Origin of the sequence: Streptomyces sp. NPDC057950 (genome assembly GCF_042887295.1) — a bacterium.
GTDB classification, from domain to species: domain Bacteria; phylum Actinomycetota; class Actinomycetes; order Streptomycetales; family Streptomycetaceae; genus Streptomyces; species Streptomyces kaempferi.
Genome location: NZ_JBHVPP010000005.1, coordinates 115,343 through 172,513, shown reverse-complemented (window position 1 = coordinate 172,513; position 57,171 = coordinate 115,343). Strand labels below are relative to the sequence as shown.

At 69.8% G+C, this 57,171-nt stretch carries 48 protein-coding genes and 1 pseudogene (1 of these 49 running past the window's edge); 27 read left to right on the top strand and 22 right to left on the bottom strand.

Annotated features, from left to right (window positions below; all coding sequences use genetic code 11):
• Both ACFVTC_RS11465 and ACFVTC_RS11460 read right to left on the bottom strand, forming a co-directional pair.
• Positions 1 to 677, bottom strand: the 5' portion of a protein-coding gene (locus ACFVTC_RS11465; protein ID WP_390126370.1) for a crotonase/enoyl-CoA hydratase family protein. 88 nt of this gene lie to the left of the window's left edge; 677 of the gene's 765 nt are visible here — the first part of the coding sequence; it begins with the start codon at positions 675 to 677; its stop codon lies beyond the left edge, outside the window.
• A gap of 394 nt (positions 678 to 1,071) precedes the next feature.
• A complete protein-coding gene (locus tag ACFVTC_RS11460) occupies positions 1,072 to 2,058 on the bottom strand; it encodes a YbhN family protein (RefSeq protein WP_390126369.1) in 987 nt (328 codons plus the stop codon).
• Between the two features lie 231 nt (positions 2,059 to 2,289).
• On the opposite strand from ACFVTC_RS11460, the gene ACFVTC_RS11455 reads away from it, so the two are divergent.
• Together ACFVTC_RS11455 and ACFVTC_RS11450 are read left to right on the top strand one after the other, a co-directional pair.
• The gene (locus ACFVTC_RS11455; RefSeq protein ID WP_390126505.1) at positions 2,290 to 4,191 is read left to right on the top strand and encodes an ABC transporter ATP-binding protein; all 1,902 of its coding nucleotides are present in this window, start codon (positions 2,290 to 2,292) and stop codon (positions 4,189 to 4,191) included.
• Positions 4,192 to 4,281: 90 nt separating this feature from the next.
• Positions 4,282 to 5,202: an NAD(+)/NADH kinase gene (locus tag ACFVTC_RS11450; RefSeq protein WP_356014835.1), complete on the top strand. Its 921-nt coding sequence runs from the start codon at positions 4,282 to 4,284 to the stop codon at positions 5,200 to 5,202.
• Between the two features lie 37 nt (positions 5,203 to 5,239).
• Here ACFVTC_RS11450 and nhaA read toward each other — a convergent pair whose 3' ends face one another.
• The 6 genes and pseudogenes from nhaA to ACFVTC_RS11420 all read right to left on the bottom strand — a co-directional run bounded on the left by nhaA (position 5,240) and on the right by ACFVTC_RS11420 (position 13,395).
• On the bottom strand, positions 5,240 to 7,153 hold the full coding sequence (gene nhaA / locus ACFVTC_RS11445; RefSeq protein ID WP_390126368.1) for a Na+/H+ antiporter NhaA: 1,914 nt from the start codon (positions 7,151 to 7,153) through the stop codon (positions 5,240 to 5,242).
• Between the two features lie 207 nt (positions 7,154 to 7,360).
• Positions 7,361 to 8,758: pseudogene (locus ACFVTC_RS11440) on the bottom strand (MFS transporter); the annotation flags it as partial.
• A 60-nt stretch (positions 8,759 to 8,818) separates the two neighbouring features.
• On the bottom strand, positions 8,819 to 11,026 hold the full coding sequence (locus tag ACFVTC_RS11435) for a xanthine dehydrogenase family protein molybdopterin-binding subunit (RefSeq protein ID WP_390126367.1): 2,208 nt from the start codon (positions 11,024 to 11,026) through the stop codon (positions 8,819 to 8,821).
• Positions 11,023 to 12,012 carry an FAD binding domain-containing protein gene (locus tag ACFVTC_RS11430; RefSeq protein ID WP_390126366.1) on the bottom strand — a complete coding sequence of 330 codons (990 nt, stop codon included), beginning with the start codon at positions 12,010 to 12,012 and terminating at the stop codon, positions 11,023 to 11,025. Before ACFVTC_RS11430 ends, ACFVTC_RS11435 begins: the two co-directional genes overlap by 4 nt.
• Positions 11,999 to 12,529 (bottom strand): (2Fe-2S)-binding protein, encoded by a 531-nt coding sequence (locus tag ACFVTC_RS11425; RefSeq protein ID WP_168531288.1) that lies wholly within the window; start codon positions 12,527 to 12,529, stop codon positions 11,999 to 12,001. Before ACFVTC_RS11425 ends, ACFVTC_RS11430 begins: the two co-directional genes overlap by 14 nt.
• Before the next feature lie 266 nt (positions 12,530 to 12,795).
• Positions 12,796 to 13,395 carry a helix-turn-helix domain-containing protein gene (locus ACFVTC_RS11420; protein WP_390126365.1) on the bottom strand — a complete coding sequence of 200 codons (600 nt, stop codon included), beginning with the start codon at positions 13,393 to 13,395 and terminating at the stop codon, positions 12,796 to 12,798.
• A 97-nt stretch (positions 13,396 to 13,492) separates the two neighbouring features.
• Here ACFVTC_RS11420 and ACFVTC_RS11415 point away from each other — a divergent pair, with 97 nt between their 5' ends.
• The 4 genes from ACFVTC_RS11415 to ACFVTC_RS11400 all read left to right on the top strand — a co-directional run bounded on the left by ACFVTC_RS11415 (position 13,493) and on the right by ACFVTC_RS11400 (position 20,400).
• Entirely contained in the window at positions 13,493 to 14,875 is a 1,383-nt protein-coding gene (locus ACFVTC_RS11415) for an MFS transporter (protein WP_390126364.1), read from the top strand.
• Between the two features lie 476 nt (positions 14,876 to 15,351).
• Positions 15,352 to 16,293, top strand: coding sequence for an ABC transporter ATP-binding protein (locus tag ACFVTC_RS11410; protein ID WP_390126363.1), 942 nt, complete (start codon positions 15,352 to 15,354; stop codon positions 16,291 to 16,293).
• Complete coding sequence (locus ACFVTC_RS11405; RefSeq protein ID WP_390126361.1) at positions 16,290 to 17,645, top strand: ABC transporter permease; 1,356 nt, start codon at positions 16,290 to 16,292, stop codon at positions 17,643 to 17,645. The genes ACFVTC_RS11410 and ACFVTC_RS11405 overlap by 4 nt, the downstream gene beginning before the upstream one ends.
• Before the next feature lie 4 nt (positions 17,646 to 17,649).
• Positions 17,650 to 20,400, top strand: a complete 2,751-nt coding sequence (locus ACFVTC_RS11400; RefSeq protein ID WP_390126359.1) for an alkaline phosphatase family protein — start codon at positions 17,650 to 17,652, stop codon at positions 20,398 to 20,400.
• A 145-nt stretch (positions 20,401 to 20,545) separates the two neighbouring features.
• On the opposite strand, the gene ACFVTC_RS11395 is transcribed toward ACFVTC_RS11400, so the two are convergent.
• The gene (locus tag ACFVTC_RS11395; protein WP_390126358.1) at positions 20,546 to 21,280 is read right to left on the bottom strand and encodes an SDR family NAD(P)-dependent oxidoreductase; all 735 of its coding nucleotides are present in this window, start codon (positions 21,278 to 21,280) and stop codon (positions 20,546 to 20,548) included.
• A 107-nt stretch (positions 21,281 to 21,387) separates the two neighbouring features.
• Between ACFVTC_RS11395 and ACFVTC_RS11390 the strand changes: the two genes are divergently transcribed.
• Positions 21,388 to 22,044, top strand: a complete 657-nt coding sequence (locus ACFVTC_RS11390) for a TetR/AcrR family transcriptional regulator (RefSeq protein WP_390126356.1) — start codon at positions 21,388 to 21,390, stop codon at positions 22,042 to 22,044.
• A gap of 107 nt (positions 22,045 to 22,151) precedes the next feature.
• Here ACFVTC_RS11390 and ACFVTC_RS11385 read toward each other — a convergent pair whose 3' ends face one another.
• Together ACFVTC_RS11385 and ACFVTC_RS11380 are read right to left on the bottom strand one after the other, a co-directional pair.
• A complete protein-coding gene (locus ACFVTC_RS11385; RefSeq protein ID WP_390126355.1) occupies positions 22,152 to 22,598 on the bottom strand; it encodes a hypothetical protein in 447 nt (148 codons plus the stop codon).
• A 525-nt stretch (positions 22,599 to 23,123) separates the two neighbouring features.
• Positions 23,124 to 24,053: a LysR family transcriptional regulator gene (locus ACFVTC_RS11380; RefSeq protein ID WP_390126354.1), complete on the bottom strand. Its 930-nt coding sequence runs from the start codon at positions 24,051 to 24,053 to the stop codon at positions 23,124 to 23,126.
• 113 nt (positions 24,054 to 24,166) lie between these two features.
• Between ACFVTC_RS11380 and ACFVTC_RS11375 the strand changes: the two genes are divergently transcribed.
• The 3 genes from ACFVTC_RS11375 (at position 24,167) to ACFVTC_RS11365 (ending at position 26,370) form a co-directional block, all read left to right on the top strand.
• Positions 24,167 to 25,210 carry a zinc-dependent alcohol dehydrogenase family protein gene (locus ACFVTC_RS11375; RefSeq protein ID WP_390126353.1) on the top strand — a complete coding sequence of 348 codons (1,044 nt, stop codon included), beginning with the start codon at positions 24,167 to 24,169 and terminating at the stop codon, positions 25,208 to 25,210.
• Between the two features lie 152 nt (positions 25,211 to 25,362).
• Positions 25,363 to 26,046: an NAD(P)H-binding protein gene (locus tag ACFVTC_RS11370; protein ID WP_390126351.1), complete on the top strand. Its 684-nt coding sequence runs from the start codon at positions 25,363 to 25,365 to the stop codon at positions 26,044 to 26,046.
• Positions 26,047 to 26,085: 39 nt separating this feature from the next.
• Positions 26,086 to 26,370 (top strand): hypothetical protein, encoded by a 285-nt coding sequence (locus ACFVTC_RS11365; protein WP_390126349.1) that lies wholly within the window; start codon positions 26,086 to 26,088, stop codon positions 26,368 to 26,370.
• Between the two features lie 425 nt (positions 26,371 to 26,795).
• Here ACFVTC_RS11365 and ACFVTC_RS11360 read toward each other — a convergent pair whose 3' ends face one another.
• A complete protein-coding gene (locus tag ACFVTC_RS11360; protein WP_390126347.1) occupies positions 26,796 to 26,975 on the bottom strand; it encodes a hypothetical protein in 180 nt (59 codons plus the stop codon).
• A gap of 495 nt (positions 26,976 to 27,470) precedes the next feature.
• Between ACFVTC_RS11360 and ACFVTC_RS11355 the strand changes: the two genes are divergently transcribed.
• The 4 genes from ACFVTC_RS11355 (at position 27,471) to ACFVTC_RS11340 (ending at position 34,860) form a co-directional block, all read left to right on the top strand.
• The gene (locus ACFVTC_RS11355) at positions 27,471 to 27,914 is read left to right on the top strand and encodes a hypothetical protein (protein WP_390126504.1); all 444 of its coding nucleotides are present in this window, start codon (positions 27,471 to 27,473) and stop codon (positions 27,912 to 27,914) included.
• Positions 27,915 to 28,034: 120 nt separating this feature from the next.
• Positions 28,035 to 30,257 carry a trypsin-like serine protease gene (locus ACFVTC_RS11350; RefSeq protein WP_390126346.1) on the top strand — a complete coding sequence of 741 codons (2,223 nt, stop codon included), beginning with the start codon at positions 28,035 to 28,037 and terminating at the stop codon, positions 30,255 to 30,257.
• 158 nt (positions 30,258 to 30,415) lie between these two features.
• Positions 30,416 to 34,384, top strand: coding sequence for a polymorphic toxin-type HINT domain-containing protein (locus ACFVTC_RS11345; protein WP_390126345.1), 3,969 nt, complete (start codon positions 30,416 to 30,418; stop codon positions 34,382 to 34,384).
• The gene (locus tag ACFVTC_RS11340; protein ID WP_390126343.1) at positions 34,381 to 34,860 is read left to right on the top strand and encodes a hypothetical protein; all 480 of its coding nucleotides are present in this window, start codon (positions 34,381 to 34,383) and stop codon (positions 34,858 to 34,860) included. Before ACFVTC_RS11345 ends, ACFVTC_RS11340 begins: the two co-directional genes overlap by 4 nt.
• Before the next feature lie 270 nt (positions 34,861 to 35,130).
• Here ACFVTC_RS11340 and ACFVTC_RS11335 read toward each other — a convergent pair whose 3' ends face one another.
• From ACFVTC_RS11335 to ACFVTC_RS11325, 3 genes are all read right to left on the bottom strand, one after another.
• The gene (locus ACFVTC_RS11335) at positions 35,131 to 37,914 is read right to left on the bottom strand and encodes a formylglycine-generating enzyme family protein (RefSeq protein WP_390126342.1); all 2,784 of its coding nucleotides are present in this window, start codon (positions 37,912 to 37,914) and stop codon (positions 35,131 to 35,133) included.
• A gap of 166 nt (positions 37,915 to 38,080) precedes the next feature.
• Positions 38,081 to 38,851: an SDR family NAD(P)-dependent oxidoreductase gene (locus ACFVTC_RS11330; RefSeq protein ID WP_390126341.1), complete on the bottom strand. Its 771-nt coding sequence runs from the start codon at positions 38,849 to 38,851 to the stop codon at positions 38,081 to 38,083.
• Positions 38,852 to 38,882: 31 nt separating this feature from the next.
• Complete coding sequence (locus ACFVTC_RS11325; RefSeq protein WP_390126340.1) at positions 38,883 to 39,461, bottom strand: Type 1 glutamine amidotransferase-like domain-containing protein; 579 nt, start codon at positions 39,459 to 39,461, stop codon at positions 38,883 to 38,885.
• Positions 39,462 to 39,780: 319 nt separating this feature from the next.
• On the opposite strand from ACFVTC_RS11325, the gene ACFVTC_RS11320 reads away from it, so the two are divergent.
• The gene (locus ACFVTC_RS11320; RefSeq protein WP_390126503.1) at positions 39,781 to 40,332 is read left to right on the top strand and encodes a dTDP-4-dehydrorhamnose 3,5-epimerase family protein; all 552 of its coding nucleotides are present in this window, start codon (positions 39,781 to 39,783) and stop codon (positions 40,330 to 40,332) included.
• Positions 40,248 to 41,654 carry a class I SAM-dependent methyltransferase gene (locus ACFVTC_RS11315; RefSeq protein WP_390126338.1) on the top strand — a complete coding sequence of 469 codons (1,407 nt, stop codon included), beginning with the start codon at positions 40,248 to 40,250 and terminating at the stop codon, positions 41,652 to 41,654. Before ACFVTC_RS11320 ends, ACFVTC_RS11315 begins: the two co-directional genes overlap by 85 nt.
• Here the strand turns inward: ACFVTC_RS11315 and ACFVTC_RS11310 are convergent.
• Complete coding sequence (locus ACFVTC_RS11310) at positions 41,584 to 42,048, bottom strand: hypothetical protein (protein WP_390126337.1); 465 nt, start codon at positions 42,046 to 42,048, stop codon at positions 41,584 to 41,586. The genes ACFVTC_RS11315 and ACFVTC_RS11310 overlap by 71 nt on opposite strands.
• A 223-nt stretch (positions 42,049 to 42,271) precedes the next feature.
• Between ACFVTC_RS11310 and ACFVTC_RS11305 the strand changes: the two genes are divergently transcribed.
• From ACFVTC_RS11305 to ACFVTC_RS11280, 6 genes are all read left to right on the top strand, one after another.
• Positions 42,272 to 42,778, top strand: a complete 507-nt coding sequence (locus ACFVTC_RS11305) for a VOC family protein (RefSeq protein WP_390126336.1) — start codon at positions 42,272 to 42,274, stop codon at positions 42,776 to 42,778.
• 73 nt (positions 42,779 to 42,851) lie between these two features.
• Positions 42,852 to 43,601, top strand: a complete 750-nt coding sequence (locus ACFVTC_RS11300; RefSeq protein ID WP_390126334.1) for an SDR family NAD(P)-dependent oxidoreductase — start codon at positions 42,852 to 42,854, stop codon at positions 43,599 to 43,601.
• The gene (locus ACFVTC_RS11295) at positions 43,598 to 44,389 is read left to right on the top strand and encodes a hypothetical protein (protein WP_390126333.1); all 792 of its coding nucleotides are present in this window, start codon (positions 43,598 to 43,600) and stop codon (positions 44,387 to 44,389) included. Before ACFVTC_RS11300 ends, ACFVTC_RS11295 begins: the two co-directional genes overlap by 4 nt.
• A gap of 49 nt (positions 44,390 to 44,438) precedes the next feature.
• Positions 44,439 to 45,146: an SDR family NAD(P)-dependent oxidoreductase gene (locus ACFVTC_RS11290; protein WP_390126332.1), complete on the top strand. Its 708-nt coding sequence runs from the start codon at positions 44,439 to 44,441 to the stop codon at positions 45,144 to 45,146.
• 25 nt (positions 45,147 to 45,171) lie between these two features.
• Positions 45,172 to 46,239 (top strand): CDP-glucose 4,6-dehydratase, encoded by a 1,068-nt coding sequence (rfbG, locus tag ACFVTC_RS11285; protein ID WP_390126331.1) that lies wholly within the window; start codon positions 45,172 to 45,174, stop codon positions 46,237 to 46,239.
• Entirely contained in the window at positions 46,236 to 47,369 is a 1,134-nt protein-coding gene (locus tag ACFVTC_RS11280; RefSeq protein WP_390126329.1) for a DegT/DnrJ/EryC1/StrS family aminotransferase, read from the top strand. Before rfbG ends, ACFVTC_RS11280 begins: the two co-directional genes overlap by 4 nt.
• A 6-nt stretch (positions 47,370 to 47,375) precedes the next feature.
• Here ACFVTC_RS11280 and ACFVTC_RS11275 read toward each other — a convergent pair whose 3' ends face one another.
• From ACFVTC_RS11275 to ACFVTC_RS11260, 4 genes are all read right to left on the bottom strand, one after another.
• Entirely contained in the window at positions 47,376 to 48,071 is a 696-nt protein-coding gene (locus ACFVTC_RS11275; RefSeq protein ID WP_390126327.1) for a sugar phosphate nucleotidyltransferase, read from the bottom strand.
• Positions 48,072 to 48,170: 99 nt separating this feature from the next.
• Entirely contained in the window at positions 48,171 to 48,668 is a 498-nt protein-coding gene (locus ACFVTC_RS11270; protein ID WP_390126325.1) for an NUDIX domain-containing protein, read from the bottom strand.
• Positions 48,669 to 48,695: 27 nt separating this feature from the next.
• Positions 48,696 to 48,833: a hypothetical protein gene (locus ACFVTC_RS11265; RefSeq protein WP_390126324.1), complete on the bottom strand. Its 138-nt coding sequence runs from the start codon at positions 48,831 to 48,833 to the stop codon at positions 48,696 to 48,698.
• A 483-nt stretch (positions 48,834 to 49,316) separates the two neighbouring features.
• Positions 49,317 to 49,535 carry a hypothetical protein gene (locus ACFVTC_RS11260; RefSeq protein ID WP_390126323.1) on the bottom strand — a complete coding sequence of 73 codons (219 nt, stop codon included), beginning with the start codon at positions 49,533 to 49,535 and terminating at the stop codon, positions 49,317 to 49,319.
• 278 nt (positions 49,536 to 49,813) lie between these two features.
• Here ACFVTC_RS11260 and panD point away from each other — a divergent pair, with 278 nt between their 5' ends.
• The 3 genes from panD to ACFVTC_RS11245 all read left to right on the top strand — a co-directional run bounded on the left by panD (position 49,814) and on the right by ACFVTC_RS11245 (position 51,431).
• Complete coding sequence (gene panD, locus ACFVTC_RS11255; RefSeq protein ID WP_390126321.1) at positions 49,814 to 50,233, top strand: aspartate 1-decarboxylase; 420 nt, start codon at positions 49,814 to 49,816, stop codon at positions 50,231 to 50,233.
• A gap of 110 nt (positions 50,234 to 50,343) precedes the next feature.
• On the top strand, positions 50,344 to 50,688 hold the full coding sequence (locus ACFVTC_RS11250; RefSeq protein WP_390126320.1) for a GNAT family N-acetyltransferase: 345 nt from the start codon (positions 50,344 to 50,346) through the stop codon (positions 50,686 to 50,688).
• 53 nt (positions 50,689 to 50,741) lie between these two features.
• Positions 50,742 to 51,431, top strand: a complete 690-nt coding sequence (locus tag ACFVTC_RS11245; protein ID WP_390126502.1) for an aspartate/glutamate racemase family protein — start codon at positions 50,742 to 50,744, stop codon at positions 51,429 to 51,431.
• A 500-nt stretch (positions 51,432 to 51,931) separates the two neighbouring features.
• On the opposite strand, the gene gndA is transcribed toward ACFVTC_RS11245, so the two are convergent.
• On the bottom strand, positions 51,932 to 53,371 hold the full coding sequence (gndA, locus tag ACFVTC_RS11240; protein WP_390126318.1) for an NADP-dependent phosphogluconate dehydrogenase: 1,440 nt from the start codon (positions 53,369 to 53,371) through the stop codon (positions 51,932 to 51,934).
• Positions 53,372 to 53,745: 374 nt separating this feature from the next.
• Here gndA and ACFVTC_RS11235 point away from each other — a divergent pair, with 374 nt between their 5' ends.
• The gene (locus ACFVTC_RS11235; protein ID WP_390126317.1) at positions 53,746 to 54,966 is read left to right on the top strand and encodes a transglycosylase family protein; all 1,221 of its coding nucleotides are present in this window, start codon (positions 53,746 to 53,748) and stop codon (positions 54,964 to 54,966) included.
• On the opposite strand, the gene ACFVTC_RS11230 is transcribed toward ACFVTC_RS11235, so the two are convergent.
• The gene (locus ACFVTC_RS11230; protein WP_390126315.1) at positions 54,956 to 56,164 is read right to left on the bottom strand and encodes a DMT family transporter; all 1,209 of its coding nucleotides are present in this window, start codon (positions 56,162 to 56,164) and stop codon (positions 54,956 to 54,958) included. The two genes, ACFVTC_RS11235 and ACFVTC_RS11230, sit on opposite strands and share 11 nt — an antisense overlap.
• Positions 56,165 to 56,374: 210 nt before the next feature.
• On the opposite strand from ACFVTC_RS11230, the gene ACFVTC_RS11225 reads away from it, so the two are divergent.
• Positions 56,375 to 57,142 (top strand): (2Fe-2S)-binding protein, encoded by a 768-nt coding sequence (locus ACFVTC_RS11225; RefSeq protein ID WP_390126314.1) that lies wholly within the window; start codon positions 56,375 to 56,377, stop codon positions 57,140 to 57,142.
• Positions 57,143 to 57,171: the final 29 nt, after the last annotated feature.

The window sequence follows — 57,171 nt, the reverse complement described above, 5'->3', positions numbered from 1 at the left end:
TGGCGGAGTTCACCGCGCAGGGCGGTCTGCTCGACCAGGCCCTCCTGGTCGAGGACCGAGGCGCGGTCGCTGCGCAGGCAGGCTTGGGGGAAGCCGGCGATCTCGGCGGCCAGTTCCTCGGCCGCGGCACGGGCCCGGCCGGTCGGTACGAGGCGGTTGACGAGCCCCGTCCCGTACGCCTCTGGGGCGGGGACCGGACGGCCGGTGAGGATCATGTCCATCGCGCGGCTGGTGCCGATGAGGCGGGGCAGGCGCACGGTGCCGCCGTCGATGAGCGGGACGCCCCAACGGCGGCAGAACACCCCGAGGACCGCGTCCTCCTCCGCGACCCGCAGATCGCACCAGAGCGCCAGTTCCAGACCCCCGGCCACGGCATGCCCCGCGATCGCCGCGATGACCGGCTTGGACAGCCGCAGCCGGGTCGGGCCCATCGGCCCGTCGCCGTCCTCGGCGACCCGGTTGCCGTGCTCGGTACCGATCGCCTTGAGGTCCGCGCCCGCGCAGAACGTGCCGCCCTCGCCCCAGAGCACCGCCACCCGGGCCGTGTCATCGGCCTCGAACTCCCTGAAGGCGTCGGCCAGTTCGACGGCCGTCGGGCCGTCCACCGCGTTGCGGGCGCCGGGGCGGGAAAGGACCACCGTGGTCACGTACCCCTGGCGTTCGGTCCGGACCGGCATCCTGTTGCCCCCTTCTCCGGCTGACGTACGTCCGAGGCTACTCCGTGCCGTCCGCCGCTCTGCGGGGCCCGCTGCCGTCCGGGACCCGGCCATCGTGCGGGCCGGCCATCGTGCGGGGCCCTCATCGTGCGGGCCGGCCATCGTGCGGGGCCCTCATCGTGCGGGCCAGCCACCGTCCGGGGTCTGCATCGTCCGGGCCCGCTGCCGTCCGGGCCCGCTGCCGTCCGGGACCCGGCCATCGTGCGGGACCCGGCCATCGTGCGGGCCAGCCACCGTGTGGGCCAGCCACTGTCCGGGCCCGTATCATCCGGGCACGTATCGTCCGGGCCCGTATCGTCCGGTCCCGTATCGTCCGGTCCCGCATCGTCCGGGCCCGCCACCGTGCGGGGCCCGTTCAGATCACCTTCAGCCGCACCAGCGCCCCGAGCGTCAGTGCCCCGGGCAGCAGCGGCAGCCACACCGTGATGATCCGGAACGCCAGGACCACCGCCGTGGCCACCGCCACCGGACCGCCCGCCGCCACCAGCGCCACGACGAGCGCCGCCTCCACCGAACCGATCCCGCCCGGTGTGGGCACCACCGCCACCGCGGCCGTCGCCGCCAGGTAGGCGAGGGCCATGTGCAACGGCGGCACCGGCAGGTCCATCGCCTGTCCCACCGCGGTCAGACCGGCGGCCTGCAGCAGCGGGAAGGCGAGCGATCCGCCCCACAGGGCGCACGCGCGCGCCGGGAGGGAGTGCACCGAGCGGGCCTCGCCGAGCGCGGTCCGCAGGAACGACAGCACCGCCCCACGCAGGCGTCGTACGAGCAGCAGCGCCGTCACCGCGACGCAGAGCAGCACGCCCGCGCCGAGCAGCAGAGGGCCCGTCGCCCCGTCCGGGAGCAGGCCGCCGAGCCGCAGCGCGCCGGGGAACGCGACGAGCAGGCCCGCCAGCAGGGCGAGACGGGCGACCGACTCGGCCAGCATGTACAGCGCGAGCGCCGCGGAGGAGCGGGCGAGCGGAACGCCGCACACCGTCATGAAACGCAGATTGACCGCGCCGGCGCCCAGCCCCGTCGGCAGCAGGTGATTGGCGGCACCCGCCGCGAACTGGGTGGCGAGCAGCCGCCGCGCGGGCAGCCGCTCCACGACCGCGCCCTGCCGGGTGACGGCCGCGGCGACCCAGGTCAGACAGGTCGCGAGGGCCGCCGCCAGCAGCCACGGCCACTCGGCCGCGCGCAGATGGCCGAAGCCCTCCGCGAGCACGGAGCGGTGGCGCACGCCGACGACCAGCACGAGGGCGAGCGGGACCAGGCACAGGACCGACCGGAGGGGGAGGCGCCGGGCGAGCCCCTTGAGGGGACTCCGCGGGGGCGTCTGGGGAAAACGGACCGCTGTCACATCCGGAGAGGCTTTCCACACCGCACCAACAGGAGGTTGCGGGCGAGGGTCCGGTGGCTGACACGCCGGGCAAGGTGCGGGAGGAGCCGGGGCCGGCGCGGTCGGCGGGGCCGTGGATACCGTCGTGGATGCCGTCATGGGTTCCCTGGATCGTTCCTTCGTGCGCGTGGACTTCTTCCGCGAGACATTGACCTCAACGAAGCTTGAGGTCCTACGGTCACTTCCATGAGCATGGAGACCACAGCCTGGACGCAACTGCACAGCGTGATGAACGCGCAGCAGGAGCGCCGCCCCTTCGCCCGCGCGACACTGCGCCGCATCGCGGCCTTCGCCCGCCCGCACCGCCGCCGTATCGGCCAGTTCGTCGTGCTCAGCGTGATCACCGCGCTGCTGGCCGTCGCGACGCCGGTGCTCGCGGGGCGCGTCGTGGACGCCATCGTGTCCCGCGGCGACGAGGGCACCGTCGTCCGTCTTGCCGTGCTCATCGCGGTCATCGCGTTCGCCGAGGCGGGACTGGGGATCCTCAGTCGCTGGCTGTCGGCGACGCTGGGGGAGGGGCTCATCCTGGATCTTCGGGCGGCTGTGTTCGATCATGTACAGCGCATGCCGGTCGCGTTCTTCACACGTACCCGTACGGGCGCGCTCGTCAGTCGACTCAACAACGACGTGATCGGCGCCCAGCGCGCCTTCAGCAACACCCTCTCCGGAGTGGTCGGCAACGTCGTCACCCTGCTGCTCACCCTCGCCGTCATGCTGACCCTGTCCTGGCAGATCACGCTGCTCGCACTGGTGCTGCTGCCGGTGTTCGTGGTGCCCGCGCGGCGCATGGGAAGCCGGATGGCCAGGATGCAACGCGAGGCCGCGCAGCTGAACGCGGCCATGGGGACCCGGATGACCGAGCGGTTCTCCGCGCCGGGCGCCACCCTCATCAAGCTGTTCGGGCGGCCCGAGGACGAGTCCGCCGAGTTCGCGGCGCGGGCCGGGCGGGTGCGGGACATCGGGGTGCGTACGGCGATGGCGCAGTCGGCGTTCATCACGTCCCTGACGCTGGTCTCCGCCCTGGCGCTGGCGCTGGTGTACGGGCTGGGCGGCTGGTACGCGCTGCGCGGCAGCCTGGAACCGGGCGCCGTCGTCTCGCTGGCGCTGCTGCTGACCCGCCTGTACGCGCCCCTCACCTCGCTCGCCGGGGCGCGCGTCGAGGTCATGAGCGCCCTGGTCAGCTTCGAACGCGTCTTCGAGGTGCTCGACCTCAAGCCGCTCATCGAGGAGAAGCCGGACGCCCAGGAGGTCCCGGAAGGCCCGGCTTCCGTGGAGTTCGACGACGTCAGCTTCGCCTACCCCGCCGCGGACAAGGTCTCCCTCGCCTCCCTGGAGGAGGTCGCCGCACTCGACACCCGCGCCGGCGCCGAGGTCCTGCGCGGCGTCTCCTTCCGCGCCGAACCCGGCCAGACCGTCGCGCTCGTCGGCTCCTCCGGCGCGGGCAAGTCGACCATCGCCCAGCTGCTGCCGCGGCTGTACGACACCGACGCGGGCGCCGTCCGCATCGGCGGCGTCGACGTCCGCGACCTGAGCGCCGAGTCGATGCGCCGCACCCTCGGCATGGTCACCCAGGACGGACACCTCTTCCACGACTCGGTGCGCGACAACCTGCTGCTGGCCCGCCCCGCCGCGACGGAGGCGGAACTGTGGGACGTACTGCGCCGCGCCCGGCTGGAGGAACTCGTACGCTCCCTGCCCGACGGCCTCGACACCGTGGTCGGCGAGCGCGGCTACCGGCTCTCCGGCGGCGAACGCCAGCGCATGACCATCGCCCGGCTGCTGCTCGCCCGCCAGCGTGTCGTCATCCTCGACGAGGCCACCGCCCACCTGGACAACACCTCGGAGGCGGCCGTGCAGGAGGCGCTCGCCGAGGCGCTGGCGGGGCGTACGGCCCTGGTGATCGCCCACCGGCTGTCCACGGTGCGCGCCGCCGACGTGATCCTGGTCGTCGAGGCGGGACGGATCGTGGAGCGGGGTACCCACGAGGAGCTGCTCGCGGCGGAGGGGCGGTACGCGGAGCTGTACCGGACCCAGTTCGACGAGCCCCGGCCGGAAAGCGCCCGGGAGCGGACCCTCGGGCTGATGATGGACTGAGGAGCCGCCGGGCCGCACCGGCAGGAAAGCCACACTGCAGGACAATGATGGAGCACTCGGGACCGTCGCATCGACGTAAGGGGAATCCTCATGGGTCAGATCGGATCGATCGGCCTGATTCTGCATCCCAGGCGCAATCCGGGGCCGGTCATCGAATCCGTCGTCCACTGGGCCCGTACGCACCGGACCGAGGTGCTGGGGCTGCCGGACGAGGTGGGGCGCATCGCCTGCAGCGCCGTGGCCGTGCCGGCCGACGACCTGGTGGCCCGTGCCGGTCTGATCGTGAGTCTCGGCGGTGACGGAACCATGCTCCGCGCCATGCGGCTGCTCTCCGGCTCCGCCACCCCGGTGCTCGGCGTCAACCTGGGCCGGCTGGGCTTCCTCGCCGAGATCGACGTCGAGGACCTGGCGACGGCGCTGGACCGTATCGACAGCGGCCGCTTCACCACCGAGGCCCGCATGGCCGTACGGACCCGCCTGCCGGACGGGCGCGAGTGCCGGGCGTTCAACGACATCGCCCTCGTACGGGTGCCGGGCCACGGAATGGCCGCCATCTCCATCAGTCTCCAGGGGGACGAGTTCATCCGATACGCCGCCGACGCGCTCGTGGTCGCCACCTCGACCGGATCGACGGCGTACAGCTTCGCCGCGGGCGGCCCGATCCTCTCGCCCAGGGTGGAGGCCATCCTCGTCGTGCCGGCCAGCGCGCACTCGTCGTTCGACAGGGCGCTCGTCCTGCCGGCGGACGAGCAGGTGGTGCTCGAACTGCTCCCCACGACAGGGCGGTTGGCGGTCGAGGTCGACGGCGAGGTGGTCGAGTACCTCGACGCGGGTGACCGGATCACCGTGACGGCCTGCCCCGCGGTGGCTCATGTGGTGCGCCTCGGCGGCACCACGTTCTACCAGCGGGCCCGCAGGAAGCTCGGCATCAGGGGAAGCCTCGAAGCGGGCCGCCTGCATCCCGACGAGCACGTCGATTTCGCGCTCCACGCCGATATCGCGGAGCAGTGACGCACCCGGACTCCGTACCCGTGTGAACGAGCCGGTGTCAGGCCGTCCGGCCGGCCCCGGTGAGCGCCGCCCTCTCCCGCGCCGCGCGTACGGCCGCGGACAGCGAGGCGATGTCGTAGGCGCCGTGGTGACGGCGGCCGTTGACGAAGAACGTCGGGGTACCCGAGACGCCGCTGAGATCGGCGGACTCCAGGTCCGCGGCGATATGGTCCGAGCCCGCCCCCGCCCGCAGGTCGGCGCGGAAGCGGGCGGTGTCGAGGCCGATCTCCTCGGCGTAGTGGAGCAGGTCCTTCGGCAGCAGGTCCCCCTGGTGCTCCAGGAGCAGATCGTGCATCTCCCAGTAGCCGTCCTGGAGGGCCGCGGCCTCGGCGGCCTCGGCGGCCAGCTGGGCGTTGGGGTGCACGTCGTGCAGCGGCAGATGCCGCCACACGTAGCGCACGTCACCGAAGTCGGCGAGCAGCTCGCGCACCACGGGCTCGGCCAGTCCGCAGTACGGGCACTCGAAGTCGCCGTACTCGACCAGCGTCACGGGCGCGTCCAGGGGGCCGCGTACGTGGTCGCGTCGCACGTCGACGGAGTCGCTGAGATCCACGATGCCCTGGCTCGTACCCAGGAGGGCCCGGGAGCGGGAACGCTTCGGCAGGGCGCCGATCACCCGGGTGACCAGCCAGGTGAGGAGGAACGACCCGACCACGGCGGCCAGGATCCCGATCTTCGCCTGCGCCAGCTCGTCGCCGTCGAAGGCGAGGGTCGCGATCAGCAGGGAGACGGTGAACCCGACCCCGGCCAGGGTGCCGCCCGCGGTGATGGCGCCCCAGCCGGCCGGCGGCCGGAGGCGTCCGTGGCTGACGCGTGTGGTGAGCAGGGCGGCGCCGATGATGCCGAGCGGTTTGCCGAGGACGTAGCCGAACAGGATGCCGAGTGTGATCGGCGAGGTGAAGGCTTGCGCCAGCTGGCCGCCGCTGACCGTGATGCCGGCGTTGGCGAGGGCGAACAGCGGCACGATCACATAGCTCGTCCAGGGGTGGAACATCCGCTGGAGGCGCTCGTTGGGGGAGAGCGTCGAGGCCAGCCCCCGGCGTACGGTGCGCTCCAGTTCCGGCGTCGGCTGCTCGCGGAAGCGCCGGAACAGTGTGGTCGCGTGTTCGAGGTCGCTGCGTTCGGCCGGGCGGGCGTAGGTCAGCAGACCCATCGCGAGCCCCGTCACGACCGGGTCCACCCCCGACTTCAGGAGCGCCACCCAGATCGCCACGCCCAGCACCGCGTACAGGGCCGGGATCCGCACGCCCAGGGTGCGGCGTACCAGCAGGAGGACCGCGAACAGGCCGAGCGCCGTCAGCAGCGCGGACACCGAGACGGCTTTGCTGTAGGCGAAGGCGATGACGGCCAGTGCCACGAAGTCGTCCACGACGGACACGCTCAGGATGAAGACCCGCAGACTGCCGGGCAGCCGCGTACCGAAGAGGGCGAGCATGCCCAGCGCGAAGGCCGTGTCCGTCGACATGGCGGTGCCCCACCCCTGTGCGGAGGCGTGGCCCGCGTTGACGGCCAGATAGACCGCGACGGGCACGGCCATACCGCTGAGCCCCGCGAGCACCGGCAGCGTGACCCGCCGGCGCTCCCGTAGTTCGCCCATGTCGAACTCGCGGCGCGCCTCGAGGCCCACGACGAAGAAGAACAGGGTCATCAGCCCGCTGTTCACCCACTCGCGCAGCCCCAGGGACACCCCGCCCGATCCGATACGGACCGACAGCTCGGTGTGCCAGAAGGACGCGTACGAGCCGGGCCCGATGTTGGCCCAGGCGAGGGCCAGGAGCGTCGTGGTGAGCAGTACGGCGGCGCTGCCGGTCTCGGTCCGCAGGAAGTCCCGCAGCGGACCGTGGGTGCTCTTGCCGCACACGGTCTGCCCCGACAGGAGGGAGCTCTCAGGTGGCTCAGGTGGCACAGTCACTCCGTGATTCTCGCCCCGCGCGTCGACCCGCACCCGGCGAAGCCACGGCGAGGCGCCGCCCCGGCCCCGCTCGGTTCCATGGTGCACCCCTGGTAACTCCCGGCAGGCGGTTCCTCTTCCTGCCCGGCTTCCGCGCGGACGCCTTCCGGGTGTTTCGCGGGGCACGTCGCGGACGCCTTCCGGGTGATTCCCGTGCGGCCGGCGCGCCTACGAGGGTGTGTTGTGCCGGCGCTGCCCCGTCGGCGTCGGTCCGGCCGCGGCGGGTGCCCGGTCCCGCGGAGGGGCTTCCTCGGCGGGACGGCGTCCGCCGCGCAGGGCCGAGGCGAGCGCGGAGACCAGCGCCATGCCCGCGGCCACGCCGAAGACGATGGCGAGCCCGTGGTGGAAGGGAGCGGAGACCAGCCGGGGGAAGAAGGTGTGACCGGTCAGGGCCGCGCGCTGGGCCGGGGAGAGGTGGGTGAGGGCTCCACCGGAGGCGAGCAGGTGTTCGATGGGGTTGTTGCCGAGGAACGTGGCGAACAACGTGCTCACCGGCGGCAGCGACGCGGCGTGTTCGGCCGCTCCGGCGGGCACGCCGTGGGCCTGGAGTCCGCCGCTGAGCGCCGCGGGCAGCGACGAGGCGAGTCCGGAGACCATCAGGGAGAAGAACACGCCGATGGACAGGGCGGTGCCCGAGTTCTGGAAGGTGGAGCGCATGCCCGAGGCGACGCCCCGGTACTCGGGTGGCACGCTGCCCATGATCGAGGAGGTGTTCGGGGAGGAGAACATGCCCTGGCCCAGTCCGTTGAGCAGCAGCAGCGCGGCGAAGGTTCCGTAGTCGAAATCGATGGGCAGGGCGAGCAGGCCGAGAAAGGAGACCGCGACGACGATCAGGCCGGTCGTGGAGAACATACGGGCGCCGAATCGGTCCGAGAGGTAACCGGACAGGGGGCCCGCGACCAGGAAGCCCAGGGTCAGGGGGAGCATGAAGACGCCCGCCCACAACGGGGTGTCCTCGAACGCGTAGCCGTGCAGGGGCAGCCAGATGCCCTGCAGCCAGATGATGAGCATGAACTGCAGCCCGCCCCGCGCGATCGCGGTCAGCAGCGCCGCCAGGTTGCCCGCGGCGAAGGCCCGGATCTTGAACAGGGCCAGCGTGAACATGGGGTCGGCGACGCGCGACTCGACGTAGCAGAAGAGCAGCAGCAGGACGACACCGCCGGTCAGACCGGCGAGCACCCACGGGTTTCCCCAGCCGGTGGCGTGCGAGCCGTAGGGCTGGATGCCGTAGGTGATGCCGACCAGCAGGGTTCCGGCGCCCGCCGCGAAGGTGAGGTTGCCCAGCCAGTCGATGCGGCCGGGGCGCCCCGCCGAGGTCTCCCGCAGGCTCAGGTACGACCAGACGGTGCCGGTGATGCTGACGGGCACGCTCACCCAGAACACCGCGCGCCAGTCGACGGTGGCCAGCAGTCCGCCGGCGAGGAGGCCGAGGAACTGGCCGGCGAGCGCGGTGATCTGGTTGATGCCGAGGGCCATGCCGCGCTGCCGGGTGGGGAAGGCGTCGGTGAGGATGGCCGCCGAGTTTGCGGTGAGCATGGAGCCGCCGAAGGCCTGCACGACGCGCCACCGGTGTCGACAGGAGTGCGTCGACCGGAGTCTGCCGACCGACCTGTGTCGAGGGTGTCTTCACAGCAGGGCGTCAAGGGTGATCGGCAGATCGCGCAGACGCTTCCCCGTGGCGTGGTGGACGGCGTTGGAGATCGCGGGCGCGATGCCGACCAGGCCGACCTCTCCGATCCCCTTGGTGCCCGTGGCGGTGCCGCGATCGGGCTCGCCGACGAAGACCACGTCCAGCTCGGGGACGTCGGCGTTCACCGCGATGAGGTAGTCGCCGAAGGTGCCGTTGGCGATACGGCCGGTGTGCGGGTCGGTGACGGTGTCCTCGTACAGGGCCATGCCGATGCCGCCGACCGTGCCACCGATGATCTGACTCCGGGCCGTCTTCGCGTTGAGGATGCGGCCGCCGTCGATCGCGGAGACCACCCGCGCGACACGGATGAGACCGAGGTCCGCGTCCACCCGGACCTCCACGAACTTCGCGCCGTACGCACCGGCCGGGGACATGCCCAGCTCGGTGGCGACCGGCGGCGTGCTGTTCCCGTACGCCGTGAGCTCGGACATCCCGTGCCGGGCGAGGATGTCGACGTACGACTCCCCGCGGTCCACCCGGCCGGCCGGGTGGACCCTGCCCCCGCCGCATTCCACACCGTCGGGGGACACCCCCCGCAGCGGCGAGTCGGTGTCACCGCGTGCGAGCTCGGCGAAGGAGCGCACCAGCCGCCGGCAGGCGTCGTGCACCGCGTTGCCCAGCGCGCCGGTCAGACCGGAGCCGCCCGCCATCATCGAGTTGGGCATGTCGGAGTCGCCCAGGTCGAAACGGACCAGGTCCAGGGGCAGACCCAGCTCCTCGGCGGCCAGTTGGGCCATGACGGTGTACGTGCCGGTGCCGATGTCCGTCGCCGCGCTGCGCACCAGCGCGCTGCCGTCGCTGTTGACGGTGGCCTGCGCCGCGCAGGGCTGCGCGAAGTAGGGGAACATCGCGCTCGCCATCCCGTACCCGACCAGCCAGTTCCCGTCGCGCATCGAGCGCGGCTCGGGGTTCCGGTCGTACCAGCCGAAGCGCCGCGCGCCGGCCTCGTAGCACTCCAGGATCGCCTTGCCGGTCCAGGGCAGTCCGTTGCGCGGATCGACGTCGGTGTGGTTGCGCACCCGTAGGTCCAAGGGGTCCATGCCCAGGGTGTACGCCAGTTCGTCGAGCGCCGACTCCAGCGCGAAGTTGCCCTGTGCCTCGGCGGGGGCACGCATGGACGTCGGCACGGCGATGTTGATCCGTGCCTGCCGGTCCCGGGTGATCACATGGGGGCACCGATAGGCGAACGAGGTTCCGGAGGAGAACGGCTCGAAGTCGGTGTTCTCCATGCTCAGGGAGATGAGGCTGCGGTGGTCGAGGGCGACCAGGTCCCCCTCGCGTGTGGCACCGACGCTCAGCCGCTGCACCCCGCTGGGGCGATGCCCGACGGACGTGAACATCTGCGGCCGGGTCAGGACCAGCTTGACCGGCCGCTTGAGCATCCGCGCGGCGAGGGCGGTCAGGATCACGTGCGGCCACGCGCGCAGCCCGGCGCCGAAGCCCCCGCCGACGTACGGCACCAGGACCCGTACCGAGCTCTCGGGGATGCCGAAGACCATGGCCAGGGTGGTGCGCACCATGGACGGCCACTGACTGGTGTCGTGGACGGTGAGTGTGTCGCCCTCCCACACGGCGACCGTCGCGAACGGTCCGAGCGGGTTGTTGGTGTTGTCGGCCGTCGTGTATGTGGCCCGGACGGTCACCTCGGCGGACTCCAGCGCCGCGCCGGGGTCGCCGCGCGAGGTGTCCATCTCCCAGGGATCGACGACCTGTTCGGCCCGTGGGTCCCTAAGATCGAGCAGTGGCTCCCCGACCTCGTAGTCGGCCCGCACCAGCCGCGCCGCGGCCGCGGCCTGTTCCGGAGTCTCGGCCACCACGAAGGCGATGTGCTGCCCGTGGTGCACGATCCGGTCGTTCCTCAGCGGCGGGGGCGGCGACGCCCCGAGCACCGTCATCGGGCCCGTGCCGACGGACGGGACGTTCTCATGGGTGATCACGGCCAGCACGCCTGGAGCGCCCTCGGCGGCCTCGGTGTGCATGCGCACGATGCGGCCCGCGGCGACGGTGGACTGCACCACGGCGCCGTGGGCCTGGCCGGGAATGCTGAAGTCCATCGGGTACGGGGCGGTTCCGGTGACCTTCCGCGGGCCGTCGACCCTGCTGACGCCCGCGCCGACCAGCGGCCTGCTCTCGACGGTGCTCATGCCGTCACTCCTGAGACTGTCTGCAGCTCGCGCACCAGCGTGCGACGGGCCAGCGGCACCTTGAACGCCGTGCCGGGGACGGTGAAGGCATCGCGCATCGTCGCCTCGGCCGCGTCCGTGAACGTGGCGGTCGTGGCCGGCGCGCCCGTCAGCACGTGCTCGGCCTCGTAGGCCCGCCAGGGTTTCGTCCCCACCCCGCCGAGGCCGACCCGGGCGCGCCGGATCGTGCCACCGTCCAGGAGGAGCAGAACGGCGGCGGAGGTGAGGGCGAACTCGTACGACGCCCGGTCGCGGACCTTGAGGTAGCCCGACCTCGCGGCCGCCGGGGGCAGCGGGATCTCGACCTCGGTGATCAGTTCGGCGTGCTCCAGGACGTTCTCGCGCCGCGGGTCCTCGTCCGCCGTCAGATAGAACTCCGTCAGCGGCACGGTGCGACGCTCCGACACCCCCTGGACGTGCACGAGCGCGTCCAGCGCCACCAGCGCGACGGCGAGATCGGAGGCGTGCAGCGCGATGCACCGCTCGCTGGCGCCGAGCACGGCGTGCATGCGCGCCACGCCCTCGACCGCGGCGCAACCGGAGTCCGGGGCGCGCTTGTTGCACGCCTGCACGGTCGGGTCACGGAAGTAGCGGCAGCGGGTGCGCTGGAGCAGGTTGCCCCCGATGGTGGCCATGTTCCGCAGCTGCACCGAGGCACCCAGCAGCAGCGCCTCGCGCACCACGGGCAGCCGCTCGGCCACCGTGGCGTGGGCGGCCAGCTCCTCCATGGTCACCAGCGCTCCCACATGAAGGGATTCGCCGCGGCGTTCGATGCCGTGCAGGGGGAGCCGGGTGATGTCGATCAGCCGCGGTGGCTCCAGCACCCCGTCCTTCATCAGGTCCAGCTGCGTGGTGCCGCCCGCCAGGCAGGACGCGGCCGGGTCGTCCGCCAGCAACCGGACCACTTCCTGGGTGTCGACGGCCCGCACGTAGTCAAAGGTGCGCATCGCGGCCTCCCCGGGACGCCGCCTCGCGTATCGCGGCCACGATGTTGGGATAGGCGCCGCAACGGCACAGGTTGCCACTCATGAACTCCCGGATCTCCTCGTCGGAGCCGGCCCGGCCCTCGGCGAGGAGAGCCACCGCGGACATGATCTGTCCGGGCGTGCAGAAGCCGCACTGGAAGCCGTCGTGCTCCATGAACGCCTGCTGCACCGGGTGCGGTCCGTCGGGCCCGGAGACCCCCTCGACGGTGGTGATGGCACGGCCCTCGGCCTGCGCCGCCAGGGTCAGGCAGGACAGCACTCTCCGGCCGTCCACATGGACCGTGCACGCGCCACAGGCTCCCTGGTCACAGCCCTTCTTCGTGCCCACCAGACCCAGCCGGTCGCGCAGGGCGTCCAACAGGGTGACCCGGGTGTCCAGGCGGAGCGTGTAGGGACGGCCGTTCACGTCGAGTGTCACGACCCGTTCGATGATCGCAGGGCGTTCGTCCACGTCCCGCCTGCTCGCCACGTCCGTCATCGCGTCCTCCTCCGGACGGGTCGCGAACGACTCGAGCCCCTCCTGGGGCCGGATCCGGTGAGTTGATTCGGGTGATATGCGCTACTTCATCAATGTTTCCCACCATATAGGCCGAACAGGTGATTCCGCGCGGGCACCGGTCCGGACAGGGCCCCACCCCGGACGTTCCACGGGCCTCCGCTCAAGGACACGTCCGCACACCTCGCCGGATCACCGCTCAAGCTCGCCGGACCTCCAGGCGAGGGCGCCTCCACTCGGAGGGGCCGTCATACGACCGGCTGCCGCCCCGCGCTGTCGGCCGCCGGGCCGGCGCGTACGACGGCCTGGTCGCCGTGCGGCCCGAACAGGTGCAGGATCTCCACCGCTTCGGCACCGGCGGGCCCGAACCAGTGCGGTTCGTCGGTGTCGAACTCGGCCACCTCGCCCGGCCGGAGCAGGACCTCGCGCTCCCCGAGGACGAGACGGAGCTCACCGGCGAGCACGTAGAGCCATTCGTAGCCGGAGTGGGTCACCAGTCTCGGTTCGCGGTGCGCGAGCACCTGCTTGAAGACCTGGACCCGGCCGGGGTACTGCGTCAGCGGGACGAGGACGCTGCCCGGCTTCCGGCTCCGCGGCTGGAGATGGACCCGCGGGTCGCCGGTGGCGGGTGCCGCCACCAACTGGTCCAGCGCGACACGATGGGTGCGGGCGAGCGGGATGAGGAGGTCGAGCGTCGGGCGGCGCAGACCCGACTCCAGGCGCGACAGCGTGCTGACGGAGATCCCGGTGTCCTCCGCGAGTGATTCGAGGGTGAGGCCCCGGTCGCGCCGCAGGGCGCGCAGCCGGGGCCCGACAGCGGCGAGGAGTTCCGCGAGTTCGGCGTCCATGGGGCCATTTTGCGGTCTTCGCAAAGAACCTGGTTACGGCACCTCCCCCGACACGAGCCTGGGCGGGAACCGATCCCGTCCCGAAGGGGGAACCCCCGTGCACACGACATCCCTGGCCGCACCGCCCTCCCCACTGAGCGCGCGCCGCCGCTGGACGGTGCTGGCCGTCTGCGCGCTCAGCATGTTCCTGGTGGGGGTGGACACCACCATCGTCAACGTGTCCCTGCCCGAGATCGGACGGGGCCTCGGCACGGGCACCCGCGGACTGGAATGGGCCGTCGACGCCTACACCGTGGTCCTGGCCGGCCTCCTCATCGTCTCCGGCGCGCTCGCGGACCGCTTCGGACGCCGCCGGATCTTCCAGTGCGGACTGATCGTCTTCGGTCTGGCCTCCCTCGCGTGCGCTCTGGCCCCGGCCCTCGGCGTGCTCGTCGGGGCCCGTGCCGCCCAGGGCGTCGGCGCCTCGATGCTGAGTCCGGTGGCCCTGGCGATCGTGGTGAACGCGATGCCCGACCCGCGGGAACGGGCCCGCGCGATCGGTGTGTGGGCCTCGGTCTTCGGGCTCAGCATGGCTGTGGGCCCGGTCACCGGCGGGGTGCTCATCGCCGCCCTCGGCTGGCGTTCGGTCTTCTGGATCAACGCCCCGGTCGTCGTCGCCGCGCTCGTCCTGGTCGCGGTGTTCGTGCCGGAGTCCCGCGCGGAGCGCCCCCGGCGCCTGGACCTGCCCGGCCAAGTGCTCCTCACCGCGGTCCTCGGCCTGTCCGTCGGTGTCCTGATCGAAGGCCCTCGCATCGGCTGGGCGTCGCCCACGGCCCTCGTCTGCTACGTCCTGACCATGGCGGCGGCGGCCGGGTTCGTCCGGGTCGAACTGCGCCACGGCGAACCCCTGGTGGACCTCGGCCTCTTCCGGCGACCACCGTTCGCGTCGGCGGTGCTCGGCGCCGCGGCGGTGTTCGTCGCGCTGAACGTGAGTCTGCTGCTCAACACCCTCTACCTCCAGCACACCCGCGGCTGGACGCCGCTCGCGAGCGGCGCATCGACCCTGCCCATGGCACTCGGGGCCACACTCTGCGCACCGTGGTCCGGCACCCTGGTCGGACGTTTCGGGCCGCGGCGTCCGCTGATCCTCGCGGGCGGGTTCATCGCGGCCGGCGGACTGTGCCTGACGAACCTGCGGCAGGACACCAGCGTGCCGCTGATCCTCCTCGCCCATCTGCTGATCGGCGTCGGGTTCGGCTTCGCCAACGCGCCCCTCACCAACACCGCGGTGAGCGGTCTGCCGCGGTCCCGGGCGGGTGTGGCGGGGGCGATCACCTCCACCGCGCGCCAGGTCGGCGCGGCGATCGGGATCGCCGTCGCCGGAGGCATGGCCGCGGGGGCCGGCCCCGCCGGGCTCGCCGCCGCGTCACATCCGGGATGGCTGCTCGTGACGGCCTGCGGGCTGTTCCTCCTCGTCGTCGCACGCGTCTCACGGAGCTGAGACCGCGCCCTCCGGGAGACCGCCGCGCTCCGGAGAACCGCCGCGTTCCGGGAGACCGCCGCGCTCCGGGAGACCGCCGCGCTCCGGGAGACCGCCGCGTTCCGGAGAACCGCCGCGCTCCGGGGGACCGCCGCGCTCCGGGAGGCCGCCGCGTTCCGGGGGACCGCCAGGACGAGGCACAGGAGGAGCGCCGTCCGGCACCCGGTGCGGCGGCGCCGGCGCCGACCCCGGCGCGGATCGGGCATCCGGCCCGTGGAAAGCGATCAATTCCCGTACGGAACAGTCGCATTCGGCCCGACAGAACGTCAGTTTTCCCTGCTAACTGGAGAATTGACGATGCGTACGGAACAAACGGGAGAAGGACACCAGGGTGGCGGATGAGGGTCGTCTTCCGTTCCGTGACCGTTCAACTCGCCGTCCCTGACTTCGATGTACGCCACACCTAGGGTCCATGAGAGCTTCGAAGGAAGGGCCTCATGGACACTCTCCCCGCAGTCCGGGCGCGCGGGATCACCAAGTCCTTCGGCGACGTCGTCGCGCTCGACGGCATCGATCTGGAGGTGACGCGGGGCCGGATCCACGGCTTGGTCGGACCGAACGGCGCGGGCAAGACGACCCTGCTCGGTCTCCTGCTGGGTCTGGCCGTTGCCGAGGCCGGCCGTCTCGAGGTCCTGGGTACACCGGTCGGGCGGGCGCTCGCGGCTCCCGAGGGTGTCGCCGGCTTCGTGGACGGGCCGGGCCTCTACCCCTCGTTGACCGCGCGGCAGAACCTCGCCGCGCTGGCGGCTCTCCGTGGTCGCGAGGCGCGGACGGCGGGGATCGACGAGGTGCTCGATCAGGTCGGGCTCACGGATGTCGCCGACGACCGGGCCCGGGGCTTCTCCCTGGGGATGCGTCAGAGGCTGGGGCTCGCCGCGGCCCTGCTCACCAAGCCGCGGCTTCTCGTGCTGGACGAGCCCTCCAACGGTCTCGATCCGGCCGGCAAGAAGCACGTCCACGGTGTCCTCGCGCGGCTGGCCGCGGAGGGAACCAGCGTGGTGCTCTCGAGTCACCGTATGGACGATCTCGAGGCCCTGTGCTCCGAGGTCACCATCCTCGCGACCGGACGGGTGGTCTTCTCCGGCCCGCTGGGCAAGCTGGCGGCCGAGAACAGTGAACTCGACTACCGGGTGCTCACCTCCGATCCGCAGGCCGCCCGTCGGCTGGCCACCGCTGCAGCCGGCATCCAGGTCGTCGGCCACGCCGGGGCGCGGCGTGATGCGGAGGCCCTCGTCGTGCGGGGGCTGGTACCCGCCCTGGACGACCTGGTGGTGCGGCTCGTGCACGCGGGCATCGCGTTGCGCGAGTTCGCCCCCGTCGTGTCCCCGCTGGAAGCCGCGTTCCTCGCCCTCACCGAGCAGCAGGAGGCGGCCCGATGACCGCGACCCTCACCGAGAACGTCACGCTCGGCACCCCGAGGGTGTCGGTGGCGCGCGCTTACCGCTTCGAACTGGTCAAGCTCCTCTCGCAGTGGCGGATCCGCCTCGTGATCCTCGCCTGCTGGATCGCGCCGGCGCTCTTCGTCGCCGCGGTGAGCCGGCAGGACTCGCTCCCCGTCGACACGCTCTTCGGCCGTTGGATGCACGCCACAGGGTGGGCCGGACCCCTGGTGGTCCTCGGATTCGCGGGAACCTGGGCGCTTCCGCTGCTGACCTCACTGGTCGCCGGTGACGTGTTCGCATCCGAGGACCGCCTCGGCACCTGGCGCCACCTCTTGGTGGCGGTCCGCTCACCCCGGCGGATCTTCGCGGCGAAGGCCCTGGCCAGCCTCACCGTCATCCTGTCGCTCGTGACCGGACTGGCCTGTTCCAGCGCGATCGGCGGGGTGGCGGCGGTAGGGAACCAGCCGCTGGTCGGCCTCGACGGTCACCTGCTGTCGGCGGGCGACGCCGCCGGGACGGTCTTCCTCGCCTGGGCCTGCGCACTCGCCCCCACGCTCGCCCTCGCGGCGATCGGACTGCTCGGGTCCGTCACGCTGGGGCGCTCCCCGATGGGGCTGCTGCTCCCGGCGCTCGTCGCGCTCGCGATGCAGCTCGCGCAGATGCTGCCGTTGCCCGTCGCCGTGCGCCTCGCCCTGCCCGGGTACGCCTTCATCTCCTGGAACGGCCTGTTCACCGGCACGGCGCAGCTGGACCCGCTCCTGATCGGCATCGTGGTCGGTCTGGTGTGGGCCGTGGTCGCGACGGGGCTTGCCTGTCTGCTGTTCCTGCGACGGGACTTCACCAATCTCACCGACGACGGGTCGCCCCGCCGCGCGTTCGTCGCCGGAGCACTGCCGCTCGCCGCGCTGCTCGCCCTGACGATCGGGGTCGTCGCGGGGACGACCGGGGCCATGGGCTCCGGGATCGAGCGGACGAAGGTGCAGGACTCGGTAGCCGTGGCGTTCGCCCATCTCTACCGCAGGCAGACCGAGGAGCTCAACCGCCCCGCCGTCACCGAAGCGCAGCTGAGAACCGGTGCGGCGTGCACGAAGGGCGACGTCGCGGACGGTGCGCGAGGAGCGGGAAACGACTGGCGCTGTGTCGTGTCCTGGCATCTTCCCGACGTCGTGGCCACCGGCACGGCGATCTACCAGCTCGACGTCACCCCGGACGGGCGGTTCGTCGCCGACGGTGACGGGCCGAAGGAGGTGAACGGCTTCTTCCTGGTGCGCACCCCGGTCGGGGACGCACCGAACCCGCTCTGGCAGTTCGACGGCAACGTCGAACTGCTGGGCACCACGAAGGGATGACTCCATGCAGGTAACACGCCGCAGGCGGATCGGGAAGGGCCGTCCGGGCCTTCTCGGCAGACGCGTCGGCCGGATACCTCTGGTGACGGCCGGCATCACCGCCCTCGCTGTCGCCGCCGCCGGTACCGCTCTCGCCCAGACACGGCAGTTCGGCACCGAACAGGTCGGCCAGACCACCCATGACGGTCAGGTCGTCTCCAGCGACCAGTACATCGCTCCGTACGGGGACCGTCTGGTCATCGGCAACGGCAAGATCATGTCGTCGTCGGTCAGCCCGGACGGCACCCATCTCGCGGCCTCGGTCACCGATGGTGGTGCGGCGCTGTCGATCGTGGACCTCAAGAGCTGGAAGGTGCAGCAGCTCGTCAGCAGCGCCGCGTCGTCGGTTCCGCGCATCAGCGGCAACGACGTGGGCCAGGAAGGCCCCACCTACTCGCCCGACGGCAAGCAGCTGTGGCTGGGCCGGACCGACGGATACACCAGATTCAGCGTGAACCCGGACGGCAGCGTCGCGGGCCCGGTCAACATCCCGGTCCCGGCGGACGGACCCAGGCACGCACTGGTGGGCGAGGCGGTGTTCTCCCCCGACGGGGCCACCGTGTACTCCGCGGTCAACGGACAGAACCGCGTGGTCGCCCTCGACGCGGCGACCGGCGTCATCCAGCGGAGCTGGACCGTGGGCAACGCCCCGCGGGACATGGTCCAGGTCGGCGGCAAGCTCTACGTCAGCAACGAGGGCGGCCGCCCGGCGAGGCCCGGCGAGACCACCATCAACTCCTACAACACGCAGGTGCCGGCCGACCCGGTGACCGGTGCCACGACCACCGGCACGGTCAGTGTCATCGACCTGAAGATGCCGGACGCCGCCGTCGCGAGCATCAACGTCGGTCTGCATCCGACCGCGATGTACGCGAAGAAGGGGGCGCTGTTCGTCACCAACACCGCCACCAACGACGTGTCGGTCATCAAGACCGCCAACGACAAGGTCGTACAGACCATCGCCACCCAGCCGTGGCCGGAGGCGTCGGTGGGCTACGAGCCCGACGCGGTGACGCTCACCGACGACGGCCATCTGCTGGTGACGCTCGGTCGCGCGAACGCGGTCGCCGTCTACCGGTACACGAGCCCGCAGGAGCCGGTCGGCTTCGTCGGACTGCTTCCGACGGACTACTTCCCCGCGGAGATCGCCACGGTCGGCGACCAGGTCGTGGTCTCCAACACCCGTGGCATCGACGCCCGTCGAACCACCACCGGCGCCGGGCACGGCACCCACGACACCACGTCGAGCCTGACCCGTTTCACGCTGCCCGGCGACAGGGTCATCAAGTCCGAGACGGGCAAGGTCTTCAAGCAGAACGGCTGGACCGGCAACTCGGTCAAGCTCGCCAAGGGCAGGAGCAAGGCGAAGCCGGTACCCGTCCCGGCGAAGCTCGGCGACCCCTCCACGATCAAGCACGTCTTCATGATCGTCAAGGAGAACCGGACCTACGACCAGGTCCTCGGTGACATCCCGCAGGGCAACGGCAGCCCGTCGCTGACGCAGTTCGGCGAGAACGTGACACCGAACCAGCACGCGCTCGCGAAGCAGTTCGGGCTGTACGACAACACGTACGACATCGGCACGAACTCCGCCGAGGGCCACAACTGGCTGATGCAGGCCGACAATCCCGAGTACACCGAGTCCTCGGCCGGCGAGTACCTGCGCAGCTACGACACCGAGGACGACGCTCTCGGCCACCAGAGGTCCGGCTTCCTGTGGACCGGCGCCCAGGCGGCGGACAAGTCGGTCCGCGACTTCGGTGAGTTCCACCAGTTCCTGACCAAGCCGACCGGTTCGACCTGGCAGAACCTGTACTGCGACTCCAAGAACATGAGCGCTACGGGGCAGCAGTCCGCGTACTCCCTGGTCTCCTCGTCACCGATCCCCTCGCTCAACAGCGTGTCGGTTCCCGCCTTCCCCAAGTTCGACACCAGCGTCCCGGACGTCTACCGGGAGGAGATCTGGAAGCAGGACTTCGAGAAGAACGGGCCGGCGAACCTGAACATGTTCTGGCTCTCCAGTGACCACACCGGCGGTCCGGCGAGCCCGGCCGCCCAGGTGGCGGACAACGACCTCGCGGTCGGCAGGATGGTCGACGAGATCTCGCACAGCGAGTACTGGAAGGACTCCGCGATCTTCGTCGTCGAGGACGACTCCCAGGCCGGCCTGGACCACGTCGACGGCCACCGTGCCCCGGTCCAGATCATCAGCCCCTACGCCCGGCACGGCGTCGTCGACAGCCACTACTACTCGCAGATCACGATGATCCGCACCATCGAGCAGATCCTCGGGATCCACCCGATGAACCAGAAGGACAGCGCGGCCACCCCGATGAGCGGGGCGTTCACCAAGAAGGCGAACCTCGCGCCGTTCGACGCCCTGGCCAACCGCACCTCGCTGACCGACGGCCTGGCGACCCCGCCGGTCTGCGGCACGGACACCCCCGCGCCGCAGAATCCCGAGGCGGCGGCCGTGCCGACGACGAAGGTCCCGGCCGACATGCGGCCGCTCGCGTCGCAGTGGGACACCTGGAAGTCGCGGCAGCGGCTGACCGGAACCCATGCCGTGCCCGACTACGCCAACCCCGCACAGATGAACCACCTCACCTGGTACCAGACCCACAACTGGCAGCGGCCGTACCCCGGCGAGAAGAAGATCTTCGCGCCCAAGGACGTGCCCGGCGCCTACATCCCGTCGTCCGAATCCGACGGCTGACCCCAGGTGTAACCGGTGAAGGGGCTCCTGGCCGGCATGTTCGCCGGCCAGGAGCCCCTTCCGGTCCGTGCCTGTGGTGGGTACGTAAGGGTGCGCACGAGCACTGTGGCTCGGACCGCCCTCTCGCGTGGTCCCGCGCGGGTGCCTAGACCGCCGTGCGGCCGGCGTCCGCCGCGATCGTGGCGCCGGTGAGGTAGGCGGCGCGTTCGGTCGCGAGGAAGTGGATGACCTCGGCGATCTCCCGCGGGGTCGCCAGGCGGCCGAGCAGGGTCGTCTTGGCGATCCGCTGGGCGCCTTCCTCTCCCATGGTGTCCATCACCATGTCGGTGCGGGTGGGGCCGGGAGCCACCGTGTTGACGCGGACACCGGCCGGGCTGAACTCGGCCGCCCAGGTGCGCGTGAGGGACTCCAGCGCGGCCTTGGTCGCGGAGTAGACGGACAGCCCGGCCATGCCGACGCGCGCGGCCATCGTGCTCACGTTGATGATGGTGCCGGACCCCCGGGCCACCATGCCCGGCGCCAGCGCGGCGGTCAGGAAGTAGGGGGCCCGGATGTTGGCGGCCAGGGCGGCGTCGAAGGTCTCCACGTCCTGCGACGTGGTCGGCCCACCGGGAAACAGCGCGGCGTTGTTGACGAGGATGTCGACATCGCCGGCTTCCGCGGCGAGCCGGCGCAGCGAGGCGAGGTCCGTGAGTTCGGCCGGGACGAACCGCGCGCTGCCGCCGCTTTCGGTGATCGCCCCTACCGTGGCCGCACCGCGCTCCGGATTGCGGCCGGAGACGACCACGTGGGCACCCGAGGCCGCGATCAGGCGGGCGGCCTCGCCACCGATCCCCCCGGTGGAGCCGGTGATCAAGGCGACTTTGCCGGTGAGTTCCATGTGAAGCACCTTCCAGGAATCCGGTCACGGGACCGGAGTGGGTTGTGCGTCCCAGATTGCTCACCGGAAAATGGGTTGTCCACTCCAGAATCTTCTATGGTGGAGCCATGACGACTCAGAACCGGACGGCGCGGAACCTGCGGAGCGCCCCCGCGAAGCCCCTGACCCCCAAGGGCCGGGCGACCCGCCGACGGATCGTCGCCGCCGCCGCCCAACTGATGTACGAACGCGGCCTCACCGAGGCGACGCTGGAGGACGTACGGGCCGCGGCCGGCGTGAGCGGCTCGCAGATCTACCACTACTTCGCGGACAAGCAGGCGCTCCTCCTGGCCGTCATCGAGTTCCAGACAGCAGCGGTTCTGGAACTGCAGGAACCGCACTTCGCCCGCCTGGACACCATGGCCGGTCTTCGCGGATGGCGTGACTCCCTGGTGGACTACCAGCGCCGTCTGCAGTGCCGTGGAGGATGCCCCATCGGCACGCTGGGCAGCGAGGTCGCCGAGAGCAACCCGGAAGCCCGGCTGGCCGTCGCCTCGGGCTTCCTGCGCTGGGAGGCCGCGATCCGTGAAGGCCTGACGGCCATGCACGCGCGGGGAGAACTCGACGCCGACCCCGACGACCTCGCCCTCGCCACCCTCGCGGCCCTGCAGGGAGGGCTGCTGCTGACGCAGATCCAGCGGGAGGTCCGGCCGCTGGAGGTGGCCCTCGACACGATGCTCGACCACATCGCACGCGTCAGGACGGACTCGCCGGGCAAGCCCTGACGGGAGGGACTCGCCGGGCAAGCCCTGACCGGCCACCGGCTTCCTGTCACCCCTGACATGAACCCCTACCGCTCCGCGGCGGCGTGGTCCGGCAGCAGACGGACGCGTTATCGGTGGACCGGGTGGTGTCCGAACGGGTGCCATCGGTGGTGGTGACCGTCGCCCTGACGGGCGTCGCTGTACGGCTGGTCGCTCCGGGCCCCGTCGGTCCCGCTCCGATCCCCGCCGGTCTCACGCCGGGTGATCAGGTCGTCGCGGTCCTTGCTGACGGCCGCCGTCCTGCGCCGGGACTCGTCGAGCCCGCGGCGCGCGGTGCGGGCACGACGTGCGGTGCGGCGGTATCCGGTCAGCACCAGGCTCAGCCCGATCATGGCGGCGGCCCCGACCACGATGCCGGACAGGAAGAGCGTGCCGGTGGAACCGGTGACGTGGTAGCCGAAAACGGTGAAGCCGTCGGAAGCGAGGGTGTGCCCGCCGCCCGCGTTGCCGAGCACACCGGCCACGCCCACGACTACTGCGACAACAAGGATGATGAGGCCAATGATGACAAACATGGCACTCTCCGGATGTCTACGGCATTTGCCTACAGTCAACGCCGTGGACGGACCGGCGTCCAGCCGGGTCCGGGGGAGTCGAGGCGCGGAGCGCCGGGAGCGCCCACCGGGCGAAGCCCGCGGCAACGCCGGGTGCGGGGGCGGCGGAACGCGGATCCACCGGCGACGGCAGCGTGACGTGGGTGTGGTCACAGGCGTCACCCATCAACGCCGGAGTCGGGACGGCTGGCGGCCGTCAGTCGTTGACGGTGGCGAGGGCGGCGTCCTACCGTGCCGCGCCCGGCACCCCTGAGCATGACGCTCCACCCTCCTCGCAGGCTGGCCGCGACCGAGCTTCGCCGGCTGGCCGTCACCGAGCCTCGTAGGCTGGGCCGCCACCGAGATCACCTCACCTCTCAACAGCCCCGGCCCGCCGACGGGTGAACACGGACCGCCGCGGCCGAGTCGCGGGAATCACCGCTCACGTCCTGGCTCGCCCGCGTGGACGATCCACGTACGTCCGCGGCAGCTGACCCGCCACCGGGGTCAAGGTGCCCCCGCGTCGCCCACCGCGCTGCCGGAGCCGAGGTCGCGCAGGATGTCGAGGCAGACGGCGATCGCGGGCTCCCGCGCCGTGGCGTGGCGGACGGCGACCTCGATCGTGCGCGCCAGCGTCGTGTCCGTCACGGGTCTGACGGTCAGTGCCGGTGGGAGACGGGCCGTGGCCAGGCGGGGGATGAGGACCGGGTGGCCCCCGCTCGCGGCGAGGGCGATCATCGCGGAGAAGTCGGTGCAGGTGTGCCGCACATCGGGCGTGAATCCGGCCGACCGGCACGCCTGGAGGACGGCGTCCCCGCACGCCGTTCGCGCGGGTGCGGTGATCCAGGGCCTGTCCGCCAGCTCCCGCAGGTCGATCGGATCTCCCTCCGGACGCGCCGCCGGGTGATCGTTTCGCAGGACGGCGACCAGCGGATCGGTCCGCAGACGGCGGGTCTCGACGCCGGGGTACGCGGGGGTGGCGAGGTTGGTGTAGCGGTAGACCAGAGCGAGATCGACGCGGCGCTGCAGGAGCAGACGCACGGCGTTCTCGGGCTCGGCCTCCGTGATGTGCAGGCTGAGGACGGGGTGGGCTTTCTCCACGGCGTCGCCGAACGGGGCCGCCAGCGGCACAAGGGCGCTGGGGAAGCAGGCAAGATGCACCGGCCCGGCCGGATCCTCGGTGTCGTGCAGGCGGCTTCGGGCTTGTTCGAGAGCGGCCAGCACGCCCTCGGTGTCCTCGGCCAGTCGGTGCCCGGCCGCCGTGAGAAGGACGGAGCGGCCGGTGCGTTCCAGCAGCCGGGTGCGGGTCTCCTCCTCCAGGAGCCGTAGCTGCTGGGAGACGGCCGAGGGCGTGACACCGTGCAGTTCGGCCACCGCGGTCACGGTGCCGTGCGCGGCCAGATCGCGCAGGAGAACGAGCCGTCGAACATCGAGCATTAGTTCATCTTAAATGCCCTCTGTAGACGATGTAGCTGGACGCGGGCAGGCTCCGGGGGCGACGCTGGCGGCCCAGCCAGTCCGTGACCTGCACCCACGTCAGGAGCCCGACCGTGCGCGCCACCGTGATCCACGGCCCGAACGACATCCGTATCGACGAGGTCCCCGATCCCCGGATCGAGCACCCCGCCGACGCCGTGGTCCGCGTGGTCAACGCCTGCATCTGCGGCAGCGACCTCTGGGCCTACCGCGGTGTGGCCTCCCGCGTCGCGGGGCAGCGGATCGGGCACGAGTTCCTCGGGATCGTCGAGGAGACCGGCTCCGAGGTCTCCGGCGTGCGGCCCGGCGACTTCGTGGTGGCGCCGTTCGTCTGGTCCGACGGGACGTGCGACTTCTGCCGGGAAGGTCTGCAGACCTCCTGCCCGCACGGCGGATTCTGGGGCGAGGTCGGCTCCGACGGCGGCCAGGGCGAGGCGGTCCGCGTACCCTACGCCGACGGCACGCTCGTCCAGTTGCCGAAGGAGGCCGCGGGCGACGAGAAGCTGCTGCCGGGCCTGCTGGCGCTCTCCGACGTGATGAGCACCGGGCACCACGCCGCTCTCTCCGCCCGGGTCCGTCCGGGCGGCACGGTCGCCGTGGTCGGCGACGGCGCGGTCGGACTGTGCGGCGTCCTCGCCGCGCACCGGCTCGGCGCCGGCCGGATCATCGCGCTCGGCCGCCACCAGGCCCGCACGGACATCGCCCGCGCGTTCGGTGCCACCGACGTCGTCGCGGACCGGGGCGAGGCCGCTGTCGAGGCGGTCAAGGAGCTGACCGGCGGTCAGGGCGCGCAGGCCGTCCTGGAGGCCGTCGGCACCGAGGAATCGATGCGTACCGCGATCTCCATCGCCCGCGACGGCGGCGCTGTCGGCTATGTGGGAGTGCCGCACGGCGGCTCCGCCGGTATCGACATCGGCCAGATGTTCGACCGCAACATCACTCTCGCCGGCGGCGTCGCCCCCGCCCGCGCCTACATACCCGAGCTGCTTCCGGACGTGCTCAGCGGTGCCATCGACCCCGGCCTCGTGTTCGACCGCACCGTCGGCCTGGACGGCGTACCGGACGGCTACCGGGCGATGGACAACCGCACGGCCCTGAAGGTCCGCATCGCGTTCTGAGACCGTCCCCACGGGCCGGTGCGAGCGCTTCGTCCACCGGCTCGTGATGATCGAGCCGCCGCGACACGTCCACCGACGCGGTGCCGGTCCACGGCCCGGTTCGCACCCCTTTTGTGCATATTTCGTGCAGAGCTCGTACCGAGGAGGGTTTCATGAAGATCGTGATCGCCGGTGGCCACGGCCAGATCGCGCGACGTCTGGGCCGGCTGCTCGCCGCCCGGGGGGACGGCGTCGTCGGGATCATCCGTAACCCGGCCCACAGCGGTGACCTGTTGGCGGACGGCATCGAGCCCGTCGTCCGCGACCTCGAGACGGCGTCCTGCGACGACGTCGTCCCGGTCGTGGCGGGGGCGGACGCCGTGGTCTTCGCCGCCGGCGCCGGGCCGGGCAGCGGCGCGTCGCGCAAGCACACCGTCGACAACCAGGCCGCCGTCCTGCTCGCCGAAGCAGCCCTGCGCGCCGGGGTCCGGCGGTATGTGATGGTCTCCACCCGGGGTGCCGGCAGCCCGCCCCCGGCCCATGCCGACGAGGTCTGGACCGCGTACATCCACGCCAAGACCGCCGCCGACGACCACCTCATGGCCCAGGACCTCGACTGGACGGTCCTGCGTCCCGCGGCCCTCACCGACGGACCCGGCACGGGCGGGGTGCGGCTCACCGCGGAGCGAAGCGTCGGGGAAGTCACCCGTGACGACGTCGCACAGGTCCTCGCCGCCCTCCTCGACACTCCCGCCACCGCGGGACTCGTCCTCGAACTCGCCGAAGGATCCGTTCCGGTGACCGAAGCGGTCACCCACGCCTCGAGCGCCCGCACGGGCGAGCCCGGACCCGGGTAGGCGAGAGCTCCTCGAACATCCCGCACGGTCGGCGAGGTCATGTCCGACCGCCACCTCGCCCAGGAACGCGGCGGCTGGCCCATCAGCGAACCACCGGCCGGACACGACGCGTTGATCACGCCGCACGCCGCACGCCGCACGCCGCACGCCGCACGCCGCACGCCGCACGCCGCACGCCGCACGCCGCACGCCGCACTCGCCGAGTTGATAACGGCCCAGCACGGCAGTGTGCCGACCGCTCCCGTCAATCCCGCCCCGCCAGTGCGCGGCTGGGCCGGGCTTTACAGCTCCTCGTCATCAATGGGTTGTGGCGCGCGGCTGTAGGCGAGGTCCGACGTGGCAGGTTCAGGAGGCGTTACCCACGAAGGTTCAATCGCTCGACGGCGAACAGTTCCAGGTGCGCGCAGTTCGGGCAGCGGTAGGCATCGATCTGCCATTGCCCGGGAGCCGGGCGACCCGCGTTCGGGCAAGGGTGGAATCAGCTTCGGGGAAACATCACTGCCAGGTACTGGCCGAGGCGCTGGTGAGACATGCCGTGCGAACCGACGGCGGTCGGCGTGAGGCCCTCGTCGCCGAGGCGTAGTTAACGCCGAGGGGAGACCCGCTCATGCCCGCCCGGAATCTGGACTCGCCCGTACTGCTGGGAACCGGCCTGGCGTGACCACGAGTTGGTGAGCCGATGAACCGCCCCCGCACACCGCCCCGGTGGCACTGACGGAGGGCAAGAGGACATCGTCCTGAGCGTGCTGTCAGGCCGCGAGACCGTCGCGGAAGCCGCCCCAGTAGTCCCGCGCGGTGCTGAACTCCGCCTCGGCGCGCCTGGAGAGGGCCTCGAAGCGTGGCCAGGTGAGTTCCCGGCTGTATCCGCGTTGTACGTAGGGGGGACCGGCCTGTTGGACTCGGCGACTGGGCCGTCGCCGCGCAGCCACCCGTCGCGCTGTGACCTTGTATTTGGCCGCACACGTCACCGGGCCCCGCGCTGTCGGCGTGCACGCCACAGTGATCGCTGAGTCCCTGCGGATTTCCACGACCGAGCCGTCCGGTCGTTACGTCTTCTTCACCTCACTCCGCGCAACCGTGTCCGTCTGTGATCGTCTTCACGCAAGTCCTGCGCGCCCGATGTGAATTATGCGGCGTTTGTAAAGTGTACGGAAGTTGTATGTGTGGTTACATGATCATTAAATCGAGCAGGTTTTCGGCGTGATGCGTCTCTATACGTCAGCACATGTCGAAATTGGGGGACCTGTGTGGTAATTCCGCTCGCCCTCACACCCGTGCGCTTCATGCGCTCCTGCTCGCCTGTCCGTGGAAGAGCAAGGATGGCAATGAAAGAACGTGCAGCAGCGCGGGCATGGTCCCGCCGGAAGAGACTCCTTGGAACCGCCGTGGCGGCGGTGGTGGCAGGCGCCCTGGCGTGGTCCGTGATGTCGAGCGGCATGCCTGCCCAGCGTGGGGCTCACCCGGTGGCGGTGGCCCCCGCGGCGGGAGAGGTTCCCGCCTACGCGGTTGAGGACTTCAAGTACCCAGATGCGCAGCGCATCCTGACGGAACAAAACATCAGTCTCAAGAAGGGCGATGGCCACATCACCCTCGCCGACTGCGCGAGCGGTACCGGCCTCCTTGAGATCTGGGCGCGGGAAAAGGACAAGATCTGCTTCCAGGTGGTCGGCAACTCGGGCTGGCTGACGCTGGAGATCCCGTCGGTGTACGCCGTGCGCGGCAACGACTACACGACTGAGGTCGACATGACGGTCGGGTCCGAAGAGAAGAGCTTCGACATCGATCAGAACGCCTGGACCCCTGTTGGGGAGAGCGCGGACGAGCAGGGTCGCGAACACCTGCTCGTGGAGATCAGGTCCTCCAAGTAGTCGCAGCACACGGATCGTTGTCCTCCGACTGCGGAACGGCCGACACGCGGCCCTTCTCACAGCAGACGGATCGGTCCTGACCCTCAGCCTTCGTCAACCTTCAGTTCAAGGAATTCCGTCTTGCGAAACTACAGACAGACGCGCCTCGCCATCGCCGCACTCCTGGCGACAGGTCCGATCGCACTCTGTGCTGCATCCGCGTCCGCTGTCACCGGCCCCGCTGTCACCGACACCACGTTCGCCTACACCGCGCAGATCGTCGTCGGTGACCACGACCACGGCTGCTCCGGCGTCCTGGTCGATCCCGAGTGGCTGCTCACTGCCGCCAGTTGCTTCGCCGACAACCCCGCCGCCGGTATTTCGGTGCCCGCGGGCAAGCCCAAGCTGAAGACGAGCGCGATCGTCGGCCGCTCCGACCTCAACGGATCCGATGGCGCGGCGCGTGAAGTCGTGCAGCTCGTGCCCCGCGGCGACCGCGATGTCGTGCTGGCCCGTCTGAACCGGTCTGTGACCAACGTCGCCCCGGTCGCCCTTGCCACTGCAGCACCAACAGCGGGCGAGCAGCTGAAGTTTGCGGGTTACGGCCGTACTCAGACCGAGTGGGCGCCGCTGAAACTGCACACCGGCACGCTGGCAGTCGAATCCGCCGCCGGCTCCACGGCCGCGTTCACCGGCAAGGACGGTGCTTCGGTCTGCATGGGCGACAGCGGCGGCCCCGTTGTTCGCACCACAGGTGGCGCGCCTCAGCTGGTGGCGCTCAACAGCCAGTCCTTCCAGGGTGGTTGCTTCGGCATCAATGCGACCGAAACCCGCACCGGTGGTGTGGCCGCCCGCGTCGATGACCTCACCAGCTGGGTCAACGGTACGACAGGCGCCACCCGCATCACCGACTTCAACTGTGACGGCGCCGAGGACATCGCGATCGCCGACCCCAAGGCCAGTGTCGGCGGCAACGACAGCGCGGGCGTCGTCCGCATCGTCTACGGGAACAACAAGGGCACGGCCGAGATCAACCAGGATCTCGACTGGGTGCCGGGCGGTGCCGAGGCCGGAGACGGGTTCGGGGAAGCCATCGCCACCACCGATCACAACCAGGACGGCTGCACCGACCTCGTCGTGGGCACGCCCTCGGAAGACCTGGGCGACAGCACCGACGCGGGTATGGTCGACGTTCTGTACGGGGCGCCTGACGGAATCGGCACCGGCTCGGTCAAGGACACCCACTTCGAGCAGGACGCCGGTACCGGCGCGATCGCCGGCTCAACCCCCGAGACGGGCGACCGCATGGGCCAGGCCCTGGCCGCCGGCACCACGATGTCCGGAGAGCCGTTCCTGGTCTTCGGCGCGCCGGGTGAGGGCATCGGATCGGTGCCCAAGGCGGGTATCGCGTTCTATGTGCGTGACAGCAGCAGCATCGGCATCACAACGGCCAACGTCGCTATCAGCCAGGACAGTACGGGCGTGCCTGGTTCTGTGGAGGCCAACGACGGCTTCGCCGGCAGCATCGCCGCCGACGCCAACCACATCGCCATCGGAGCCCCCGGCGAAGCCATCGGCACCGACGCCAACGCCGGCAATCTGGCGGTCTTCAGTCACAAGTTGAACTCCGAAGGCCGACCCACCCCGCTGTTCGGCCTCGACCAGGACCTGGACACCGTCTCCGGTGCCTCCGAAGCCGGCGACCAGTTCGGAAAGTCCCTCGCGATGGTGCCCTACCGGCCCTCGGGAGCGGCCGCCGCCACCGACTCCATCCTCGCGGTCGGCTCACCCGGCGAAGACCTGGACATCGACGGCGTCGACAAGGCGGACGCCGGCAACGTACTCACCTTCCGTATCACCGCCGCCGGTACGTTCACCCAGTTGAACAACTACGACTCGGGCACCGCTTCCGACGACGTGTCCGGCACCTCTGAGGCCGGTGACCGCTTCGGCCAGACCTTGGCCGCCGTCAACACCGCTCCTCGCGCGGTCAGCACCGCCGCGACGATGAAACTCGCCGTCGGTATCCCGGGTGAAGCGGTCGGTACCGCGGCCAAGTCCGGCGCCATCACCACGTTCTCGCTGATCGGGTCGCCCGGCGCGAACGACCGCTGGATCGAGGTCGGCACGTCCGGCCTCCCGGGCCAGCCGGCTGCCGACCAGCAGTTGGGCACGAGCGTCCACTTCACCGGAACCAGGCTCTACGTCGGTATGCCCTACGGCCCCTCCAGCTATGGCGCACTCCACGCGTTGCCGCTGGCCAACGTGACCGCAGGCGGAACCAACGCCGCGATCACGACCTATCAGCCCGGCCAGGGCGGTCTCCCCGCGGCCGGCGCCCGCTTCGGCCACGCCGCTCGCTGACTCGAGCGACCGCGTAGCGAAAGATCACGTCGGATACGCCAAGGGCCCCGAAGGATCCGCTCCTTCGGGGCATTGGGCGTTGGCGGCTGCGTAATCGGACCCGGCGTGGTGCCCCCGCAATCGGCCCGGCACTGACCTCGGGTCGTACGAGCTGCCGAATGTTGACCAAGCAAGGGAGTAATGCCTTGAATGCCAGATGGCTGGCCGTGCCTGGATGGCGCGGCGTCGTGGCCACACTGATAGCCCTGGTGATGGTGCTGGGCATCGATCTGCGTCCCGCTGAGGCCGTGGACGGGCCGCCGGAGTGGGACAGATCCGATGTTCTCCTGCAATGGGAATACGGTGGCCCGGGTGTGAAGCGAGCGGCCGAGGCGGCCCTGCTGGGGTCGGATGAGGACGTCCAGACCTTCATGGACGAGGATCTTCCGGCCATCCAACTGGAGGATCTGCGGGTACAGGTCGCCCAGGTCATGGCGATCGGCGGTCCGGCCGTGCGCACCGCCGCCGATGCTGCCCTGAGCGGCGGCGAGGAAGATCTGCAGGGCTTCCTCGACGACTCGTTCGTCCCGGCCCACGAGGAGGATCTCCGCGTCGAGGTGGCGCAGGTCATGGCCTCCGGCGGTCCGGGGGTGAAGAAGGCCGGCACGACGGCACTGGACGGTACCGCCGACGACTGGAGCGCCTTCCTGGACAAGGGCCAGTACCGGGCCCGGCAGGATGACAACCGGGTCCGCGTCTCCCAGCTGATGTTCTCCGGCGGCCCGAACGTCAAGAAACTCGCGGGCCAAGCCCTCGACGGAACGGCCGAAGACGTACAGGACTTCCTGGACGACGGGTGGGCGGTCGCCGCCGCCCGCGATCAGGAGACGCTCAGCGTTTCTCAGCTCGCCGATCTCGCCGACACGGCGCAGAAGCGGGCCAAGGAGCTGACGGAGACCGCCAAGGAGGCGGCGGCCAAGGCGGAGACGGCCACGAAGGCGGCCAAGGCGGCGGCGCAGACCGCGGCTGCCGAGGCACTGAAGTCCAAGGATTCGGCAGGTAGGGCGGCGGCAGCCGCGTCCCGTGCGGCCGCCGCAGCAGACCGGGCGGCGCAGGCGGCCCGTACGGCGGTGTCCGCGGCCGCGGCGGCCAACGCGACCGCGCGCGTCGCGGCTTCCGCCGCTGCGCAGGCAGCCTATGCCGCCACCCGAGCAGGGGGCGCGGCGTCCGCGGCCAGGTCGGCGGCGGCCTCGGCTGCTGGCGATGCCCAGAAGGGCAAGCAGGCACGGGAGGCCGCGCAGAAGGCTCGCGACGCGGCTAAGGGAGCCCGCAAGGCGGCTGACGCCGCTGACCAGGCCGGTATCGCCGCCGACAACGCCGCGAAAGCGGCCGCATCCGCGGCCAGCGCCGGCGAAAACGCCGCAGCGGCGGCCGCAGCGGCAGCCGACGCGGGCCGCTGGGCCGGCGAGGCGGGTGCCAAGGGCGACGAGGCGGCCGCAGCGGCCGCCCGGGCCAAGCGGCTCGCCGGCCAGGCCACTCGCGCGGCGGCCTCCGCAGAATCCAACGCCAAGCAGGCCGGAAAAGCCGCCAGGGAGTCGCGTGACGCGGCCAACGACGCGGCAGCGCATGCCGAGGCAGCAGCCGCCGCGGCGGACAAGGCAGCCGACGAAGCCGGCAAGGCAGTCGATGCCGCAGGGGACTCCACAGCCGCCGCGAACGAGGCCACCAAGTCCGCCGACAACGCGGTGACGGCAGCCGAGCAGGCGTCCACCGTGACGGACCTGGCCCGCAAGGCTGACGCCGAGCGGCTGACCGAGCAGCAGGACGAGGCCGTACTGGAAGCCGATGAGGCGAGCCGCGCCCACGACGCCGAGGTCGCTACCGCCGAATGGGAGGTGGGCCGCCTCCAGCAGCTCGACTCCGATACGCAGCAACTGCTGAAGGACGCCGAAGCGGCGAGCGACCCCACCGTCACGGCCGCAAAGGGACGGCAGGCCGCGGTGACCCTGCTCAGCAGCGGCGGGACGTGGGTGAGGGACGCCGCTGAGGAGGCACTGTCCGGCACGGACGAAGACGTCGCCGAATTCGTGCGCACCCGGCTGTCGGTGGCCATGGAACAGGACGACCGCGCCAGCGTGGCACACGTCGCGGCCACTACCGACATCCCCGCGCAGCGGCAGGCCGCCGTGGACACGGTGGATCAGCCGGTCGACAAGGTCCGTGAGTTCCTGCGAACACGCTCCTACCCGGGCAAGGAGGACGACGACCGCGTCGCCCTGGCGCAGATCGCGGCCAAGGGCGGCCCGGGAGTGAAGGCCGCCGCCAGCCAGGCGTTGGACGGTAGCGCTGCCGATGTCGCCCAGTTCCTGCAGACCGGGCAGTACCAGGCGCAGGAGGACGACGACCGCGTGGCGGTCACCGAGGCCCTCGCGAACGGAGGACCCGAAGTCCAGGCGGCTGCGCAAGCAGTGCTGTCGGGTCCACCGTCCGGACTGCGTTCCTTCCTGGAGGTCGGTCTCTACAAGGCGCGGCAGCGTGACGCCAACGCCGCCGCACATATCGCTGAGGTCGGCACCCTGCTCAGTGCCACGTACAAGTCGGCGTGGCTGGCGCAGAAGGACGCCGCCGAAGCTCAGAAGGTGGCCGCACAAGCCCGTAAGGACGCCCAGAAGGCCATCTACTGGTCGGACCAGGCGCAACACTCCTCGGAGCAGGCGAACACGTACGCCGAGCAGGCGGACAAGTCCGCCGACCAGGCGAAGAAGTCGGCCGAAGACGCCGCCCAGTCCGCCAAGACGGCCCGCGCAGCGGCCGCCTCCGCCCGAGAGGACGCTCAGTCGGCCACCCGATCCGCCATAAGCGCTCAGCATTCCGCCGGCGTTGCGCGGAACTACGCTTTTGAGGCCGACGCAGCAGCCTTCGACGCAGGGGTGTCCGCTGCCGCAGCAGGTGAGGATGCTGTGGCGGCAGCCAAGGCGTCCTCCGAGGCGATGAAGGCCGCCGCGGACAAGCTGGTCGCGGAACTGAAAACCCAGGTGAAGAAGGAACTCCAGGAGGCGAGCAAGCCGGTCACCGATGAGGAACTCCGCAAGGCCCTGGAAAAGCGGCTGGTCATGTACCGGGGCGATGTCCTTGAGAACGGAGACCTGAAGCCGGGTGAGACGCTGCTGGTCTGCGGAGGAGACGGCGCGGGCGGCATGGGGTGCATCACCAGCACCTATCTCGACCGCCTGATCGCCTGGTACGTCGGCGCAGACGAGATCGAGGCATGCCTTCACGACGCGAAGCCGTCCTGCTTCGCGGGACTCGCCCTGGCCGCCCTCAAGCTCAAGGTCCTCAAGAAGCTCCCGTGTGAGAAGAACAGCTTTGCCCCGGGCACACGGGTGCTGCTCGGTGACGGTCGGACCAAGGCGATCGAGGACATCCGTGTCGGCGAGAAAGTCCTCGCCACCGATCCAGTGTCCGGACGCACCCAGCCGGAGCCGGTGCAGGCCACCATCACAGGTCAGGGCGAGAAGTCGCTTGTGAAGGTCACTGTCGCGGGCAAGAGGTCGGGACGAGACGGAACGGTGACCGCGACAGCGAGGCACCCGTTCTGGCTCCCGGAGGCCCGTGCCTGGAGCGATGCCGGAAGTCTCGCGCCCGGCACGCAGCTGATGACGCCAACGAGCGCTCGCACGCGAGTGACCGCGGTGAAGGCATGGACCGCGCAGGACCAGCGTGTCCACAACCTGACGGTCGCCGACCTCCACACCTACTACGTCGTGGCGGGCCGGACGCCTGTTCTCGTCCACAATTCAGGTTGCTCCATCGGCTTCACAGCCGACACGGTCGCGGATGCCTTCACGGGCATGAACAAGGGAGGCGGTCACGCCGTCCGCTACCTGATCAAGGAAGGGTTGATCCCGAACAAGGGAAGCGTCGCCTCCCAGGTGAAGTACTTCCAAGACAACTTCTCGCAGATTCTGACAGCGCCGGAGAAGACGTTCGACTGGAAGATCGGTGGCACGCAGGCAAAGGGCTTCGCGCGAAAGGTCAACGGCAAGGTTGTAGTGGTCTTTGTCGCGAAAGAGGGGCAGTACGCGGGTAAGATCCTTAGCTCGGTGGTGCCCGGCGCGAAGAACATGACGAAGTGGGATCTCTGGTGAACGACATCGAAGAGGCCATTAGGTGGAGTGGCCCTGCCGTCGTCGTCCTGTTCACACTCGGGACATCCGAATCCTTCCTTGAGGAGAACGACTTCGAGGTCGCGGGCATGAAGCCGGACGACGTCGAACCGTTCCGGCTCGGCGCGGACCCCGAGGGCCAGCGAGGAGTCGTCCAGTCGTACGACCTCACGTTCGAAGACGACGACCACGACTTCGTCCCCTACTTGCGGGAGTGCTTGCGGAGGGCCTCCGCGGAAGCGGCAGGGATCGCATGGCTGGCGTTCGAGGGTTCCTTCCACTACGAACACCTCTTCACGGATGACGTCGCGGACAAGATCTACGGATACTGCGTTCCGGGTGCTGCTCCTGTGGCCATTTGGGACGATGCGATCTTGAAGAGTGATCGATGGAAGTGTGAGATCGGCGAAGTGCGCTCTGTCATGGAGCGTGATTTCCCGATGCCCCAGAGGGATTGATCCACAGAAGTCACGGTTTCCCTTCCCGGAGGTAGCCGGGTGGAAGCCGTGACTTCTGACTTCTGGCGTTGGCCGTCATGTGGTCAGCGTATGGCGAGGCTAGGCGGTCGCTTCGTACCTCTCTTCGAGCGACCGCCCGATCTCTTCTCGCGACACAGGCGTCTCGGAACCCTCTTCCCTCGCGCACGGTCGGGAGTCGCCGATGCGATCAGCAGGGAAAATCTTCCCAGCAGCAGGCGCGGACCAACGCTGTCGCACGAGTAGCCGCCATCACTCCAGACGCCCCGAGACGACCACCCGGAATCCTTGGTCGTAGTCGAAGAAGTCCGGTGGGTGGCGCCCTCGGTAGGCGCAGCGCCCGTAGAGCTGCGGGTCGATCCAGGAGCTGCCCCGGACGACGCGATAGCCGTGGTCGTTCTCGTCCTCGCGCCCGTCAGCCGGATCATACGGGTAGGAGCGGTGCAGGCTCCTGGTCCATTCCCACACGTTCCCGGTCATGTCCGCGCAGCCGAACGGGGAACGTGTCACCGCATAGGCTCCGACCGGGGTCGGTCCGAGGACCTGGCCCTCCCGCGTGTTTGCGAACCGGGAGTCGCCGTTCCGACCCCAAGGGTAGGCAGGCGAACCGAGTCCCTTAGCCGCGTGCTCCCATTCGATCTCGGTCGCGAGCCGGACGGTGTGGGTTTGGTCCAGGCGGCCCGCCAGCTTCAGTTGTACGGTGAGCCAGGCGCAGTAGGCCATCGCCTCGTACCATGTCACCCCCACCACCGGGTGGTTGGGCCGACCGTACCGCTCGTCCTCCCAGAAGGCTGGTCGGGTTCTTGACCTTCTCGCGTAGTACTCCTCCAGTTCTACGATCGCCCGTTGGTCCGACTCGGACACCAGGGCTCGCCAGCCCGAGATCTCCTTGGACGCCCCCGGCGTCTGTTGCCAGCGTGCCAAGGTGCCGGGATCGACGCTGAGATGGCGGCGCAGATTGAGGAACTCCGCTTCCGGGCCGCCTCCGGGGTTCTCGCCTCGCAGCCAGGCACGGCCCGCCTCCGTCCAGCACCCGAACTTGCGGTAGCCGTCGTCCTCCACGAACCGGCCATACTCGGCGTTCGTCACAGGGTGGACGCCGATGCGGTAGACCACTAGGCGGACAGAGTGCCGCGGCTCCTCCTCCTTTCCGAAACCGTGCCCCTCACGGGAGAGCTGCCGGGTGACCCGTCCGGTGCTGCCGATCCGGGTCTTGCCGCCGGGGACTTCGACGAGCGGGCCGAGACAGACGGGTCGGTCGTCGACCGTCAGTTGTTCGAACCGCCCGTCGCCCAGGTCTCCGAGTACGTTTCCTGCCGCGATCCGGGCTCTGAGGTGCACGGCGGGATCGGACATCTCCCGCTGCAGGTCCGCCACCAGCAGTGATCGCAAGGACACTGCGGTCGCGACGCCCGCCTCCAGTACGCACCGGGCGGCCAGGATCGGATTGACCCCGCGGACCGACTCGATGAACGCGGAGGGGTCCTCCGCCAGGCCGGCCGCGAGGACGGTCGTCTCCTCCCAACCGCTCGAGGGTGGGGGAGGCAGGGGCTCATTCGGTCCGAGCGGTCCGGCATCGGGCATTTCCACTGCCAGTCGGGGGACGGCCACCTGTGGCGTCAAGTCCTCCCCCGACCGCCAACGGCGCAGCATCTCGCGCGCGGCCATGGCCTCCTGGAGCAGGTGATGGTAGAAGAAGATCTCCTCCTCGCCCTCGGCTCCGGCGTGGGATTCGAGAAGACTTGTCGCCAAACCGAGTTGGATTATCACGTCGGACGGCGTGTAACCGCTGTCCAGCGGGGCGTCCACCTGGTGTCTGAGCAGCCGTGCCATGGCGGAGTAGGAGAGCTTTGTTCCCTCGCCGCTGGCCAACATGGACCAGGCGAGTTGTGCCAGTGCCGTGAACAGCACTGTCTGGGGTGGCCAGTCGGTGTGACCTTTGCTGGACTCCCTCCGGAACAACACCTCGATGAAGTTGGTGAACAGCAGAGCCCGATTGGTGGGCAGGTCTCCCTCGAACAGGTAGATCGCCGTGAGCATTGTCAGGAGATAGGGGTTCCGTGCCAGGCTGACGAGGTTGTCGCGCCCCGCTGCGATCCGCATCCAGAACGAATGGGCGGATTCGTCGCCCAGATACTGCTCCAGGAACAGCCGGATCCGGGCGTCGTCCAGAGGGTCGATCTCCACCTGCTGGACTCCCAGCGGTTCGGAGTAGTCCCGTTGCCGGCAAGAGAAGATGAACTGGTTCTCCGGCCACCGGTTGACGAAATCCCGCCATGAGCGGATCTTGCCACGGAACTCCTGATCGCCGGCCCGCGGCATCTCGTTGAGGGAGTCGACCAGGAGAAGCAACTCCCCGCGCGCCAGCAGGTCACGCACGGACACGGAGTCGCCGAGCCTCTGCCGCGCCTGGTCTGCCACGAAGGCGTAGGGGTCTGTGTAGTCGCGGTAATCGGCCAGGGTGACCAGCAGCGGCAGCCTGCCGGCACCCGTACGCAGACGTGTCTCAGCCGCCTCCAGCGCCAGCTTGCACAGCACGGTGGTCTTCCCGGCGCCTGGTTCCCCCAGGACGACGAAGGTGTCGTACCGGCGAGCCACCGTGGAGATGTCGGGTACACGCTCGCGGAAGACACGCCGCTCAGCTCCCTCGCCGCGGGCGTGGAGGATGCTGAACTCCGGGTGGACCTCCAGTATTCCGGACGGGTCCTGCACGACTGTCAAGGTGCCGGAGAGCGGGACGAACTGGGTGCCCCAGCGACGCAGTACCGGGCTGACGATCATGGATGCCAGGTAGGACGACTGGTTGCGGGCAACCATGGATGAGAGAGCCGTCGCGGCTTCGAGCGAAACCGTCGCCCCGGTGTCTTCGCCCGAGAGCGACATCGTGCGCCGGCCTTCGCCGTCCGCGAAGCGGATCGAAGTGCCGGGCTGTTGGAGCATACGGACCATGCCCTCGAGGGCCTGCTCCAGTTGCGTCTGGGAGTAGCCCGACAACACGACGATCTGGTCTCGCCCGATGAAGGTGCCAGAGTCCACGTCACCGTGAACCACCGCGCCACCTTCGGTTGAGACCGACTCAGGCTCGGACATGATCGCGCAATCCTCTGTGCGGAGACATACCGCTCGTTCCGTCAGGCCGCCGGGGCGGGAACTCGCTGCTTGTAGGTGTGCCACCGTTCGGTGTCGCTGTAAAGCGTTGTGCTCACCCCGAGCGCGACACGAAGTCCGTGCGGCCCCCGTCCACGGTCAGGGCCTGCGCGGTCACGAAACTCGCCTCGTCGCTGGCGAGGAACAGGATGGCGTTGGCCACCTCGTCCGGCCTGCCGGGCCGTTCCAGGATTGTCCGGCCCACGATCCCGGACGTCGTGGTCCGTGCGTGGTCCCCGTCCATCATGTCGGTGTCGATCAGACCGGGACACACGGCGTTGACGGTGACCGTGGGGCCGAGTTCGAGGGCCAGACGCTTGGTCAGTGCGATTAGTGCCGCTTTGGTGAGAGAATACGGCGTGTTGTCCGCCGTGGCCATCCCGAGTCCGGCCACCGAGGCGACGTTCACGATGCGTCCTTGGCCGTGGCGGCGCATCAGCCCGGCCGCGGCCTGCGCGCAATGAAGGGGACCTTTGAGGTTCACCGACCAGAGACCGTCCAAGAGCGATCCGTCCATGGTCAGGCCTTGTCCGGGCTCCCACAGGCCGGCGTTGTTGACAAGGATGTCGAGCCTGCCGAACCGTTCCTCGATGGCACCGAACATGAACGACACCTCGGCAGGGCGTGCGACATCGGCCGCCATGACAGTCGCGCTGCCCCCGGACCGCGTCACCTCCTCGGCGACTCGACGCGCGGCAGCCTCGTTCCGGACGTAGTTGACGACTACCTCGGCACCTTCACGGGCGAACGCCAGCGCTGTTGCCTGGCCGATCCCCCGGGAGCCTCCGGTGATCAGAGCGACCTTTCCAGCCAGTCGGTGCACCACGACTGCTCCTAGTCCTGGGGGTCCTCGGGTTTTATCCGTTGATCCGCCACTGATCGCCTTGGACGGTCAGGAATTCATGGTCACGGACGAGGACGAACCTCGGACCCGCCGCGTACAGATCAGCCAGGGCCGTCTTGTACTCTTCGACGAACTCCTCGTTGCCATAATGGACGAGCGGGACGAAGTCGATGAGCCCCAGACCCGCGTACGATTCGAGTTCCGGAGCCTCCTTCGGGTCGTCCATCATCTTGATGGGTTCGATGGTGGGACCCAATAGAACTGAGCCCGCACTCGAGCCGATATACGGTGTGCCGTCTTCGATGAGCTCACGGAGCATCGTGTCGAATCCGCTCCGGCGTGCCTCCTGCAGCAGGTAGAAGGTGTTGCCCCCACCGACGAAGATGACATCGGCCTGCTTGAGAGCCTGTCGGAGGTACTCCTGGGGGGTGGCTGCGATGTCCACATCAGTGACGTGGAAACCGAGGCTCCTGAGCTTTGCACGGTCGTTCTCGGTGCCCTCCTTGTTCGTGGAGGGATTAGAAGCCGTGGGGATGAAAGCCACCTTCAGCTCATGTGGATCACGGTCCATTTCGACCACGATCTGGTCCATTACCTCGCAGGCAATCGAAGTGAGGAACAACGGCATTACAGGGATTTCCCTCTCTCTTTGGCAGGAGGCGGGCTGGCGCTCCGTCGGGCATGGATACTACGGGCACGAGTTCCGGTTCGAGAGGCATTGTCGCCCGTGCGAGTGGCTGTGACTGTGACTTCCGTACCGACTCAGCTCTTTGGTGTACGCGCGCGGGCTGTGCCACTGCGAGCGTACCGTCCAAGGTACCCAACGCAGCATCAGGGCAACAGATATGACGGATCGTCAGTACTTTGGTCCGCTTGTCAGCGTCGGCGGCGGATGCTTTCATCGGGGTGTGATGGTCTTCCGTCGCACGGAGTTGGACGGCCTCGTGGAAATCACGCGGACGCCACGGGAGGACGCGCGGGGCAGATTCGCGCGGATCTTCGACAGTCAAGACCTGCTCACCGTCGGTTGGCACTGGTCCATCGGCCATGTGAATTTTTCCGAGACCTCCAGAGCCGGGACCGTCCGTGGGCTTCACTATCAGGTGCCTCCCAGCACGGAGGCCAAGCTCGTCACCTGCGTCCGGGGCGAGATCTGGGACGTCGCCGTGGACATCCGCACCGGGTCGCCGACGTTTCTCGGATGGTGCGCGCGAACCCTCAGTGGAGACAGGCTGAACAGCATGCTCGTACCACCGGGCTTCGCCCATGGGTTCCAAGCGATGTCCGACCACGTGTCCGTGATGTACCTCCACAGCGGCGCGTACGCGCCGCAGGACGAGCGCGGACTCCACGCGGAGGACGAGCGGCTCCGCGTGACATGGCCGTTGCCGGTCTGTCGGCTGTCAGAACGGGACAGCTCGTTTCCTCTCCTCGATCCTGGGTTCACGGGAGTGACGCCATGAGATGCAGGTCCTGTGCGTCCGCGTTGGGTGACCCAGTGCTCGACCTGGGCTTCGCGCCGCCGTCGAACGCGTACCTGTCGGCTGCTCGGCTCAGTGAGCCTGAGGTTCATCTGCCGCTGCGCGCACGCTTCTGCACCACGTGCACACTGCTCCAACTGGAGGACCACTCCGATCCACAGTTGCTCTTCACGCCCGACTACGCCTACCGGTCCGGAACGTCGCGGTTCTGGCTGGCACACGTGGCGGCGTTCGCCAATGAGGCCATCGCGCGGCTGGGTCTGGACGAGCGGTCCCAGGTCGTGGAGATCGGATGCAACGACGGGCACCTGCTCGGCATCTTCGCCGCGCGTGGGATTCCAAGTCTCGGGATCGAACCGGCCGCCGAGGCCGCCCAGACTGCACGTGCAGCCGGAATGGAGATCATCGAAGAGTTCTTCTCGGCGCATCTGGCGGCTGACGTCGCGAAACGGCGAGGCCGGGCCGACCTGGTCGTCGCCAATAACGTCTTCGCCCATGTGCCGGACATCAACGGCTTCGCCGCGGGGCTCGGCGCCATCATGAAGCCGCACGGTGTGGTGACCCTGGAATTCCCGCACGTGCTCAGTCTGCTGCGCCATGCCCAATTCGACACGATCTACCACGAGCACTTCTCCTACCTGTCGCTGCGGTCCGCCCGCCATGTGTTGGAAGGGGCCGGGCTCGAGGTCTTCGACGTGGAACGGCTGACCACACACGGCGGAAGCCTGCGTATCCATGTTCAGCGTCAGGGTGCGGACCGGTCCGTCTCCCCTCGCGTGCACCGACTCGTCCGGGCGGAGACCGAGGCGGGTTTGGAGGAGCGCGGGACCTACGCGCAACTCCAGGGCAGAGCCGAGAGGATCAAGGACGATCTGCTGCACTTCTTGCTCGACGCGAGACGCCGAAAAGCGCGGGTCGCCGCGTACGGTGCCGCGGCGAAGGGCAATACACTGCTGAACTTCGCCGGCGTGCGCCCTGACCTGTTGCCCGTCGTGTATGACGCGGCACCCTCGAAGCAGGGCAAGTACCTGCCGGGGAGTCACATCCCGATCAGGCCGCCCTCGTCGCTCGGGGCCGGTGACTGGGACTACGTCCTCATTCTGCCCTGGAACCTGGCCGACGAGGTGGTTGCGCAGTTGCAGACCTCGGTGGCGGCCGGGACGGCGTTCCTTGTGGCCGTGCCCGAACTCACGGTGCTGACGACCACTGGTCCAGGGGAGCCAGCTCCGGCGATCACCGGAACAACTGAGTGGCCCATCCGACGAGCTGGTGCGCGACCTCGGCAAGACCCGTCAGCGATGTGACCGTGCCGGCCATTCTTCCGAGCAGCTGACTGATCGAATCGACCTTGTGAATGATCAGGTCGGTGTCTGGTTCGTCCTCCTCGGTCTGCGAGGTGACGGTCTCGACGTCCTCGACGACGGATCGCTTGAGACCGGGACTCAGCTCCGCACGCTCGAGTTGTTCCACGAAGTCCGCCAGCGCCTTCTGGAACCCGGCGACGGAGACGTCGTCCGAGCTTCCGGCCGCTCCTGCGCCGGTCGTGCCGACGGACAGATGACCCACCGATCCGTGGACGACGGACTTGACGCTGTCCTTGCCCACGAAGTCGCCGCCGCCGGTGTCGACATTGCCGCCCACAAATGCTCCGCCGCCGGTGTTCAGGTGCTGGGGCTGCTGCCGATCGTCCGAGGCCACGGTGGCTCCTTCCGCCGTTTCTGGATAACCGTCGAATTCTAGGGTCGGCGTAGTGGGTGCGGCGACACCGCGACAGTCGTAGATGAGACACGCCAGTCAACGGAGGTGCGGCCGTGTCCCGCCTTGGACGGGGTGCCGCATCCCGGGCCATCGACAGGGCAGAAGGCCTCCATTAGCCTGGCGAAGGCCGGGCGAGTGACTGTCATGCTCATGGGGGAGAGCCGTGGTGGTACAGCAACCGAGCAAGCAGTCGGCTCCGAGGGTGGTGGCGCCGCACCACATCGGCATCCACGTCACGTCCATCGACGCTGCTCTTCCGTTCTTCGTGGACGTCCTCGGACTGGAAGTCGCCTTTCGTTGGTCACCCCGCGCGCCCTACCTCGGGACGCTGTTGGCCGATCCCGGGTACGAGATGGAGGCGGTCGTTCTGCGCGTAGCCGGTTCCACCTTCGCGGTGGAACTCGTGCACTTCGGGCACATCTCTGTCCGGGCCGCGGACGCCCGCAGTGCGGCGCCCGGCACTGCCCACCTCGCCCTCGCCGTGTCCGACGTCGACGCCATGTGCCGGCGGGTCAGGGAAGCCGGGTACGAGTTGCTGTCCGATCCGGTCGTACCGACCATCGGTCCCATCTGTGGCGGCAAGGTCGTCCTCGTCCTCGGACCCGACGGTGTACGGGTGGAACTCATCGAGTCTCCGCGCTGGTTGCACGACACCGACCACCTGCCCTGACGGTCGCCGCGGCACTCGACACCGGGCGCGCGGGCCCGATCACCGACGTGCGGTCAACGCGGAGGGAGACCGAGTGGAGACTCAGGACCGAGTGGTCATCACGGGGGCGGCTTCGGGGATCGGGCGCGCTGCCGCCCTCCTCTTCGCCGAGCGCGGTGTCGCCGTCGCCCTACTGGACCGCGAGCAGGCCGGTGCTGCTGTGGCCGCCGAGATACGGGACCGCGGAGGGGACGCCGTTTTCGTCACCTGCGACGTCTCCGACGCCGACAGCGTCAAGGACGCCTTCGCCGCTGTTGTTCCGCCGGGGACATACTTGTCCGGAGTCTGGAGCAACGCCGGTGTGGCGCACTACCAGGGCCTGGCTGAGACCTCCTTGGAGACGTGGAACGCGATTATCGGCACCAATTTGACGGCAGCGTTCCTCGTCACGCGCACGGCGCTCCCTTTCCTCGGCCGCGGCGCGTCGATCCTGTTCACCGGGTCGATCTCCTCGCTGCGCGGTGCGGAGAACTTCGCTGCCTACTGCGCCAGCAAGGGAGGCCTCATGATGTTCGCCAAGGCGCTCGCAAGGGAGTTGGCTCCCCGAGGCATTCGGGTGAACGTGATCGCACCCGGTGCCGTGGATACTCCGATGCAGCATGCCGACATGCTGTCCAGACCGGTTTCCTACGCCGAGGCCGTCGCGGCCGAGTTGGCCGCCCACCCCCTCGGCAGATACGCCTCACCCCGTGAGGTGGCCGAGTCGGCGTACTTCCTCATGTCCCCGGCCTCGTCGTTCACCACGGGTGCGACCCTTCTGGTCGACGGGGGATTCAGCGCATGACGGACGACCGGTATGGGGTGCGGGTACTGGAGTTCGGCCGCGCGGACGTCCGCGGACCGGAGGTCTTCTGGATGAGTCACTGGGACGAATGGGTCACCCTCGCCTTTTCGTCCGTGCTGATCCGCAACGCGTCCCGCCGCATCCTCGTCAATGCGGGGATGTCACGCGCCGATCCGGAATTGGACCGGCTTTGGGAGGAGTACTCCGGCCATCCCAGAGCGAGGATGCGCTTCGGCACCTCCGTCCGCGATCAGCTCAGTGCCCTGGGAATCGGCCCCGAGGCCGTCACCGACATCGTTCTCTCCCCGTTCCAGGCATATTCCGTCTCGGACGTACGGGAGTTCCCCCGAGCCACGTTGCACTTGCTGCGGTCGGGATGGGCCGAGTTCCTCGCACCGTCACGTTCCCACGTGCTCGACCAGACGCAGGCACGAGAGCTGTCCGTACCAAGAGGTGTCGTGGAGTACGTGTTGTTCGACGCCTGGAACCGGGTCAATCTCCTGGACGACCAGGATGTGATCGTGCCCGGGGTCACGTCGGTTGCCGTCGGCGTCCATCACCCCGAATCCCTCGCTGTCACCATCAGCACGCGGGACGGACCGGTGGTCTGGACCGACGGGATCTTCCATCACGAGAACTTCAGAAGGCGGACTCCGCTGGGACTCACCCGGTCGCTGGCCGAGTCCTCCCGGCTGCAGGAGTTCCTGGAGAGCTCCGGTGCCGTCGTTCTACCCGCATACGACTCGACTCTCACTGAACGGTACGCCCATGGCGTCGTGGCGGACTGACGCCAGAGACGACTCCGGCACGTATGACCTGGGCGGAAGGCGGGCCATCGTGACGGGAGCCGGACGGGGCATCGGTGCGGCGGTCGCCCGTCTGCTCGTGGACAGGGGCGCCGCGGTCTGCGTCGTCGACCGCAGCATGAGTCAGCTGGAGCTCTGGGGAAACACACCCGTCGCACGCGTGGCCGAGGACCTCTCGGCGGTCCCGTCGGCGTGCCGAGTGGTCGAGGCCGCCGAGCGGGAACTGGGCGGCGTCGATGTTTTGGTCCACGCGGCCGGCATCCTGAAGCGCACTCCGTTCTTCGAAGTCGACGTGGAGGACTGGGAGTTGCATCTCCGCACTAATCTCAGGAGCACGTTCTTCCTGGCGCAGGAATGCGCCCGGGTCATGCGCCGTCAGGGCACCGGAGGCCGTATCGTTGCCCTGGCCTCGGACGCCTGGTGGACGGGCGGATACGACGGCTCCCTCGCCTACGCCGCGAGCAAGGGAGGCGTAGTGACCCTCGTACGCGGTATCGCGCGCGAACTCGCGCCTCTGCGCATCACGGTCAACGCGATCGTGCCCGGACTCGTCGACACGGAGATGCTGCGTGGCCAGCTCTCCCCGGACGCGCTCGCGCGTCAGACCGCGGCCATTCCCTGGCAGCGCCCGGCCGACCCCTCGGAGATCGCCCGGGTTGTGGGATTCGTGGTCTCCGACGCGGCCGAGTACATGACGGGAGCGGTGTTCAACGTGAGCGGCGGTCTGCTGACGTACTGACGAATGCCTGGGGGTACGCGTGCATATGGGGCTGCTGAGCGAGGAGTTCTGGGCCGGGAAGCGGGTCTTCGTCACCGGGCACACCGGGTTCAAGGGCAGTTGGCTGGTCGTCCTGCTCGACCATCTGGGGGCTGAGGTGACCGGATACAGCCTGCCCACGGTCGATGATCCCAGCCTGTTCTCGGCAGCAGGTGTGCAGGACATCTGTCGGGACCTACGCGGAGACGTGCGAGACGTCCGCGCGCTCCACCGGGCGGTCGAGACCGCGCGGCCCCAGATCGTGGTGCACCTGGCGGCGCAGGCGATTGTCGCGCGCGGGTTCGCAGACCCGTTCGGCACTCTCTCCCACAATGTGCTGGGTACGGCGGGGCTGCTGGAAGCGGTGCGGTGCTGCGGAGCGGCGACCGCGGTCGTCGTGGCGACCACCGACAAGGTCTACCGGAACCGGGGTCCTGGAAACGGCTACGAGGAGGCCGACCTGCTCGGCGGGAACGAGCCGTACGGGGTGAGTAAAGCTTGCGCCGAACTCGTCACGGAGTGTTACCGCGATACCTTCCTGCGCCCGGCCGGAATCCGGGTCGCGAGCGCTCGTGCGGGGAATGTCGTGGGAGGTGGCGACTGGGGGGAGTCCAGGCTCGTTCCGGACATCGTCCGGGCGTGGCATGCGGGAAAGCCGGTCTTCGTGCGCAATCCCCGCCATGTGCGCCCCTGGCAGTACGTGCTCGACGTCCTCACGGGCTATCTCACTCTCGCCGAGAGACTCTGCCGGGGAGAGGCTCCGGACGGACCCTACAATTTCGGCCCACGCGCCGGCGACACCGTTGACGTGGCCTCCGTGGTAGCCCGAGCCCGGACTCTGTATCCGCAAGGGGAGGCGATCCTCGGCAGCGGGGAGAACGCCTCCTACGAATCGGACTGGCTGAGGATAGACGCGTCGAAGGCCCGCCGAGAGCTCGGTTTCGCCAACAGATTCGGCGTCGACGAAGCCATTCGGGAGACGTTCCGTTGGTACCGACTCGTCCACGAGGGCCAGGAGCCGCTGGCTGTGTGTCGGGACATGATCAGGGCCTACGAGAGCGGGGAGGTGGCATGACGCGGTACGACGGGATCCCTTATACCCGCCCCTCGATCACCGAACTGGAGATCGGCTACGTACTGGACGCCGCTACGCATGGGTGGGGTGAACACTGTTACGACTACATTCGGCGCTTTGAACGGGCATTCGCCGACCATGTGGGTGTTCCGTGTGCGGTGAGCACCTCCAGCGCGACCGGCGCCCTCCATCTGGGCCTGGCGGCTCTGGGGATCGGTCCGGGGGATGAGGTCATCGTTCCGGACATCACCTGGATAGCGTCTGTCGCCCCTGCCGTCCACCTCGGCGCGACGGTCCGCTTCGCCGACATCGACCCCGTGACCTGGTGCGTCACCCCTGAATCCGTGGAATCCCGATTTACGGACAGGACCCGTGCCGTGATCGCCGTACATCTCTACGGCAATCCCTGTGACGTCGTGGGGCTGTCAGAGCTGTGCGAGAGGCGAGGTGTCGCGTTGATCGAGGACGCGGCAGAGGGCATCGGGACGTTGATCGACGGACACCGGGCCGGCAGCCTCGGCCGGTTCTCAGTCTTCTCGTTCCATGGGACGAAGACGCTGACGTCCGGGGAAGGCGGCATGCTTGTGACGCGGGACACGGACCTCGCGGGTACGGTGCGCGTCCTCAACAACCATGGACGCGCGCCGGGGCGGGCCGCGGACTTCGTGCCGGAGACGATCGGTTACAAGTTCCGGATGTCCAACCTGCAGGCGGCGCTCGGACTCGGGCAGGTGGAGCGGCTTGATGAACTGGTGCGCAGAAAGACGCGGATCCTCGAGCTCTACCGTGAGCGTCTGGACGGGCTCCTCTCCGTGCGTCTGAACACGTGCAGGCAGCAGGACAGGCTCGGAGCCTGGATGCCGACTGCCGAATGCCTTGAGCCGGCCGGTATCCGTGGTCAATATCTGCGTGAGGTGTTCTTCGACGCGGGCATCGACGCCCGTGTCGTCTTCCCCAGCCTCTCCACGCTACCGATGTTCGAGCAGACCTCGGACGTCTGTCCCACTGCCCGCGTCTTCGCCCCGCGCGCCGTCAACCTGCCCAGCTACCACGACATGTCCATGGCCGAGATCGACCGTGTGTGTGCCACCCTGGAAAATGCGATCACCGGGTACGGGCGCCGGAGTTGAGCGGGACTACCACGTTCGCCACGGCGCCCTGCCGTGCCAGAGACGGTTCAGCAGTTCCATGTCCGTCGTGGTGTCCATCGGGTGCCAGAAGCCTTCGTGGCGGTACGCAGCCAACTGTCCACTGGCGGCCAGCTTGGGCAGTACTTCCTGTTCCAGGCTGGTCCCGTCACCTGCCACTAGACCGAGGACGCTCTTGTTGAGCACCATGAATCCGCCGTTGACCCAGATCGACTCCAGCGTCGTCTTCTCCTCGAAGCTGGTGACTGCGCTCCCGGACAGCGCAAGGGTGCCGAAACGCGAGGGTGGATGCACAGCGGTGATGGTTGCCTGCGGTCGCCGACTGAGGTGGAGACCGATGACTTCGGTCAACGGAACGTCGCTGAGGCCGTCGGCGTAGGTGAGGCAGAAAGTCTCCGGCAGTCGGTCGGCGAGCCGCAGAAGCCTACCTGCGGTGCTCGTGCTTTGGCCGGTGTCCACCACATCCACCGTCTCGTCGCCGGAGAAGGTCTGACTCAACTGCTCATAGCGATAGCCGCCTGCGATCACGGCATGGGAGACACCCGCGGCTTCGTAGGCTTTGAGAATGTGCCACAGGATGGGCCGACCACCGATCGTTACCAGTGGCTTGGGCCGGGAATCGGTGAGCCTGCCCAGGCGGCTTCCCCGCCCTCCCGCGAGAACTACCAGCGACAACGGCTCCACGTGTGATACATCCTTACATCAGCCTGGTCCGGACGTGTGTCAAGCCGTGCGATGGAGGAACCTGTACCGAGGCCAGCATAGAAAGCCGGGCTCGAACTCTCAACGGCGCTCGACGGCAACGGCCATGACGACAGGACGGAAGTCGGCGCTGCTCGCCACTTTCAGCGTGGCGAGGTCGTCCAGCGGGATCCAGCGGGCCAGATCCGCGTCCTTTCGCTCCCTTTCGTCGAAACCCGCGGTGCTCAGGCTTCCGCCGATCACCGTGGCGGTGACGTAGAACATCAGGCACTGGTAGGCCGCTCGTGCGACAGGGTCGTCCGGAGCCCAGACGAAGAAGGACTCCCGGACCGCCACGACAGGACCGGGGTCGACCCGCAGACCGGTCTCCTCTCTGACCTCCCGGGCGGCTGTCTCCGCAAGTGATTCTCCCAACTCGACGCCGCCGCCCGGCAGATCGAACCCCCTGTCCTTCTGCGGAACGAGCAGGACGGTGTTCTCCCGCAGCAGTACCGCGTAGACGCTCGGCCGCCAGGAGAGCTCCGTCAAAGGGATCTCGTGACGGAAGCCGTCGATGTCGATCCCCTCCACAGCCGTCATACGGTCAGCATGCCAAGTCCTCCGCGCCTACAGCCAGTCCCGCTTCTTGAAGAAGACAAACAGGGTCAGGTAAACCGAGCACATCAGGCCGATCGGGAAGGCGTGGTCGAACAGCAGGTGCGGTCGCCGTACGTGGCCGAAGTCCATGCCGCAGATCGTTCCCACCAGCGTCGGCGTGAGGGGACGGCGGCTACATGAGATCGTCTTGACCTCCGCGTTCTGCTCGGAGTAGCCGGGTGAATGGGGTGTCGATGAAGGAGCGGTCGCGAACCTCAGTGACGGGGCTCTCGGCGCGATCAAGGTCCCTGTTCCGTAGCCGGGTCGGGCCTGTGACGTGTGCGGTCGAACAGGTGCAGAGGGAAAGAGGCCGCGGTTCACACCTCACTCATCGAAGGAACGTCCTGAACGCCACAGACCAGCTCCTTTCCGGTTACACCGCCTGCACCAACGCAGCGGAGTTCGGAGCCGGCGTCTCCGTCTCGGCGCACCGGGGCTGCTGAACCATCTGCCTGCTGGCGGGCGGTGCGCCAAAGCTGGGCGCCTGTGCCCCTTCAGGCGCCCAGCGGCATTTCCATGTCCGCTCCCCGTCGGCACCACCGGCGTCCGGCACCTCGGCTCCGGCCCGGCGGGCGGCTCCGGTTGGCGTCCTCAGGGCGGCCAGGTGGCGGCGAGCGACTTGCGGCCGGTGGGGGTGGGAGCGACCCAGGTGCGGGGCCGTTTGCCGAAGCAGCCCTTGCGGACGCTCACGTACCGGTCTTCTCCAGCGCGGCGACGGTCTTGCTCGGTACGGAATCGGTGACCGCGCAGTAGTCCCGGCATGTCCCGGCGCAGGGCCCGTATCGCCGCCTCGTGGGCGACGGGGTTCACGCCGTCGCGCTCCAGGCGACGAGCAGTCCATGGTCGTGATCCACGATGTACCGGTGAACGCTCGAGGCGGCTTTCCGTACGTGCCTATGGCTGACGGCTTCGTGGCAGCATGAGTTCCGCAAGTCGCGCAGGCGGAAAGCCTCCCCACCGCAGCGCACGATGTTCTGCAAGGTTTTCGAGGCGAAGGCATGCCGGGACGGAGGCGTGCCGGGGTACAGTGACGAAAGCCCTTGACCTGCGACAAGCAGGCAGGGAGCCTACGTCCAGGAGTGCCCTCGATGCTGCGCACCATGTTCAAGTCCAAGATCCACCGTGCCACGGTCACCCAGGCCGACCTGCACTACGTCGGGTCCGTGACCATCGACGCCGATCTGCTCGACGCCGCGGATCTGCTGCCCGGAGAGCTCGTCCACATCGTCGACGTCACCAATGGCGCGCGCCTGGAGACGTACGTCATCGAGGGCGAGCGCGGCTCCGGGGTGGTGGGGATCAACGGTGCGGCGGCCCATCTCGTCCACCCCGGTGATCTGGTGATCATCATCAGTTACGCTCAGGTCTCCGACGCCGAGGCGCGGGCACTGCGGCCGCGGGTCGTGCACGTGGACCGCGACAACCGGATCGTGGCCCTGGGGGCCGATCCGTCCGCGCCGGTGCCGGGCTCGGACCAGGAACGCAGCCCCCAGGCGGTCACCGCCTGAGCCCCCGCCGAGAAAGTCCGGGGGCGTCCGAGGCCGTCCGCCCGACCGGCGGATCCGCGGGCCGGGGCCGAGGAACCAGGACCCGAGGAACCAGGACTCGAGGAGTACCCATGAGCGACATCGTGATCCGTGACGACCGGCCGGCCGGGCGTCTGGAGGCCCTCGCCGGGGACGAGGTGGTGGGCCACATCGAGTACTTCGTCCTCGAAGCCCCCGCGCCCGCCCTCGTCCCCGTGCACACCATCGTGGAGCCCGAGCACGAGGGAAAGGGCATCGCGGGCTCCCTCGCCCGTGAGCTGTACACCATCGCCGCACGCGAGGGCGTCGTGGTCGCGCCGCTGTGCCCGTACGTCGTGAAGTGGGCGGCGCGTCACCCCGAGGAGGCCCCCGCGGCCGACCCGGAGCTGCTGGACGCGGCGATGGAGTGGCTCCAGGCGCATCCCGGACGCTTCTGATGCCTCAGGCGCCTCGGAGGCATCTGACGCCTCGGAGGCCGGTCCCGGGCGGTGTGCTCGCCCTGCTGCACACCTCGCCCGTGCACGTTCCCGTGTTCGACGCGCTCCGCGACGAGGACCGTCCCGGCCTGGAACTGCGGCACACGGTGGACGAGGAACTGCTGGCCCGGGCCCGGATCGAGGGCCCGGCCGCGGTCGCGGGCGAGGTGCGGGAGGCGCTCCGCCGGGCCGTCGCGGACGGGGCGGGCGCCGTGCTGTGCACGTGCTCGACGATCGGCGGCATCGCCGAGCGGGCGGAGGCCGGTGTGCCCGTGCTGCGGGTGGACCGCCCGATGGCCGCCGCAGCGGTGGCCATCGGCCCGCGTGTCACGGTGGTGGCGGCGCTGGAGAGCACCCTGGCGCCGACGGTCGCCCTCGTCGAGGACGAGGCCCGCGCCGCCGGCCGGCCCGTGACGGTCCGCACCCTGCTGGCCCACGGCGCGTGGGCCCGCTTCGAGTCGGGCGACCGGGAGGGCTTCGCCGCCGCGGTCGCGGCGAGCGCGGACTCGGTCACCGGCGCCGATGTGATCGTCCTCGCCCAGGCGTCCATGGCGCCGGCCCAGCGGCTGGCCACGACCGTGGTTCCGGTCCTGTCGAGTCCCCGCCCGGGACTCGCGGCCGGGGCGGACGCGGTACGGCTCGCGCGGACCCGACCGGTCAGCGCGCAGAACCAACCGGTCCGCATCCCTCGCGCGACGGGGTGAGTGGGCGCGCGGGGGCCGGGTACGCGTGGGACAAGTCCAGAGCCGACGTACCGACAGGGACGTACCGACTGGCACGTACCGACTGGCTGGAGGACACGATGACGCATCCGCACCCCGAACCGGTGAAACCCGGTCCCACCCCCGGGCCGGGGCCCGACCGCCCGCAGCCCTTCCCGGACCCGAACCCCTTCCCCGAACCGACGCCGGACCCGGGTCCCCGTCCCACCCCGGAACCCACTCCGCCGCCGTCCCCCGCTCCTCCGCCGCCGGGACCGGGACCGGTGCCGCCCGGACCCGAGCCGGTACCGCAGCCCGAACCGGGACCACCCCTCTCCTGAGCAGCCAGGCGGACGGTGATCCGGTGGACGGTGATCCGGCGGACGGGAATCCGGCGAACGGGAATCCGGCGGGGTGGGACGAAGACACCCCGCGATCCGCACGACGACGAGGCCGTCACATCCCCGAGCCCGGGGATGTGACGGCCTCGGTGGTGCGGACGCCTACGCCTCGACCTCCGACCGGTCGTCGCCCCACAGCGTGTGGAACGAGCCCTCCCGGTCCGTACGCCGGTAGGTGTGCGCCCCGAAGAAGTCGCGCTGTCCCTGGGTCAGCGCGGCGGGCAGCCGCTCGGCGCGCAGCGCGTCGTAGTAGGCCAGGGCCGCGGAGAATCCGGGCGTCGGCACGCCCTGGCGGGTGGCGGCCACCACGACCTCGCGCCAGTCGTCCTGGGCCGCCGCGATCTCCTGCGCGAACGTGTCGTCGGACAGCAGGCTCGGCAGGTCCGGCCGGGCGTCGTACGCGGCGCGGATACGGTCCAGGAACGCCGCCCGGATGATGCAGCCGCCGCGCCAGATCGAGGCGACCGCGCCGAGGTCGATGTTCCAGTCGTACTCGTCGCTGCCGGCGGTGATCTCGTGGAAGCCCTGCGTGTACGACACGATCTTCGAGGCGTACAGCGCCTGCTCCACGCGGTCGGCGAAGGCCGCCGCGTCGACCTCGTCGAGCTGCTCCGCCGTGGGGCCCGCGAGGCCGCGCGAGGCCGCCCGCAGATCGGCGTGCCCGGACAGCGAGCGCGCGAAGACCGCCTCCGCGATACCGGAGACCGGGACTCCCAGGTCGAGCGCGATCTGCACGGTCCAGCGGCCCGTGCCCTTCTGCTCGGCGCGGTCCTCGACCACGTCCACGAACGGCTTGCCCGTCGCCGCGTCCACGTGCGACAGGACCTCCGCCGTGATCTCGATCAGGTACGAGTCGAGCCGGCCGGTGTTCCAGGTGCGGAAGATGTCGGCGATCTGCGCGGGGGAGTACCCGGCGACGTCGCGCAGCAGCTGGTAGGCCTCGCCGATCAGCTGCATGTCGGCGTACTCGATGCCGTTGTGGACCATCTTCACAAAGTGTCCGGCGCCGTCGGGGCCGACGTGCGTCACGCACGGGGCGCCGTCCTCGGCCTTCGCGGAGATCTTCTCCAGCATGGGGCCGAGCGACTCGTACGACTCCGGCGAGCCGCCGGGCATGATGCTCGGCCCGTTCAGCGCGCCCTCCTCGCCACCGGAGACACCGGTGCCGACGAAGTGGATGCCCTGTCCGCGCAGTTCGCGTTCCCGGCGCCGGGTGTCGGCGAAGTGCGCGTTCCCACCGTCGATGATCATGTCGCCGGGCTCGAGGAGCGGGGCGAACTCCTGGATCACCGCGTCGGTCGGCTCGCCCGCCTTCACCATGATCACCAGGCGCCGCGGCCGCTCCAGCGCGGCCACGAACTCCTTCGCCGTCTCCGCGGCCACGAAGCTGCCCTCGTGACCGAACTCCTCCACCAGCGCGTTCGTCTTGGCCACGGTGCGGTTGTGCACGGCGACCGTGTAGCCGTTGCGTGCGAAGTTGCGGGCGAGGTTGCGCCCCATGACCGCGAGACCCGTGACGCCGATCTGGGCTGAAGTGCTCATACGGTTGGCTCCTAAAGGTCCTGTAAGAGGTCCTGTATTCGGTAGTGCCGGTCGTGCTCGTCAGTATCGCCTCTGGCCATCATCGCCTCTGGCCATCCTGACGCGTCGAGGATGTGTACGCAGAACAACCCCTCGGTACCTCAGCCGTCGACGCGGTGAGGCGGGGGCGATCTCCACACGAGAGATATCACCCGGTGTTTCGGATCGCCGCGCACGCCGCTCTGCCGCGAGTGGCGCTCTTGGAGGGGAGGGCGCTCGCGGGCCGCCGGCCACCGGGCCAATCCCCGGCGCAGCACGGCTGATTGCCGTCTTGTCCTGGCCTGTTCGCAGCGTTTACTTTTGCCGCTCCTGACGCATGTCGAGGGGGCTCCCACATGGCCGTACGCGGCCGGCACCGCCGGTATCAGCCGAACAGGATCAACCGCGCCTCACTCACCGTCACGGCGGGCGGTGCCGGAATGGCCCTCCCGCTCATCGCCACCGGCGTGGCGCACGCGGCCGACGTGGACACCTGGAACAAGGTCGCCGCCTGCGAGTCCGGCGACAACTGGAGCATCAACACGGGCAACGGCTACTACGGGGGGCTGCAGTTCACCCAGTCCACCTGGGAGGCGTACGGCGGCAAGGTCTACGCCCACCGCGCGGATCAGGCCACCAAGGACCAGCAGATCGCCATCGCCGAGAAGGTGCTCAAGGGCCAGGGGCCCGGGGCCTGGCCGGTCTGCTCGGTACGCGCGGGCCTCACCCGCGGCGGCGGCACGCCCGCCGTCGACCCGTCCGGCGGCTCCTCGCGGCCGGCCACCGCGAGCACCTCGCCGCAGACGGCCAAGCGTTCGGTCCGTGACGTGAAGCCGCAGACCACGCCCCAATCGCACGCGGGCACGGCCGAGATGTACACCGTCGTCCACGGTGACACGCTCTCCGGCATCGCCGGCTCCCGGCACGTCGAGGGCGGATGGCAGCGGCTGTACGACACGAACCGCGCGACCGTGGGCTCCGACCCCGATCTGATCCTCCCCGGCCAGCGCCTGGACCTGCACGGCAAGGCCCAGGCGCCCGTGCACACGCCGGGCGCACCGGCGAAGCAGCCCGCGGATCACGGAAGCACCCCGCACAAGGCCGGCCCGCACAAGGCCACCCCGCACAAGACGACGCCGCACAGGACCACACCGGACCACTCCACCAAGCAGCACACGCTGGTCGCCCCCGTGAACGCCGCGACGGGGACGCAGTACCACGCCGCCGGCGCGTCCTGGTCGAAGGGCTACCACACGGGCGTCGACTTCCCGGTGCCCACCGGTACCTCGGTGAAGGCGGTCGCCGCGGGCCATGTCGTCAGCGCCGGCTGGGGCGGCTCGTTCGGCTACCAGGTGGTCATCCGGCACGCCGACGGCCGCTTCACGCAGTACGCCCACCTGTCGGCGATCTCCGTGAAGGACGGCCAGAGCGTGGGGGAGGGGCAGCGCATCGGCCGCTCCGGGTCCACGGGCAACAGCACGGGCCCGCATCTGCACTTCGAGGTGCGGACCGGGCCCGGCTTCGGTACCGACGTCGACCCGCTGGCGTACCTGCGGGCGGGCGGCGTCAGGATCTGACGCGGGTGCGCCGGGGCCTCGGGAGCGGCGTCGTCGGTATGTACGGCGCGTACAGAGGGCCAAAACCAGCCACACCCCCGGACGGCGCGTCCCGCGGTGACTCGCTCTCCGGGGACGGCGCCGTCACCGACGCCGGTACGGGGGGTACGAGGGCGTCCTCGCCGTGCCCCGCGGCCATCCCGTGCCCGACGTCGCCGGCGCGGGCCGGGGGGACGGCCCGGCCGGGAAGGACGGCGAGCAGCAGCAGTTCCTCGACGGGGTCCGGCGTCGCGGGGACGGGTTTCGGCGTCGCGGGGACGGCGACGGCCGTGTCGTCCGGCCCGGCGCACGCCGCGTCCTCGGCCGGGACGTCCTCGGCGGGACGCGGGGTGCTGCCGATCTGCTCCGTGGTGAGGAGGATCAGACCGCCCGCGGCGACGATCCCGCAGGCCAGTGCGAGCACGGTGCCTGTCTCGCCGTAGCGGAACGTCTCACCGAACATCGTGATGCCCACGGCGGCGGCGACGACGGGGTTCACGACCGTCAGCGTGGCCAGCGGCGCGGCGAGGCCGCCACCGCGGTAGGAGGCCTGCGACAGCAGCATCCCGGCCGTCGCGAAGACGCCGATGAGCGCGAGGCTCGGCAGGTCGGAGAGCGAGACCTGGTGCTCCCAGTCGACCGCGACCGTCTTGGTGAACACCGAGGACATGCTGAAGGCCGTGCCCGATCCCACCGCGAGCAGCACACTGCGCACGGCGGGGTGCCGGTGCGCGGCCCGGCCCGCGACCATGAACGCCACCACCGCGCCGCCGGCCACCACGGCCAGCACCGTGCGCTGGGTGCTGCTCAGGGACTGCGCGTCGGCCGAACCGACCAGGGCGAGCAGGACCGCGAGACCCACCGTGGCCATGATCGCGCCGCGCCAGGCGGTCGCCCCGGCCCTGCGGCCGACGAAGACCGCCGCCATCGGCAGGGCGAACACGATGGTCAGCGCGCCCAGCGGCTGCACCAGACTCAGCGGCCCGTAGGCGAGCGCGACCACGTGCAGCACGCCGCCGAGGCCGGACAGGGCGACGGCCGCCCACCAGCCGGGGCGGCGCAGCGGGGCGTACGTCTGGTCGGGAGAGGTCAGCGCGACCTGCTCCTGCACGATCGCGCCGCCCGCGTACGCGACGGCGGAGACGAACGAGAGCAGGACGGACAGCGCGAGCGCGCTCATGAGTCCCTCCTCGGCGTGCGGCGTGGGCGCGGTGCCCGGTGCGGCGAACGGTCGGCCTTCATGGTGACTACGATCCCTCGTTCGGCCCTTCACGTCGTCGTACCTGAGCAGGCAATGCGTACTACTGCCGATGGAGTACGACACGCGCCGTGTCCTCCCCTGGGTGGGCGACAGGAGGGGGAGGCCCGCCGGTGAAATCCCCTAGGGGACTTGGTACTACTGGTTTTCGTGGACCTCGACCCCGATCTCGCCGCGCTCGACGCGCTCGGTGGCTTCTCCGTACTACGCACCGGCGTGCCGCCGCGGGGGCCGCTGCCGACCCTCGCCCGGACGTACGCGGCGCCGGAAGTCGATCAGCCCGGAGAGGTTTACGGAGATCCGATAATTTTCCGTGTCCGGAAGGTCGCGGAGGGTCTGCGGGCCCCCGAACCCCGCGTCGCGGTGTCGGTGGCGCAGCAGGCGCTGGCGGCCCGCCTCTGGTCGATCGCGCTGGGCGCCGCGGCGGTCTACGGGCACCTGCCCGACCTCGATCCGGAACTGCTGCGCTGGGACCCGGACGGCAGCGCTCCGGACGACCTGTGGCTGTCCGAGGTGCGCGTCCTGCCCGTGACCGCGATCGGGACGGTCGTGGGCGAGGGCCATCTCCGTCCGCTGGAGACCGCCCTGCGGTCCCGGTACCGCGTCTCGCGGGGCCTGCTGCGGGGAAACGCGGCCTCCGCGCTGGCGGGCGCCTGGCGCCAGCTGGACCGCTGGGCCCGGACCCACGGCCGCACGGACGTGGCCGACCGGGCCCGCACCCTCGCCGTCGGCCTCCTCCGGGGGCCCGGTGCGGCCGGCACCCTCGACCCGCGCACCCTCCGCCGCCGCAGCTGCTGTCTCTACTACCGCCTGCCCGGCGGCGGCCTCTGCGGCGACTGCTGCTTCGACCGGCCGCCGGACCGCACCGGGGGCCGCGGGGGAACAACGCCCCGTTCCTGAGGGCCGTGGTCTTCCGCGCGCGCTCCTTG

Excerpts from the sequence above, each read along its gene's own strand:
- ACFVTC_RS11325 (WP_390126340.1), bottom strand. The coding sequence starts at position 39,461 with ATGGACCAGATCGTGGTCGAAATGGACCGTGATCCACATGAGCTGAAG.
- panD (WP_390126321.1), top strand. The coding sequence starts at position 49,814 with ATGCTGCGCACCATGTTCAAGTCCAAGATCCACCGTGCCACGGTCACC.
- ACFVTC_RS11370 (WP_390126351.1), top strand. The coding sequence starts at position 25,363 with ATGAAGATCGTGATCGCCGGTGGCCACGGCCAGATCGCGCGACGTCTG.
- ACFVTC_RS11450 (WP_356014835.1), top strand. The coding sequence starts at position 4,282 with ATGGGTCAGATCGGATCGATCGGCCTGATTCTGCATCCCAGGCGCAAT.
- ACFVTC_RS11250 (WP_390126320.1), top strand. The coding sequence starts at position 50,344 with ATGAGCGACATCGTGATCCGTGACGACCGGCCGGCCGGGCGTCTGGAG.
- ACFVTC_RS11410 (WP_390126363.1), top strand. The coding sequence starts at position 15,352 with ATGGACACTCTCCCCGCAGTCCGGGCGCGCGGGATCACCAAGTCCTTC.
- ACFVTC_RS11365 (WP_390126349.1), top strand. The coding sequence starts at position 26,086 with ATGTCCGACCGCCACCTCGCCCAGGAACGCGGCGGCTGGCCCATCAGC.
- ACFVTC_RS11385 (WP_390126355.1), bottom strand. The coding sequence starts at position 22,598 with ATGTTTGTCATCATTGGCCTCATCATCCTTGTTGTCGCAGTAGTCGTG.
- ACFVTC_RS11315 (WP_390126338.1), top strand. The coding sequence starts at position 40,248 with ATGGCCGTTGCCGGTCTGTCGGCTGTCAGAACGGGACAGCTCGTTTCC.
- ACFVTC_RS11380 (WP_390126354.1), bottom strand. The coding sequence starts at position 24,053 with ATGCTCGATGTTCGACGGCTCGTTCTCCTGCGCGATCTGGCCGCGCAC.
- ACFVTC_RS11355 (WP_390126504.1), top strand. The coding sequence starts at position 27,471 with ATGTCGAGCGGCATGCCTGCCCAGCGTGGGGCTCACCCGGTGGCGGTG.
- rfbG (WP_390126331.1), top strand. The coding sequence starts at position 45,172 with ATGGGGCTGCTGAGCGAGGAGTTCTGGGCCGGGAAGCGGGTCTTCGTC.
- ACFVTC_RS11395 (WP_390126358.1), bottom strand. The coding sequence starts at position 21,280 with ATGGAACTCACCGGCAAAGTCGCCTTGATCACCGGCTCCACCGGGGGG.
- ACFVTC_RS11270 (WP_390126325.1), bottom strand. The coding sequence starts at position 48,668 with ATGACGGCTGTGGAGGGGATCGACATCGACGGCTTCCGTCACGAGATC.
- ACFVTC_RS11430 (WP_390126366.1), bottom strand. The coding sequence starts at position 12,012 with ATGCGCACCTTTGACTACGTGCGGGCCGTCGACACCCAGGAAGTGGTC.
- ACFVTC_RS11455 (WP_390126505.1), top strand. The coding sequence starts at position 2,290 with ATGGAGACCACAGCCTGGACGCAACTGCACAGCGTGATGAACGCGCAG.
- ACFVTC_RS11230 (WP_390126315.1), bottom strand. The coding sequence starts at position 56,164 with ATGAGCGCGCTCGCGCTGTCCGTCCTGCTCTCGTTCGTCTCCGCCGTC.
- ACFVTC_RS11235 (WP_390126317.1), top strand. The coding sequence starts at position 53,746 with ATGGCCGTACGCGGCCGGCACCGCCGGTATCAGCCGAACAGGATCAAC.
- ACFVTC_RS11425 (WP_168531288.1), bottom strand. The coding sequence starts at position 12,529 with ATGACGGACGTGGCGAGCAGGCGGGACGTGGACGAACGCCCTGCGATC.
- ACFVTC_RS11280 (WP_390126329.1), top strand. The coding sequence starts at position 46,236 with ATGACGCGGTACGACGGGATCCCTTATACCCGCCCCTCGATCACCGAA.
- ACFVTC_RS11405 (WP_390126361.1), top strand. The coding sequence starts at position 16,290 with ATGACCGCGACCCTCACCGAGAACGTCACGCTCGGCACCCCGAGGGTG.
- ACFVTC_RS11390 (WP_390126356.1), top strand. The coding sequence starts at position 21,388 with ATGACGACTCAGAACCGGACGGCGCGGAACCTGCGGAGCGCCCCCGCG.
- ACFVTC_RS11420 (WP_390126365.1), bottom strand. The coding sequence starts at position 13,395 with ATGGACGCCGAACTCGCGGAACTCCTCGCCGCTGTCGGGCCCCGGCTG.
- ACFVTC_RS11435 (WP_390126367.1), bottom strand. The coding sequence starts at position 11,026 with ATGAGCACCGTCGAGAGCAGGCCGCTGGTCGGCGCGGGCGTCAGCAGG.
- ACFVTC_RS11320 (WP_390126503.1), top strand. The coding sequence starts at position 39,781 with ATGGTCTTCCGTCGCACGGAGTTGGACGGCCTCGTGGAAATCACGCGG.
- ACFVTC_RS11400 (WP_390126359.1), top strand. The coding sequence starts at position 17,650 with ATGCAGGTAACACGCCGCAGGCGGATCGGGAAGGGCCGTCCGGGCCTT.
- ACFVTC_RS11295 (WP_390126333.1), top strand. The coding sequence starts at position 43,598 with ATGACGGACGACCGGTATGGGGTGCGGGTACTGGAGTTCGGCCGCGCG.
- ACFVTC_RS11345 (WP_390126345.1), top strand. The coding sequence starts at position 30,416 with ATGTTGACCAAGCAAGGGAGTAATGCCTTGAATGCCAGATGGCTGGCC.
- gndA (WP_390126318.1), bottom strand. The coding sequence starts at position 53,371 with ATGAGCACTTCAGCCCAGATCGGCGTCACGGGTCTCGCGGTCATGGGG.